Here is a 56,453-nt window from a genome sequence, read left to right on the forward strand (position 1 = left end):
ATTTGCTCAAACGAAAAAATCGTATGCCTTGGTATTTGATTAAATCCGTGTATTTTTTGGAATTCGAAGAGATAGTCAAATCTTAAATGCTTTTTGCTTACTAAAACTACTAATTGTATAAAAAGAGGCCGCTGTGAGTAGATTAAATATTTCTGTCGTGATCCCGGCATATAACGCAGAAAAATACCTTGAAACAGCAATAAAGTCTGCTGTTGATTTTCCTGATGTTCAAGAAGTTATTATTGTTGACGACGGTTCGCAGGATGGAACTTTAGAATTAAGCCTGAAGTTGAAAGAAAAAAATCATAAAATTAAAGTTTACCAGCATCCAAAGAAAGAAAACAAAGGGGTGTCTGCTTCTCGTAACCTTGGTATCAACCGAGCTACAAGCGATTATATTGCTTTTTTGGATGCTGATGATTTTTACTTACCCAATAGATTTGACGCTGAAGAGACCATTTTCAATGAAAAGCCAGGTGTAGAAGGTATCTATGGAGCAATCGGCGCCCACTTTATGACAGATCTTGGCAAAACGCGTTTCAAAAATTCTAAAATGATGCAGTTGACAACAATATCTGGCTCGCCAGCTCCAGATGAGTTGCTTTATGTTTTATTAGGGATTAGCAAACAATATCACGGGCATTTTCACTTAGATGCTCTAACAGTTCGCAAAACAGTATTTAGTAAGTCTGGCTTGTTTGATGAAGATCTAGAATTTGCAGAAGATACTGATCTTACTATAAGGATCGCTGCAACCTGCAATTTAGTGGCCGGCGTAATAGATCAACCCGTTGCCATGCGCGGAGTGCATGATACAAATCGAATTACAAACACGCAAAAATTACATCGCTCATGGGCGGTTGCGTACAAAAAGCTTTACACTTGGGGTGGAGATAATGGTATGCCTGAGAAAGCGAGATTGCAATGTCTTAGAAAGGCACTGATAAGGCGCACTTGGGATCAGAGTTTTTTTCAGGGGTTGAAATTTTTGCTCCTCCTCAAAAAAAATCATCCTGAACTGCGATCAGATATTGCAGCATATCGAAAAATTGTCTTTGGGGTTTTCGGTGATAATTTATTTGGAAAGGTATACATAAAACTAAGCAATTTTATAAGTTTTGAATGATTTTCATTTAGCTCAATAAGGTAATCTCAGTGAAGCTTTTTTATTTCAATAGATATCAAAACTTTGGGGATAGCATAAATCCTTGGTTCTGGTCACATTATATAAAAAAAGAATTTTCTCAAGAATCTAATCAACTCTTTGTAGGCATTGGAACGCTGCTAAACGACCAGCTTCCAACTAATGCTGAACAGATTCATATTATGGGGGGTGGCGCAGGATATGGGAAAATACCAACGGATATAAAAAAATGGAATATTCACTGTCTGCGTGGGCCATTAACTGCTGACGCCCTAGGAGTTCATAGACAGTATGCGATAACAGATCCTGCTATTCTAATCAACGAGCTTGTAAAGATCGATAGCGTAAAAGAACATAATTGTTCTTTTATTCCGCATGTAGGCATTGACTCTCCGCGATTGCGTGAGCACGTTGAAGAAGCGGGTATTTTCTATATTTCACCGGCTGGCGAGCCGATGGATGTTATTGATGAAGCAAAAAAATCAGAACGTATTATTTGCTCAGCAATGCATGGAGCTATTCTAGCAGAAGCGCTGCGTATACCGTGGTATCCAGTTTCAAACTCAACAAAAATTCTTCAATTCAAATGGCGCGATTGGCTGCAATCAATGGAAATCGAAGCTAATTTGCAATCAATTCCGATCATTTGGCCTCAGCCATCACCTGGATTTAAGGGGAAAGTTGTTTCTAAAATAAAAAGACAAGCATTTATTATGTCTATAAAAAAAATAAAAAACAGAGGTCGTTTTTTATTAGGCCAAGAATCAATTCTCGAAAATAGAAAAGAAAAGCTACAGGAAGCAATTTATAGGTTCAACAAAGATTTTAGTTAAAACAGCATTTAAAGTTATTTTAAAAGCCCATGAGGATTATTTGATGCATCTATATGAAGATCAGTTTTCAGAGCAATATGATTTTCCAAGACAAGAAAAGCCTACCAAGATTTTGATAATCGCATCGACAGGAAGATGCGGTAGCCATATGTTAGGGCATGCGCTACACAAAACAAATAAATTTGGATTCCCTTTGGAATATGTAAATCCAGCAAATTTGGCAGAGTGGAAAAAACGTCTAAAAATCAAAGAATTGCGAGAGGTATTAGCTGAGCTACAGCGAAAAAGAACATCACCTAATGGTGTTTTCGGAATAAAAATTCATTATTCGCATATCAAACAGTTTGGAGGCTTTCAAAATTTAGTAAAAATTTTCCCAAACGCCTACTTTGTACTTCTTTCTAGGCAGGATGTTTTAAAGCAAGCTATATCGTTATCTATAGCTAGTCAAACAGGTGTATGGATATCAGGACAAAAACCAATTAACGAAAACCCAGAATATCGTTTTAAGCATATTGATAATCGTCTGCGCAAAATAATTCTTGATAACTCTTCATGGAGATACACTCTAGCTGCTAGCGGATGCAACTATATCGAAATGAACTTCGATCAAGTTTCTCAAGATTTAGTTCAATCGATAAAAGAGATAGCAGAATTTATGAGCTTAGAGCTTGATGAGGAGTGCATACCAAAAGAACAAGTTACAAGAAAGCAAAGCAACAATAGAAACAAAGAGTGGGAGAATAATTTTATTTCTGATTTCAATGAATCGAGTGAGCTTTTAGAAAACATAAAACTATGTTTTGTTGACAGATTGAAAACAAAAATAAAAAGGATGGGTCTCAATATAATAAATGCGATATTAAAGGTTTGATAAATGAAAGTAATTTTTTTTGATCGTATCAGGGCAGGTTCAGCCTGGCGTTATGAAAAATTGCAAGCGAACATAAGATTAATACAGGCCAAGATTTGGAGGGCCAGCCTTAATAAAACCAAATTTATTGGCATCACCGGTTCTGTCGGTAAAACAACCACAAAAGATTTGACGGTATCGGTTCTTGAAGAGCTAGGAAAAACTAAGGGGAACGCGCTTAGCCTTAATTATCTTAGTGATATCGCAAAAGCAATCGTAGAGCTACCGCGTAATGTCTGCTTCGTAGTACTTGAAATAGCGACTAGCGGCCCTGGGACAATCGATGATCGAGTCCAGTTATGTCGACCAGATATTGCTGCAATGACAGTAATAGGCCGAGATCATATTAAGAAGTTTGGTTCTATAGAGGCAATTGCAGAAGAAAAGGCAAAGTTGATTAATGCGTTGCCAAAAACCGGTACCGCTGTGTTAAATCAAGACGACCCTCTTATTCGGAGTGTTGCAAAGAAAACTAAAGCTCGAAAATTGTGGTTTGGTCGTTCCGAAGATGCGGATTTGCGCTTGTTAGAAGTTACCTCTAATTATCCAGAAACACTTGTCTTAGAGTTGTATTATGAAGGTCATCGATACACCTGCAAAACTGGAATTTATGGTACCCATCTAGCTGTACCTGTTCTCGCGGCTATCGGGATTGGTTTAGCGGCAGGATTATCCATAGAAGATGCTATAGTCGGAGTTGCTAATGCAAGACCGACCACTGGGCGTATGCAGATTGTTACTGACGCAGATGGTGTTATTTTTTTACGAGATGACTATAAGGCACCTCATTGGACTTTACAGGCAATCTTGGACTTTATAGAAAATGCTAAAGCTGAACGTAAAATCGCTATCATAGGTACCCTTTCCGATTATTCGCTTTCTGCCTCAAAACTTTATCCGAAAGTCGCTCGAAAGTTACGCGAAGTTGCAGATCTCGTTGTGTTTGTAGGGCCTCATGCTCTACGTGCACTCAAGGCACGCAATGGCGAGGATGATATTAGTTTACACGGTTTTACTCAGATTCAAGATGCTCATCGGTTTCTTGAAAAAGAGTTGAGACAAGGAGATTTAGTAATACTAAAAGGATCGAATCGAGCAGATCACCTCGTGCGGCTTATATTGGCCCGACAGCGGCATGTTGGATGCTGGATTGCTGACTGTGGTAAAAACCGCTTCTGCGATCGTTGTGAATTCATTGAGAGGGATGGGTTTGTTGATACTCAGTTGCGCCCATCGGCTATAACCGACATAGACTTATCAACAACCGAATCTAACGCTTATTTAATTGTGGGTTTGGGAAATCCAGGCACATCCTATAATGATACGCCTCACAACATAGGCGCGGCTGTGCTCGACAGGCTAGCTCAATCGCTTGATAAAGATAAAGAATGGGTTGATATACCTGAAGGTCAAATCCTTCAAGCAAATATAGAGACAAGTGATGTGATTCTTTTTAAACCAAGTGCGGTTGTCAACCACTGCGGCCCAGTGGTTGACGCCCTACGCCGCCGGATGGGCATTCATTTCCAAAGAATTATAGTTGCTCATGACGATACAGATTTACCCCTTTCTGAGGCTCGGCTAAAATATAGCGGTAGCGATAGTGGCCATAAGGGGCTGAGATCAATCTTCTCAGCACTTGGAAACGATGGTTTCATGACGCGTGTGAGGGTGGGGGTACGGACATCAGATAATGTGAATCGTGATTCTGGAGCAATTGTGCTAAAACATTTTAGCGAAGATGACGATTCTCTAGTTAATGCAGGCCTTGAAAAATCTTCTGTGTTAATCAGAAATGCTCTTGATGTGCTTAATTCCAGTGTTTCCTTGCATAAATCTGATTAAAGGTAAGCAGTTCTTTATCTAAGAGATTTATAGCCGGATAGCTAATTAATAAAAATATTATTTTGGTATAAAACACTAAAATGAATAAAAAGTATCCCTATTGGTATCGACCTCAGCCATCGGTCATTGCTCGATGGTTTTTATGTCAGGGGAATCCCGGCCTTAAAGAGCTGCGTAAATGGCTTTTTTGGGTATGGTGGGCTAAGCCACGTGCGCCGCTTGAGCGAGCATTATCAATTTGGAATCTTTTTTTGTTGCCCGCAATACGGGTCAAAGGATGCTTGCAAGCTTTAAAGGCTTATGGTGATAAGGTTCATTCTACTGATGGAGTCAGTAAGACGCGCCAGCTATTTGATCTGCTAAGACTCGCAGTTGGCACCGATATTGAGGCTACAACCTATTATCGATACCACCTTTTCCAGCATGATCGTCGTGCAAAGCAGCGTGAATATCTGGCTCAGTCAGGCAAGCTGCTCCAAGTATTAGTGCACCGCCTTCCACAACAAGTTGATGATGTGATCTTTACAGATAAGCTTGCATTTGAGAAATGGTGCGCGTCGAACGATCTAAATGCGGTCAAGAGCTACTCGGTTATTTCGAACATTAGCAGCAAAAATCTTTCTTTTTCTGACTCTGATTTCCAATCGACCGATTTGATTGCAAAGCCAAATCAAGGGCGGGCCGGGCATGGTGTAACGCTTTGGCGATACCGTTCAAGCAGTAACGGCTCTTTCTGGGAAAACGCTATTGAAGACAAGCGTTTAGATGCTAGGGGGTTGATAAGGTATCTTCATCAATCTGCCGTTAAGCTGGAAACGCCGTACCTGTTGCAGCCGAGATTGGTAAACCATCCAGTTATTTTATCAATGGGGAACGGCTCTCTAAGCACAGTTCGTATCATGACTGTGCGAGAGAAAAAAGAAGCACCGGTTTTCCTACTAGCTGCAGCACTACGCATACCTATAGGTAATGTCGATGTTGATAATTTTGACCAAGGAGGGCTAGCAAGTGGTATTAATTTTGAAACAGGTAAATGTGGATTAGCAATACAGAAAAGAGGCAGCTATCCATTGCCTTTGTTCGGTAGGAACCCTACTACAAAAGCAATTATAAAAGACCAGGTTTTGCCTTATTGGAAAGAAACCATACAGTTGGGCATAGCTGCTCACCAGCATCTAAATACCCGTATACCGATCATAGGTTGGGACATTGCTATTCTCGCGGATGGTCCTGTTCTCATTGAAGCTAACCACCTTCCTGGGGAGCAACTTGTGCAGATGGCTTCAGGGATTCCTTTGGGTTCAACGCGTTATCCTAATGTTCTTTGCAATGCTCTCTGTGAAGCCTTTGATAGTTAGAGCAGAGTCCAGTTAATCTAGTCCAGAAGCTAATCTTTGGAATTGCGATCCTTCATGACCTATTAATTTATCCCAGCTTCCTTGTTCAGCTAGTTCACCACGGACTAGTACATAAATGCAATCGCATGGCTTAACAGTGCTCAGCCGGTGCGCCACTAGCAAAATCGTTTTTGTGCCACTCAAATTATGAATAGCTTCCATCACGGCTCGTTCAGTCGCGTTATCCAGAGCACTGGTAGCCTCGTCGAAGAAGATCACGGCAGGGTCTCTATACAGGGCCCTGGCAATGCCAATCCGCTGGCGTTGTCCTCCTGAGAGACGAACCCCACGCTCGCCAATGATGGTGTTATACCCTTGGGGAAGCTCGCTGATCACGAAATCGTGTAGGTTGGCGAGTCGGGCGGCACTCTCGACCGCTACATGATCGATCTGCGACTCCGGTAGTCCTAGCGCAATATTTGAAGCAACGCTTTGATCAGCTAAAAAGATATGTTGTGGGACATAACCAATCGCTGCTTGCCAGTTCCTAGTATTTGTTTCCGTCAGAGGCTGATCATCAATATGGATTTCGCCTTTGTCGGCTGGTAGAAGCCCAAGCAGCAAATCGACCAAAGTGCTCTTGCCGGCACCGGAAGGACCAACGAAGCCGACGGTGGTGTTTGCCTGGATAGTCAGATTTAATTTTTTTAGTGCGGCTTCTTCGCTGCCGGGGTAATTGTAAGTAATGTCGTTTAGCGTGATCTTTTTAGAAGGGATCAGAGGCTTCAATCCCCCCCCCCGTTGTGGTAATGCAATCGAGCCGGATTGGGAACCCAGATCAGCAAGGATATTGTCGACCGCTGCTGTGTTAAAACGCATTTGTGCTACACTACTAAATATTTTCTGGAATGCGGGTATTATCTGGCGTCCAGCAAGCCCATAAGCACCAATGAGAGGAAGGGCTGTCTCAATGCCACCATGGCCATCCATTAAAAATAGCACAATGATTAATATGCCGCCAAAAGCGATGGCTTCAATTGCATACTGAGGAAGATTTTGAAGAAGGATTGAGTTAGCTTGATGTTTTGCAAAACGCTTGGATGGATTTCGGTAACGCTCCAAATAATCGAATTCCCGTCCTAGCAGGCGAATTTCTTTCGAGCCGGCAAAGGCTTCAGCAGCCACAGTGAAGCGTTCACGGTTGGCTTGAACTCGGTCTTGACCGATTTTGTTGAGCCACGTTCTGGCGAGCAAATAGATCAATCCGTAGACGCTCCCGAGCGTGAGCGCAACGATCATGGCCAGGACTGGGTAAATCGCAATCAAGAGGGCGACAATCGCGCCTGCAAGTAGAACCTGGCTCGCGAGGCGCATGGCCGGCATCAATCCACCATTGATGGCCTGTGCCGTCTCTTGCAGGACATTCTTAGCGAGATCGCCTGAATTGCGATTCAGAAAGAAACTGTACGGTCTGCGGAGGTAGTCCGCCATCAGGCGACGGGACAGTTCGTATTGTTGCAGATGGGAATAACGGGTAATGGCCCATTGGGTCAGTGCCTGCAATGCGGTTCCAGAGACGAAGACCCCAAAGGCGGCTGTTCCCAAAAAATAGAGAAAGCGATCCTTTGACTCAAAATCGAGTGCGTCAAATGCTTTATTGAGCCAGATATTCGTGTCGATGATGTCTGGATTCGACAGGACCGCAAGGAATGGCATGATCGATGCAATTCCTGCTGTCTGCATAAACGCCGTCACGATCATCAAGAACAGCAGTATGAAGACTTTTGTGTAGTCGCGTGGATCGAGTAGCGCTTTGATTTTTGCGAGTGTTTTGAACATGATCCAATGCTTGGCGTTAGCCGTGTGAGCGAGTGGGCGTTGAACGCCTCGGCGCGAATATAAGAACGCTTGAGATGACCAAATAGAGCCACGTCCGAGGTTGCCAGGGTGATTGCATCAGTGAAGCTGTGAAGTCTTTTGCCGCAAGGCGATAATCAGCGTTGCAATAGCGCCGATAGCCGAGGTCAAAGTGGATGCCCGCGATGCGCTTGCGGACCTGCCGTAACGGCACACTTTCGCCATTGGGGCTGCCGCATCCCCAACGCTTGACGGCTTGGGTCAGTATCTTGGCACCGTAGTTGACGGATGCCCCTCTGACGGTTGCGCTGCTGGGATGCTGGCGATAGAGCGCCATCGGGCGGCGCAAGGTGTGGATCTGCGTGATGCGTGACGCGCGGAGCCAAAAATCATAGTCCTGGCCGAGCCGCAGCGTTTCATCGAAGGTTCCGATTTTTTCTAAGGCCGACCGGCGTAGCATCACCGTCGAGGTCCAGACATGACAATCCAGTAGGAGTTTGTGGTAAACCCAGCCGGAGAGGTCGTCATCCAGCTCGGTTTCCGGAATCGCCTTGGCATCGGCCATGAGGGTTTCCAGCGGCGGATAGCTGCCATCCTGGTTCTGTTCCCAACGCGCGAATTGGGTGCAGACCAGTTCGATCTCGGGATGGGTCTCTAGGTGATGGCGTTGAGCGCTGAGCTTTCCAGGCAGCCAGAGGTCGTCCGCATCGAGAAAGGCGATAAAGTTGCCTTCAGCCCTTGCGATGCCGGCGTTCCGCGCGGTTGCGGCGCCGCCATTCTCCTTGCGGACCAGCTCCACCTCGGGGTGTTCACGGGCGACCTGCTCTGCTGTGCCGTCGGTTGACCCGTCATCGACGACGATGATCTGGAGGTTGGCAATGTCCTGTGCCTGCACGCTCTCGATGGCCTCGCCAATGAACGCCCGCGCATTGTAAGCGGGGATGACGACCGAGATGGACGGGGTCGAAGACATGGTTAGGCGTGGACCTTGCGGGCGAATAAGGCTGTCGATGGGCTCACCGTATGTGCGAGCCAGCGCAGCGGAGGAACGCGACGAATCATCGCCAGGGCAAGCCGTCGTAAGGGGCTGCCGTTGTCATCCATGAGATCGAAACGATCGCGGGATTCCATGCCGAAGGCGCTCAAGAAATCGCGCAGTTGAAAATAGGTAAACCAGTTGACCGCTGGATAAGCTGCGTAATTCGCCAATTCTGGCCGCGTCGTGACCGCTAGACGTTCATAATGGCGCTTGAGCGGTTTGGGATACCAACTGTACAAGGGCAGGGAGAATTCGTTCTGCACGGGGCAGAGCCGGTTGGTCGTACTGATGAAGAGCACGCCACCGGGTCGGAGGATACGGGCGAACTCCGCGAGGCATGTTTCCCATTCGGCGACATGCTCGAGCAATTCCGGGGCGATGCACACATCCATCGAGCGATCACGGAAGGGCAGGGAGGTCGCCGATGCAAGCTGGAGTTTCACATCGAGGTCGGCATCGCGCAGGCGCTGGTGCGCGATCTGCACCAGTTCCTGGTTGATGTCGACGCCGTAGACCTGATGACCGAGTTCCGCCCAGACGCGGCTTTGGGTGCCGGCGTTGCAGCCGATGTCCGCGATGTTGAGCGGTACGCGAGTCGCGCCGTGAAAGGCCAGCAGCTTGTCCCGCAGTCGTTGGGATCGCTCCCGTGACTCGGAAGTCAGACTTTGCCGGGCGTAATAATCGACAAATTCAGCATGTGTCTGGGTTTGCCATGGTATGTCGTTCGATTGCACGGGCTCGGGCCTACAGCTTTATGATGCGCGTGGCTAACGTAGCAATTTTGCGCCTGCGGCGCTAGGCATGTTAGGGGGAAGCGACGTCTTCCATGAACAACCGCACCGCGCGACGCATGGTGCGCGATGTGCTGATGCCGGCTTGGGCAGCGAGTTCCCCGATCCGGTGTACCTGGTCCTCGCGCAGCGCGAGGGTTTGTTCGATGAGCAACTGGCCGGGGTCGTCCACCCGGTAGGTGGTGGTGTGGCGGCGCAGACGCTCCACCAGCGTTGCCTCCGCATATTCATTGAGCACGACATCGACAACGCGCCGAATCGCGCCCTGCAAGTCGAGGCCGAGCTGCTTGGCGACCTGGTCGAGGAAGTCGACCTGTTGCTCGGTCAATCTGGCCGTGAGGGTCGGGTCGGCGCGCGCTTGCGGTGCAGCGGGCGGCGGCTCGGCACGCACTTGCAACGGCTGCACTGCCCTCGGCGCGGGCGCAAACACCGGTGTTGCCAGTCTCAAGCCGAGCGCGAAGACCATGACGGCGGCAATCTGCACGGCGACCCCGCGCGCGAGCAAGACCTTCTCGCTCAGCAGCTCACTGCGATCCGGCCCGAGCAAGAACTGTATTCCAGAGAAGGTTAAACCGTACTTCTGCACCTGGTCGGCGAGTGCTTGGTTGAGTAGCCACCAGGCTATCGGCACGATGAGGAGACTCACGAACAGGGCGATGAGCGCTGCGCGCAGGGAGCGCACATGTGCGATCAAAACCGCGTTGACGGCGAGCACGGCGATCAATGTGTAGATGTAATAGTCGCCATGGATGCCGAACGGGCCTTGGCGGGTGATGAGTTCGTTCAGGTTATCGGTCGAGGACCAATCGAAGGCGATGGCTTTGCACAGCCAGAGCCAAGGGACGGCGCTGAGCATCAACCAGCCCACGCGTGCCGCGATCGCATCGAGTGAATCCTTCTGTTGCCGTTGCAGCCAGGCCGCTTGCGCGATAGCGAGGAAGATGACCACGGGACCGTAGAGCGCCGCGAAGCGCACCGGACGTTCGATGAAAGCGACGAGGTCCGGGCCGAGCGCGAGGAACAGGACACGGGCCTGCACGCCCCAGATGTCTCGGTTGGTGACGAACCAGTGCAGGTTGGTCGAGCCGGCGATATCCAGGATGCTCTCCTGGGTGACGCTGAGCATGAGCAACAGCAGGCTGACCATGGCGGCGGCGAAGGCGGTCAGCGGGATGCGGAGGATTGGCCAGCGGGCGCGATGGATCTGCTCGCCCATCCAGGCCGCCCCGGCCCCAATCCAGAGTAACGCCAGCACGAAGACCCAGGCGGCGAGCGGATTGGAGCCGCCATGCAGCAGCTCGCGCAGGTTGTAGGGGATGCCAGGCAGCCTGACCAGCACCCAGAGCGGGATCGCGCCAATGGCGGCGGTCAGCGCGAATGGGATGAGGACCCAGCGCCACGGTCTGGCTGCGGCGAGCGATGACGCTGGTGGGTGGGTGTCAACGGGTTGCGACGCAAAGGCGTGCTGCGACGCAACCTCATCGAGGGGTCGAGGGGCGAGGCGATGCTGCTCATCGATAGGCTGTTGTTTATCCCTCAAACGAGCGAGCATGACGGCAACCAGGATGACCCAAATCGGCTCGGTGATCGAGGGTGTCCGGCCGACGAGGAAGACCTGCGCGATCTCGAGCAGCGTCACCCAGAGCGCAAGCATCAGGCTGGCCGCGCGCAGTGAGCCACCGCGTTGCTGGACCAACCAGAGGATCGCGGTATAGAAGAACAGGTGGCTTGCGAGTGCGCGGGAATTGATCAGCATCGATCCTTCGAGCACCTCGGCGAACGGAATCCAGCCCATGAGATTGGTCCCGTGCGTGAGCTGGAAGGGTTCGAGGCTACGGGCGGTCAAGACGAAGACGAGCCCAAGCAGCAACATGAGGGCGCGCGCTCGCCCGTCGACGCCCAGCAGCACCGCCCAGGCCAGGCAGCCGAGGCCGAAACCGATGACGGTCGAGAGGTCGAGTTCGACGACGAGGATGAACGGCTTGGCCGCGAGCACCAGCAGCGCGGCAAGCAGCAGCCAGGCGAGGCTCATGCGCTCGCCCAGGATGCGCGCCAGCGCCTGGCCGAGCACGCCGATGCCGACGGCTGCCGCCAGGCTGTCGAGGAGCGACCATTGCGGCTCGAGCAGCAGCGGCTTGAGGCTGTCCTTGATCAGTTGCAGGTCGATGCTGGGCACCAGGGGCACGAGTTCGGCGGCGCCCCACAGGGCGGCGACCAGCAGTGTGGCCATCGGCAGGGGCTGATCGGCAATACGCCCGAGCCAGCGTGTGGTGAAGGCCGCAGAGGCCAGTGCGAGCCCGATACCAAGGCCGACGGCGTTCCAGACCACATCGATCAGCGCTGCATCGCGCGCGGGGATGTAGATCTGCAGCACCTGCAGCACGAAGGCGAACAGGACGCCCCAGAACAGGATGGCAATGAACTGAGGCGCACGCCGGTCTGGCGCGACGCCAGTGGCGGCGAAAAAGCCGAGCGGGACGAATAAGGCGATGTTGCCGACGAGATCGCCGAGCGAGTCTTGGCCGCCCCATGCCGAGAAGAACCGCGCCCAGGTGTCGGCGTTTCCGGCCTCGAGCGAGATCGCGAGCGGATACAGCGAGCCGTAAGTGATGAGCGCCAGGACGATCGCCACGATGCTGCGGTGCGATGTCTGGCTGGCCTGCATCCTCGGGTGTCCTCTGTTATTGCCCGTTGCGCGTGTTGCTGGACGCGACCGCGACCCAGCCCTTGTGGAGCAGATGCCGGGCTAGCAGCGCCGTCGGCATGCGCCGAACATGGTAACGGACCAGGCCGGCCTGAGTGGCGAGACGTTGAGCCAGGGTTGGCGGGGTCTCGGGCAGGCGCGGCGGGCCGATGCGCGTGAAGATCCAATCCAGCGCCGCGCGGGCAATGGCAGGAGGTGGTGCCAACGCCAGATCGTCATCGTCGTGTGCCAAATCCTCGGGCATCGGCGTCTGCAGCCAATGGCGGCAGTAGTGCAGCGCATACCAGAGCAGGCGCGAGGCTTGATGGTGATGCGCGCGCGCGATGAGGGCCTGCCAGTCGTCGTCGCTGCGCAGGTGCGTGCGCAGCAGGGCATCGATATCGACGAGGCCGCGTAACTCGCCGTCGAGTTCGGAGTCCTGGAACAGGTGGATCACGGCGTGGATGATCTGATCCGCTGGACCGATCGCGAGAAAACGCGAGCCTGGGATGGGTCGCAAATTGGCGAACAACAGCGCATCATCGGCGCGGGTGCGGCTGGTGACCGGGGTGATCGTATGATGCAGGTCGACCTCGAGCGGGTGGTTTGGATAACGCAGTGGTGGCAGTTCGTGGCTCCACTCACGGTAATAGCGCTCGTCGTAGGCGTCTTTGGCTTCGGCTTGCCAGCCGGCGTTCTTCAGCGCGGCCTCGGCCCGATCGAGATCGGGCCGGCGCACCAGCAGATCGACATCGTTGGGCGCGCGACCTCGGGTGAGCGGGAGGTCTTGCAGCAGATAGGCGGCGCCCTTGAGCAGGGTCACCGGAAGATCGGCCGGTAGCGCGCGTTCCAGATCGCGCAGCTCCATTCGCACCAGATGTGCGCGGTAGGCGCCGACATTGATCGCGGCTTGCAGGTGGCCGCGCACGCGTTCCGGGATCGCGCGCCAGTGTTCTTCGGACCCTTGCTCCGTTCGCAGCCGATGCGCGAGCATCCCGAGCACGCGCGCCTGGCGGGCAAGGCGCAGGGTGTCGTCCCAATCGGCGAGCTGCATGCCGCGCGCATGTTCGGGGTCGCTCAACAGCGGCAACAGGTGTTGGCCCGCCGGCATGGGGCGTCTGGCATGGCGCCTTTTGGGCCTATTAGGCGTGATCTGAGCATCAGCCGGCATTGGCGTCAGTGTCAGCCGGCCTCGGCGGCTGCCTCCGTGCTGGTGTCCATACTGGCCCCCGTGCTGGCCTCATCGAGCAGTGCCTCGATATGGCTGATGGCCGCATCGAGAGCGCTATAGCGTATCTGATAGGCCGGGCAGGCGGCGATCACATCGGCGACGGCCTCGAAGCCGAGTGCACCGAGCAGATGATAATTGAAGCTGTTGAAGGCGAGGTGGGCGAAGGCGTCTTTACCCGGCAAACGATGGCTGGCAAGCGCCGCGCCGGCCTCGAAACTGGGAAAGATTACCAGTGCTGGGCGAGCCGGGTGGTGAATCGCATCCGCGCTGGCGTCGTTGGGCGCGAGATGGGCGACATCGCCCTTACGGGTTCCGGTGAACAGCGGGCCGATCACCGCTTCCTCCGAAAAAGCGCGAATGACCTCGATCGATTGATTTTTGAGCGCGACGGGTTTGAGCATCGCGACGAGATCGCCAGTCTCTGGTCGCAAGACGCCGAATTCGTCGGAAAGGAGCCGAAAGCCGCGCAGCATCATAGCGGCGGCGAGGGTGCTTTTGCCGGCGCCGGGTGGGGCGGCCATGATGATGGCCCGATTGCCTTTGGCGAGGACGCCGGCATGCAGCAGGATGTATTGATTGGCGCGCTGGCCAAAGCACCAATTCACGCCCCATTCAAACAGCGGCAGGGCATTCGTGAGTGGAAAGGGATCGAACGGCTGAATGCCGTCGATGCGAAACTGCGATTGCGGGCGAATGAAGGCGCGCGAGCCGCACGGCCGGATGACTTCGACATGATAGTCGGCACACTCAGCTTGCACCGAGTGCGGCAGCCGAAAGGCGCCGTAAGTGCGCTGCAAGGTTCGCGCGAACACATCAAGCGGGCTGCGCACGCGCACGAGGGCCGCGCCGTAGTCGATGTGGAGCTGTCCAGCGCGGCAGCGCTGCCTGATCTCGCCGAGATCATACTCCCGTACCCGCGCGCTCGGCGCGCTCATCCGCAGATCACGCCGAGCGTTTTGAGCATGGCGAGGAGTTGGGTGATGTCCGGTGTGCCTGGGTCGAGGTCGAGCGTATCGCGCAATACCTGCGCGGCCTCGTCCATGGTCATCGCGTCCCCGCCGCCCTGTTCGACCAGGGCTTCGTAGACGACGGCGGCCGAGGCGGTGAGGATATGGGTCTTCCAGGTGGTTTCATCGAACAGGATGCCGCCGTCATCCATTGGACGATAACGCAGAGCTAGGCGCACATTCGTAGCGAATCTGGTTATTAGATAAATCCGTCAAAGGATTTTGTGGAGCTTAGGTTGATCGAATTCCAGCAGGATCCTGCGACAAGGGTTTGGTTACCCTCATAGATATAGTCTTTCCCATTATTATGAAATTCATTAGGTGTTCCGGTGGGCGTAAACACTCGGCCATCAGGAGCTTCGAGATTCCCGGTTTCTTCATTGGTGATCTGGCAGTTTAGGCCTTCAGTATCACAGTTTTCAACTTCTTCCGTTTCTTCTGTGACGCCTGTAATAATATTTTCATTATCACCTAGGCAGGTTGCCGAAGTCGCTGCAAGCGCTGCACCACTTGGCAGTGTGTAGATAATAGGCGCCACAGTTGCAGCCTTCAGCAAACGCCGGCGAGCCTCTTGATGCCCCTGATTCGCGTTTCGAGTCTGGGACGTTGGCGTTGCCACCTGATCTTGCTTAACCGGGGTCGTCTTGTCGTCTTGATTCATTGAAAAAACTCCTGATGGGTGGTTGCTGCCTGCCCTGGGCATCAACCGCAAACGATGCCGAGTACCAACGGACAGGCTGAAATGACTGTTCACTGCGCTACAAGACTGCTCTGTATAAAATAATGCAATTTTCGTGCCGTTTTTTCATTTGATTTCAAAATCAGCAGCCTAGCCTTTCGTGGGGCCAGGGGCGGCTTCCTGCTCGGGGGCTATGTCAAGTTTTCTGACGCCTAACTGCTCGGATGACGCCGTCTTGCTGGCCAGGCCCGTTTGGCACTGCCATAGTGTAGCCAACATGTAGCCAACATTTGGGTCTCTTTGATGGAGTCGACAACATGGTCATCACACTGTTCAAAACTAAAAAAGCACACTGGAAAAGCAGGCTGCTGCCAAGATTATTACTGGGGCTGGCGCTGCTGCTGAGCGCGAGCGGTCCCGGGGCGAGCGATCTGCCGGCGGCCATTGATCGAGTCAAGCCCTCGGTGGTCGGCATCGGCACCTATCAAGAAACCCGGCAACCACGGATGCAGTTGCGCGGCACCGGCTTCATCGTCGCCGACGGTCGGCATCTGATCACCAACAGCCATGTGCTGCCGGACAGCCTGAACAAGGAGCGACGCGAGTTCCTGGCCGCGTTCGTGCCCAAAGGCGGCTCCCAGGCCGAGGCGCGGCCGGCGCGTATGGTGGCGCAGGACGAGGCGCGCGATCTGGCGCTGCTGCGTATCGAGGGCTCGCCGCTGCCGGCGCTGCGGCTGGGCGATTCCAGCGCGGTTCGTGAAGGCCAGGAGATCGCCTTCACCGGCTTCCCGATCGGCGCCGCCCTGGGGCTGTATCCGGCCACCCATCGGGGCTTGATCGCGGCGGTGGCGCCGGTGGTGATGCCGGCGCGCTCCGGGCGCGAGCTGAAACCGGGGCTGATCCGGCGCATGCGCGATCCTTACACCATCTTCCAGTTGGATGGCACGGCCTATCCGGGCAACAGTGGCAGCCCGATGTTCGACCCCGGCAGCGGCCGAGTGCTGGGTGTGATCAATATGGTGTTCGTCAAGGAAGGCCGCGAGAGCGCGCTGGAGCGCCCAAGCGGCATCAGCTACGCGATCCCGATCGACTTCGCCCGGGATCTCTTGCGCCAGCAGAATCTGCGGCCTTGAGCCTGGCCCTCTGGGTCAGTTTGATCCTCCAGGTGGCGTTGGGCTTGGTCGTTGAAAGGGGGCCGCCCAACCGTCGATTTTTTTTACATCTTTTGTGCGGCGCCGCTAAAACGGGCGGTAGTGTGACGTAAATCTCATCTTAAACAACCCTTTGTTATTTTTGGCGCGTTGTTTGCTTAAATCGATATTATCAGTCACTCTGCGTGTTACTACCGGGCGTCGACGCTCAAGTCAGGAATCCGCATCCCTTATGGAGTTATGCCATGTCCCAACACCTACCAAGCTTGGAAAAACTAGAGCCACTTGTCGAAGAACTGGCTGAGTTTTGGGTGTCCGCCCTTGAGCACGGCAATTGGGAGCAGCGACTTCAGGTGCTGAACAAGATCCACGATCAGTTGCGCGCGGATCTGGCCACCAAGGCGGAGTTCGATTTGGTCTCGCCGCGCTTCGTCTCGGCGATCATCGATCGCTTGGGCGCGCCGCCGGTGGAGGCCGAGGCGCAGGCCAAGATCTATGCCTACTCTCTGAACGAGGTCCATCGGGACGCGGCGACGGCTTGGAGTCTACGCAGTCGTTCCTCGGAAGGGTCGGCGGATCAGTCGGACCGCCGCCGGTTTCCGCGCAAGATGGTCAACATGCTGAGCGAGATCTGGATTCAGGGCTTCACGGCACCCTGTCGCCTGATCGATGTCTCCCTCGGTGGCGCGCGGGTGGTGCTGCAGCAAACCGAGGCGCCCCCGCCGGGAACCGAGGTGCGGGTGGTGGTGCCTGGCAAAGGCATCTGCGAGGCCATCGTGGTGTTTGTCAATAACAGCCTCGAGGCTGGGTTGCGGTTCTCTCATCAACCCGAGCCCGCCATGATATCGGCCTGATTAGAGCGCGCTTGTGCTCGCCTTGGCGAGACGGCGCTATTCCCGCAGGCCGTATTTATCGAGCAGGTTGTACAGCGTTGGCCGGGTGATCCCGAGTAGATCGGCGGCCTGCGCGATATTGCCGTTGCAGCGGCCCATGGCCTTGATCACGGCCTCTTGCTCGGCCGAATCTCGAATCTCGCGCAAGCCGACTCGCTCATCGATCTCGGCGGATGCCGGCAGTCCCAGATCCTCGGCTTGGATGCGTGGACCGTCGGCCATGATGACCGCCCGCCGGATCAGATTTTCCATTTCTCGCACATTCCCCGGCCACTGATAGGCCTCGATGGCACTGAGTGCTTCGCCGGAAAAGCCCAGTCGGCTGGTCTTACGCTGGTCTTGACGGAAGCGTTCCAGCAACGCATGGGCGAGCAGGCTGGGGTCGCCCTGGCGTTCGCGCAGGGGCGGAATCTCGATCGAGATCTCGCTGATGCGATAGTAGAGGTCTTCGCGGAACCCCCCGGCTTCGATCAACTCATGCAGGTGCTGATTGGTCGCCCCCACGACGCGGATATCGACCGGGATCTCGGCCCGTCCGCCGAGTCGCTCGACGACGCGTTCCTGCAGAAAGCGCAGCAGCTTGGCCTGAAGGCTCATCGGGAGATCGCCGATCTCGTCGAGGAACAGCGTGCCCTTGTCGGCATGCTCGATCTTGCCGATGGTCTGGCGGGTGGCGCCGGTGAAGGCGCCTTTTTCGTAGCCGAACAGCTCGCTCTCGAGCAGATTCTCCGGGATCGCCGCGCAGTTGAGGGCGACGAAGGGCTGCTTGGCGCGCGGGCTGAGCTGGTGCAGGGCGCGGGCGAGGACTTCCTTGCCGGTACCGCTCTCGCCGAGCAGCAGAACGGTGGCGTCCGAGGGCGCCACGCGCTCGATCATGCGACAGACCTTGAGCATGCTGGGGGCGGCGGTGATGAGCCCTTGCAGCGGTGAGGCGCTTTGGTGCGCGAGTTTACGGTTCTCGGCCTCCAGGTCGAACAGTTGGGCGGCGCGATCGGTGATCAGCCGCAGGGCATCGGCATCCACCGGTTTGATGTAGTAGTCGTAGGCACCGAGGGCGACGGCCTGCAAGGCGTTGGCGCGGTCATCATTGCCGGTGACGACGATGATCTTGGTCTCGGGGGCTAGGGCGAGGATCTCTTCGAGCAGCGCCATGCCCTCGGTGGCGTTGGCCGGATCGGGCGGCAGACCGAGATCCAGCGTCACCAACTGCGGCCGATGGCGCCGAACCTGGCTCATGGCGCTGGCGCGGTCTTGCGCCTGGAGGATCTCATAGCCATCGAAGCACCAGCGCAGTTGGCTCTGCAGGCCGCTGTCATCCTCGACGATCAGCAATTTCATGGACTGTTTTGCGGAAGAAGCCATGGTGAGATTACCTGCTGTGAGAAGAAGCGGGCGTACTGGGGGCTGGCTGCTGCCGGGGCAGCCAGAGTCTAAAAAGGCTACCTTTGCCGAGTTCGCTGTCGACCTCGATGCGGCCACCCATGCGGTTGATGCGATCGCGCGCCTCATACAGGCCGATGCCCATGCCGGCATTGCCCTTGGTGGTCTGGAAGGGCCGGAATAGGCGTCGGCGCATGAAGTCTTCGTCCATTCCCGAGCCGGTATCCCGCACCCGCACCTGCGCCCAGTGCGCATCGGCATCAAGGCTGAGATGGACCTGGCCATCGTCCGGGGTGGCCTCCTGGGCATTGCGCACCAGATGCTGGACAACATTCTTGAGGCCGTCGGCATCGCCGTTCAACTCGACCGGCTGGCGGATCTCGAGTTCCGGAATCGGCCGCTTGTCCTGGCTTTCGGCGATCACCTCTTCGAGCAGGGTCGCGAGGGCGATCAGCTGCTGCGGCGCGGTCTCGGCGTTGGACTGCATGTTGCGCAGCTGCGCCTGGGTGCGGTCGAGACGGTCGCGAGCGTGGCCGATGGTGCGAAAGGCATCGGTGATGAACTCGGGATTGTCGCGGTGGCGTTCGGCATTCGAGCAGATCAGCGAGAGCTGGGCGGAGACGTTCTTGAGGTCGTGCACCAGAAAGGCGGCCAGGCGGTGGAAGGCCTCGAATTGGCGCGCCTCGAGCAGGGCCTCCTGGGTGCGCACCAGGGCCACATAGGCCGCGAGCTGGCGGCCGGCGGTCTTGAGCAGGTCGCGTTCTTCCCAGTCGATGCGGTTCGGCGCGCGCGGTTGCGCGAGCACCACGAAACCCTCGAGGGCCTCGCCCTTGAGCAGGGGCACCACCACCCAATGGCGCGCATCATCGAGCAGCCAGTGCGGCAGGCGCAAGCCCTTGTAGAAGTCAGGATTGTTGCGGTATTCGTTGAGTTCGATGATCCAATGGGTGCGATTGAGAAAGCGGACCAACGCCGCCGTTGGACGCTCGGGGGGGTAGGTCGGCGTGCCCAGATTGAGCGCGCCGGCGATCTCGTAATCGCCCTCGTCGTTGCGCACCCAAAGCAGCCCGCCCGAGCTTTCGACCATGTCGCTGATGGCACTGATGCAGCGCTCGTGGAAAGGCATCGGCTGATCCTCGGAGGAGAGCATGCCGGTGAAGCGCAGCCATTCTTGGCGGTAATCGTATTTGTACTTGAAGAAATGCTTCGACAGGAAGACCCGCAGCCGGGCACGCACACTGCCGGAGAACAACACTAGCGCCAGCAGTAAGGCGGCGCCGAACAGGAAGCCCACCTGCAGCAGGGTGCCGAGCTCGCCGCCGAGCTGGCGCAGGAAGTAGGCCGCGCTGCCAATGGCGAGCAGATAGAGCCCCGCGCCCATGAGCGCGGTGGTATGGAACAATAACTGCCGGGAGACTTGAGCGTCGCTGCGCTCGGGCAGGCGGCGGCTCAGGGCGATGCCGAGCAGGGGCGCGACCATGGCGTTGACGATGCCGCGTGCGCGCCAGGTCGTGCTTTCCATGCTTTGGAACAGCACCAGATCGGCATACAGGAACAGATCGAAGGCAAAGATCCCGCCCAGGCCGAGGCAGAGGAATTTGATCTGCCAGCGGCGCTGGGGCGGGGTATTGCGGTAGACCTGCTCGACCAGGATCAGCCCGACGATCGCCATCAGCAGGATCGCCAAGCTGCGCCAGAGGGACATGCCGGGCAGGCTCACCGGCAGCAGAAAGAGCAGTAGCAGGGCGAGCAGAAAGGCGATGGTGGCACCGATCCAGAAGCGCAAGACGCCGGACCCCGTGGAGGCGGCAAGCGTGGCCAGCAGCAGCGCGAACCAGCCGGCGTTGCGGCCGATCTCGAAGAGGCCGCCGGTGATGGCCGCATCGCTGTCGAGCTGCCAGGCAAGCAGGGCCAGGTAGAGCGCCCAGCCCACCGTGAGCAGGCTCGCAGCCAGCATCCAGAGACTGGTGGAGCGATGGCGCCAGAGGATGGATGCCAGCGCCGCCAGCACCAGGTAGGCCAGAGCGGCGCTCAGATAGCCGATGGCGGTGATGGGCATGGCGGGGCGGACTCGCTAGCGGGCGCCGCGCCCGAACAGTACCACCCTGACCGTTTCGAGGATGATGAGGATGTCCAGGAACAGGGTGTGGTTCTTGACGTAGTAGAGGTCGTACTGGAGCTTTTCCTTAGCGTCCTGGACCGAGGCGCCATAGGGATAGCGCACCTGTGCCCAGCCGCTGATGCCGGGGCGGATGCTGTGCCGGGCCAGGAAATAGGGGATCTGCTTGCTGAGCTGCTCGACGAAGATGGGCCGTTCCGGGCGCGGGCCGATGAAGGACATCTCGCCCTTGAGCACATTGAAGATCTGCGGCAGCTCGTCGATGCGCAATTTGCGGATCACGCGTCCGACCCGGGTGATGCGATCGTCGTTGCCGGCCGCCCAGCGCGGCTGTCCGTCCTTTTCCGCATCCGGGCGCATGCTGCGGAACTTACAGATCTCGAACGGCTTGTTGCCGAGGCCGACGCGGGTCTGCCAATACAGGATCGTCCCTGGACCCTCGAATTTGATGGCGATGATCGTGAGCAGCATCACGGGCAAGGTCACGAGGAGCAGCACCAGGCTCAGGAGGATATCGAACACGCGCTTGACAACGTTACCGAACCAGCTCTGGCGAAAGCCACTGCCGAAGATGAGCCAACTGCTGTTCATCGAGTCCAACTGCAGGCGCTGATGCTCGCGCTCGAAGAAGGAGGAGATATCGGTCACGGTGATGCCCTGCAGCTTGCACTCCAGCAGCTCCTTGATGGGCAAGCTGTTGCGCCGCTCGCGGATGGCGACGACGATTTCCTCGATCTTGATGCTGCGCGCGAGCGTGAGCAGGGTTTGGCCCTGTTTCAGATGGATCGCGCGATTCGCGGGAACCTCGGTCGAGTCCGCCGACTCGATGGCGACGAACGCGAGGATCTTGTATGGATTATGCGCGTTGGCGTGGGTGCTCGCGGTTTCCAGCGTCATCGCGCGACTGCCCGAACCGAGCACCAGGATGCGCCGCGCGAAGGCGTCGGAGCGGCTGATGCGGCGATAGATCAGGCGCTCGGTGGCGAGCACGATGAAGACCAGGCCGATGCCGATGGCGAAGGCCTTGGTGGCCGGTAACCTGAGCGGAAGCCTGGGGCCGATGAATGCGATCGCGGCCAGGGTCAGCAGCAGGGCGGCTGCGATGCGCAGCATATCGTCGAGCCCCTCGCTGCCGGCCTGGGCGCGGGCTTCGCGATCGTAGAGCCCCATGGTCTCCATGATAAAGACCATGGTGATCGCGAGCGCCAGGTTCAGGCCGAACACTGAGCCCGGATCGTCGGGCACCCGAACAAGCGTGATCAGGGCCAATTGCAGGCTGGAGACGATGAGTAGGGCCTCGACGCCTGCCAGGACGAGTGTTTGGCGCGAGATATGATGCCCGAAGAGTCGCAAGGTCTTACCCTCATCCTGTCTATGACGTTGGAGATGCCATTGCGTAAGTCTACGCTGTGAACTCGGTCACAACCAGAGATTACGCACCATGGGAGGGCTTGACATGCGCTGTGCTCAATAGGCTTGGTCCCAGACGGCGACAAAGTCGCGCACGAACTGCTCCTAATCTGGTGATCGATATCAGGTGCTAGCCGCTGGTAGGCCAGTTTGAGCCATCGCCCGCTGCTGGATGCGACGGGCACCGAGCCGACGTAGCTTGGATTTCAGGCTGGTAAAGGCGGACTTGATGGATTCCTCGGCCTTTTTCTGGGCCTCGCGGACGATGATCTGCTGTCGCTCCGGGGAGGTGACGACCAGCTCGAAGCGGACGCGATGTCCGTTGAGTTGATCGAATTCTTCGGCAATGCGGGCCTGAATCTCATAATCGCGGCCGGGAAAACTGTGTTGGATCGCTTGTGCGTGCTGATTGATCAGCCGCGTGATGCGGTTGTCCAAAGCGAGAAAATCTCCAGAAATACGAACGCTCATTCACTACCTCGTGAGATGGAACCACGCCTGTGCGGGCGACCCGGATGAATCGTCTTCGTGGTGACCGAGCCATGTGGTCCATGTGATCGCCAGCACAGGAGTCGCCGAGACGGCCTTAGGCTCCAGTCGGGTCGTCTGGATTGATCGTCGGCGGGTGATGGTGCATTGCTGGACCGTTCGCGTCTTTTGGGCACAACTTGCCGCGACGTCTGGCTGATCTTGGGTTTAAGCATCGGCTCCCGCGCTGGCCACAATGGCGGACGAATCGCCGGTTCAGCGGTCGAATCGAGTCATTGGACTGTTGCGATGCCTGAGATTTCACTCGCTGCATCCATCCTTGTGGAGCCGGTACCGCGAAAGGGGTGGTGCGGTGGCGCTTAAGAACCTCTCCATAGTGGAGCGCGACCATAGCATAAACCATCCATCGCGAGCGAACTTTCCAGGCTCCTCTGTACTCGAACCCGTTGAGCTTCCTAGAAGCGCTCTGACTCCTTGTCGTGTTCCCCGCCTCTGGCGGGGTTTTTTTGTCCGCGCGCTTGGTGCTCGCGCACGGTCCGCTCCAATGCCGACAAGCGTTGTTGCAAGGCGGCGAGTTCCGCTCCCCAACCCTTGAGGGTCTTGCCGAGCGCAGGCAAGCGGGCGAGGGCGGCGAGTTCGCGCAGCGTTTGCTGCATCGGCCGTGCCGGGGTGCCGAAGACGGTCGCGCCGGCGGGGACATCCTTGGTCACGCCGGATTGGCCGCCGATGCGCGCGCCGGCGCCGATCTCGAGGTGATCCGAGATCGCGACCTGGCCGGCGACGACGGTGCCGGTCCCGAGCCGGCTGCTGCCGGCGACGCCGGACTGGCTGACCAGGATAACGTGGGCGCCGATCTCGGTGTTGTGCGCGATCTGCACCAGGTTGTCGATCTTGGTCCCGCAACGAATGCGGGTCTCGCCCAACGTGGCGCGATCGACACAGGCGTTGCAGCCAATGTCGACCTCGTCCTCGATCATGACCCGCCCGAGCTGTGGAATCTTGCGATGTGCGTTGCCGTCCCACTCGAAGCCGAACCCATCGCCACCGATCACGCAGCCGGAATGGAGGATGCACCGGCTGCCAATCTCGGTGTCGCGCTGGATGGTGACATTGGCTTCGATGATGCACTCGGCGCCGAGCTGGACCCGGCACTCGAGGACGCTGCCGGCGCCGATCACCGAGCCTGGGCCGATGCTGACCTCAGCGCCGATCACGGCGTTAGGGCCGATGGCCACATCCTCGGCAAGCCGGGCGCTGGGATCGACCACGGCGCTGGGGTGGATACCGGCGGCGCTGGGTTTCGGGACGAAGCGCTCGGCGATGTGAAAGAAGCGCGCCCGAGGCTCGGTGGTGCGCAGCAGCAGGGGGCCGGCGACCTGCGGAAAATCCTCGGGGACGATCACCGCGCCGGCGCGACTCGCACCCACCGTCTCGGCCTGATCGGCGCGCTCGGCGAAGCAGAGATCGCTCGGCCCGGCGAGGGCGAGGGTATTGACCCCGGTCAAGCCGGTGATTGCCGCTTCGTGTGAGGTCGATGCCGTGCCCGCCCCGGCCGGGGCGAGCGGAGGTGGTATCTCGAGCAGGTCGCGGATCTGGTTCAAGTCGAGGACCATGGTGGTGTCCCTTGGCGTCGCGCCCGTGCGGCTCATTCGAACAGATCCCGGAAGGCCTTGGCGAAGCGCTTGTAGGCGTCCCAGCCATCCTTGTCCATGACCTGATCGATGATCCAGCGGTTTTCGTCTTCCCGCCCCATCAGTTGTTGGATCTCGAAGCCGAGATGGCGCAGGAACGGGTAGGTAGGGCCGTCGTCATCGAGCTGGAAGTCAGCATACTCCTCGGAGCGGGCATTGAGCCGCTGTAGGAACGGCGAGCCGTAGTCGCCCGGGCCGAGCAGGTCTTGGCTGTTGTCCTGCACATGCTCGACGAGTTTCTTGGCAAAGGCCGTGATTAGTTCGCGGCGTTGCCCGTCGTCGAGCAGGCCATGACTGAGGCGGTCGGCGATCTGAATCAGGAACACCAGATATTCCTGAATCACCTCCAGGCGCTGCGCATCGTCGCGGTAGACGAAGCGCTCGCAATGCAGCGAGATCGCCTTGTCGATCGCGATGCGCCAGGCGATGAAAGCCAGGGCGCCGCCGATCTCGCCGAGCGAGCGTTGGTTCTCATCATTCCACCAGTGACTCTTGATGCGTAGCGCCATGCCTGATTCCCGGTTCTATCGACTGTATTTCTGAGTATTTTACTGAGTAAGTTCGGCGCTTGCCCAAGCAAGGCAAGCTCGGAGCAGCGCTTCGGTCCCTTGCGTCGTCCCTTGCGTCACCCCCTGCGGCCCGTTCGACGCAGGTCGCTTTTGATCCGCTCGGGTCGGCGGTACACTCTGCAGCTGTTTTCCCTTCTCATGCCAGAGGTCTCCGTGGTCGCCCCGCAGCCGAGTTTTCGCCGTATCGAGCGGCTTCCGCCCTATGTCTTCAATATTGTCAACGAGTTGAAGGCCGCAGCCCGAGCGCGGGGTGAAGACATCATCGACTTCGGCATGGGCAATCCGGACCAGCCCACGCCGCAGCATATCGTCGACAAGCTGGTCGAGGCCGCGCAGCGACGCGATACGCATCGTTATTCGGTCTCGCGTGGCATCCCGCGCCTGCGCCGGGCGATCGCGCGCTGGTACCTGGATCGCTTCGATGTCGAGCTGGACCCCGATAGCGAGGCGATTGTGACGATTGGCTCGAAGGAAGGGCTGGCGCACCTGGCGCTGGCGACCATGGGCGCGGGCGATACGGTGCTGGTGCCAAACCCGGCCTATCCGATCCATCCCTATGGCTTCATCATCGCCGGCGCCGATGTGCGCCATGTCCAATTGACGCCCGAGGTCGATTTCTTCGAGGAGCTGCGCCGGTCGATTCTCGACTCCTGGCCGCGGCCGAAGATGCTGGTGCTGAATTTCCCCGGCAACCCGACCACGCAGTGCGTCGAGCTGCCGTTCTTCGAGCAGGTGGTCGAGATCGCGCGCGAACACGGTATCTGGGTGGTCCACGACATCGCCTACGCGGACATCGTCTTCGATGGCTACAAGGCGCCGTCGATCCTGCAGGTGCCGGGGGCCAAGGATATCGCGGTCGAGTTCTTCTCGATGTCGAAGAGCTACAACATGCCGGGTTGGCGCATTGGCTTCATGTGTGGCAATCCGCAGCTGATCGCGGCCTTGGCGCGGATCAAGTCATACCTGGACTATGGCACCTTTACGCCGATCCAGGTCGCGGCCATCCATGCCTTGGAGTCGCCGCAGGACTGCGTCGCCGAGATCCGCGACATGTACCAGGGCCGCCGTGACTGCCTCTGCGACGGGCTCACTGATGCCGGCTGGCCGGTCGAGCGCCCGAAGGCGACCATGTTCGTCTGGGCACGCATCCCCGAGCCCTATCGTGAGATGGGCTCGCTCGAGTTCTCGAAAAAGCTGCTGCGTGATGCCAAGGTGGCGGTCTCGCCCGGGGTTGGCTTTGGCGATTACGGCGACGACCATGTGCGCTTCAGTTTGATCGAGAACGAGCATCGCACCCGTCAGGCGGTGCGCGGCATCAAGCAGATGTTCCGTGAGGATGCGCGGGCGGGGTAGTCTGCGGTATTGCCGTGGGCAGCGTTTAGAACTGAGGAGAACTTATGGAACCGGTCAAGATCGGTCTGCTGGGCTTGGGGACCGTTGGTGGTGGCAGTGTCACCGTCCTGACGCGTAACGCCGATGAGATCGCGCGCCGCGCCGGACGTGCCATTCAAATCACGCACGCCGCCGCGCGCCAGTACAATCCGGAGCGCATCAAGGGGTTGGATCGGATCGGGCGCATTAGCGACGATGCCTTCGCCGTCGTCGATGATCCCGAGGTCGATATCGTCATCGAGCTGATCGGCGGCTATTCGCCGGCGCGTGAGCTGGTGCTGAAGGCGATCGAGAACGGCAAGCATGTGGTCACCGCCAACAAGGCGCTGATCGCGCTGCATGGCAACGAGATCTTCGCCGCCGCCCAGGCCAAGGGCGTGATGGTCGCGTTCGAGGCGGCAGTCGCCGGCGGTATCCCGATCATCAAGGCGGTGCGCGAGGGGCTGGCGGCGAACCGCATCGAGTGGATCGCCGGCATCATCAATGGCACCGGCAACTTCATCCTCAGCGAGATGCGCGACAAGGGGCGGGCGTTTGCCGAGGTGCTTGCCGAGGCGCAGGCGCTCGGGTACGCCGAGGCCGATCCGACCTTCGATGTCGAGGGGATCGATGCCGCGCATAAATTGACCATCCTCGGCTCGCTGGCGTTCGGGATTCCGCTGCAGTTCGACAAGACCTTCACCGAGGGGATCTCGCAGATCGAGCCGCAGGATGTCGCCTTTGCCGCCGAATTGGGCTATCGCATCAAACATCTCGGCATCACCCGGCGGACCGAGGCCGGCATCGAGATGCGCGTGCACCCGACCCTGATCCCGCACCGGCGACTGATCGCCAATGTCGATGGGGTGATGAACGCGGTCCTGGTCATGGGCGACGCGGTTGGGCCCACGCTCTATTACGGCGCCGGGGCGGGCGCGTTGCCGACCGCCTCGGCGGTGGTGGCCGACGTGGTCGATCTGGTGCGCGCGTTGACCACTGATCCGACCAACCGCGTGCCGCATCTGGCGTTTCAACCCGATGAACTCACCGATACCCCGGTACTGCCAATCGAGGCGGTCGAGACCGCGTACTATCTGCGCATCACCGCGCTGGATCGGCCCGGCGTCATGGCCGCCATCGCTGGTATCCTGAGCGAGGAGGGCATCAGCATCGAGGCAATCAAGCAAAAGGAGCCGGCAGCGGGGGAGACCATGGTGCCCCTAATCCTGCTCACCCATCGCATCAAGGAGGCAGCGATGAACCGCGCCATCGCGCGCATCGAAGCCTTCGATGGCAGCGTCGGCGAGGTGGTGCGCATCCGCATGGAGAGCCTCGAGGGTTGATCGCGCTTGGGCGAGCACGATCACAGCCCAACATTGCTGACACCAGACAGCATCGGGCCGCCTGGCCCACCAATCAGCGAGTAGTCAAGACGATGGAAACCGAAGCAGTCGAACAACTGATCCGCACTGGCCTTCCGGAAGCCAAGGTCAGGGTCACCGGCGATGGGAGTCATTTCGAGGCCGTGGTGGTCAGTTCGGCCTTCGCCGGCCTTACCCCGATCAAGAAGCAGCGCTTGGTCATGGATACGGTGCGCGAGCAGATCGCCTCTGGCGAACTCCATGCCTTGTCGATCAAGACCCTGACCCCCGAGCAGCAGTCAGCTTCGACCTAGGAAGCTATCTGAAATCGGAATCGTGGTGCCTAAGTTCCGTGCTTAAATGGCTTCTGGGGCGCCTAATGCAGCTTATTTCCAGACTCTTTCCAAGGAGCTGACTGGCGGCCTCAGGCGGAGGCGCCCAGCGCCGATGGTGCTGCGGCCTGGATGTGGTGCTCGAGCTGGGAGGCGGTCAGCGCGTTGCCGGGCGGGAAATGGCAGGTGAAGGTGGTGCCCTGACCTGGCTCACTCGCCACCGCCAGGCGCGCGTCGTGGCGACTCAAGACATGCTTGACGATCGCCAAACCAAGCCCGGTGCCACCCGAGGCGCGGGAACGCGCCTTGTCCACCCGATAGAAGCGCTCGGTCAGGCGCGGAATATGCTCTGGCTCGATCCCTGGACCATCGTCCTCGACTAGGAAGATCGGTCCGCTGGCGGTGTCTGTCCAGACCAACTGGATGTGGCTGCCGGGCGGCGTATGCTTCACCGCATTGAAGAGGAGGTTGGAGAAGGCGCTACGCAGCTCGCTATCCTTACCGAGCAGCATCAGCTCGCTGTCGATATCGATACTGAACTGGTGGCGCCCGCCGCTGAGCGCCGAGGCGTCGGCGATGATCTGCTCCAGCTCGCAGGGGACATCGACCGGGGCGATATCCAGCACATGCTCGTCCATCTCCAGCCGTGACAGGGTCAGCAGATCCTCGATGATACAGCGCATGCGCTCGGCTTGATGTTGCATCAGATTGAGCGGCCGGCGATGGTTGGAGGGGGTCTGTGCCGAATCGGCCAGCGTTTCCAGGAAGCCAGTGATCACCGTCAACGGGGTGCGCAGCTCGTGCGAAGCGTTGGCGACGAAGTCGCGCCGGATCAGGTTCAGGTGGAAGATCTTGGTGATATCGCGCCCGACCACCAGGCGTTGCTTCTTGCGCTCGCCGAAGGGGGCAACGCGAATGCTGAGCATGATCGAGCGGTTATGGGCGGGGGCCACCTCGAGCGGGCGGGCGTACTCGCCCGCGTTGATGTAGTCGGCCAACTCTGGATGCTCGAAGACCTCGAACAAGGCATTGCCTTCGTCGCGCGGCCAAGACAGGTCCATCAGCACCTGCGCGGCCGGGTTGGCCCATTCGATGCGACGGTTCTTGTCCAGCACCACCAAGGCATCGGGCACCGAGTTGGCGGCTTCGCGAAAACGCCGGAAGAAGCGCACTTGGCGCTTGCGTCCCTTGCGACCGCGTTGCTGGTATTGGCCGATGGCGCGATAGATGTCGCCCCAGATGCCTTTCGGGAAGGGCGGAACCAGGCGATGCTGGCGGCGAATCAGGCGCGCTAGCCGCCCCAGATGCCAGGCATGCCGGACCAGCAGCAGGCATAGCATCAAGAGCACGGCCTCGGCCCAGCCAAGGCCGAGGGTGATCAACGCCACCGCAGCGAGCGCGGCCACGATGATCAATCCCAGCTCGTAAGCGGGTCCGCGTCGCATCATTTGTCCGAGAAGCGGTAGCCGACACCACGGACCGTTTGCAGCAGGTGCTCGTGCCCGGTCTTCTCGAGCGCCTTGCGCAGGCGACGGACATGCACGTCGACGGTGCGCTCCTCGACATAGACCTGGTCGCCCCAGACCTGATCGAGCAGTTGCGAGCGGTTGAAGGCGCGATCGGCATGGGTCATAAAGAAGTGCAGCAGGCGATATTCGGTCGGCGCGATGTCGATCGCGATGCCATTGGCGCTGACGCGGTGGCTGACATTGTCGATGGTGAGACCGCCGATCTCGGTCTGATCGCGGACCTCATCGGGCTTGCTGCGCCGCAACACGGCGTTGACCCGCGCCACCATCTCGCGCGGCGAGAAGGGCTTGGTGATGTAGTCATCGGCGCCCGTATCCAGCCCCTTGACGCGGTCTTCTTCCTCGCCGCGCGCACTGACCATGATGATCGGCATGTTGCGCGTCTTTGGACTGTGCTTGAGCTGGGCCGCGAGTTCGAGGCCGGAGCGGCCTGGCAGCATCCAGTCGAGCAGCACCAGCTCGGGTTGCTCGGCGAGTAGCTTGCGGGCCTCGTCGGCGTGACCCGCCTCAAGGACGCGAAAACCGCCTTCTTCGAGCGCGAAGCGTATGACCTCGCGAATATCGGGCTCATCATCGACGATCATGACGGTGGGCATGGGTGGATTCCAGCAGGATTGATGCTTAAGGATGCAACGCATTCTATGTCGATGCGATGACAGTCTCGTGACTGCGGCAGGCTGATTGGCGCCGTTTGGTCTTTACCTGGAGCCAACGGCTGGTAATATTCTGAATCCTTGGATGCTTTGCTTCTTTAGGATCAGATATTGAGCGCTGACGAACCGACCGATCACAGGGCTGACAAGAGCCGACGCCAGGTGTTTCAAGGCAAGATCATCAATGTCGGGGTGGAGCACGTTCGCCTCCCCAATGGGCGTCATGTCGATCTCGAGGTCGTGCGCCACCCGGGCGGGGCGGCGGCGGTGGCGATCGACGACCGCCGCCGCGTTTGCCTGCTCAGGCAGTTCCGTCATGTCGCCGGGGGCTGGCTGTGGGAGCTGCCGGCCGGCAAGCTCGATCCCGGTGAAGGACCGGCGACAACCGCCGAGCGGGAACTCGCCGAGGAAGCGGGGTTGATGGCGGCGACCTGGGACTCGCTCGGTCGCCTGCACAGCTCGCCGGGCGTCCTTGCCGAAGTGATCCATCTGTTCCTCGCGCGTGGGCTGAGCGAGGTCAATCTCGGGCACGATGTCGACGAGGTCATCGAGGTGCACTGGGTCGCGCTCGATCAGGTGCTCGATTGGTGTCTCAACGGCACCATCACCGATGCCAAAACCCTGGTCGGCCTCTATCGTGCGGCGGACTTCCTGCGCCATGGCAGCGATGCGCCCGTCGATGGTCCGGTGGCGGTTGTCGCCGAGTAAGCGCGTGGAGTTGGCGGCTCTCGGGACGGCTATCGGGGATTCTCGAGAGGCTCTCGGGGGGGGGCGCCTCGCAGGGGGCCGACTCAGTGGCGAGGCGGTACATGCTGGTTGTAGCGCTCCATCAGATAACAGAGACAATCTTGTCGGATCACCGTGGCGTCGGCGGTCAGCATTGAGGGCATCGCCGGCACCTGGAGTGTCAACTCGTCTTGCTCGATGCGGAAGAACTGATCGGTCACATTGCGGCCGTGCTCGTCGCGCACCTCGAGGCGCGCCCCTGGGCGCGCTTGCGCAAAGGCGGTGCCGGCGGGTAGCTCGCGAAAGTTGAAGCGCTCGAGTTCCGGTGACAGCACCAACTGCGCCTCGTGCGGTGGAAAGCCAAAGCTGACCTGTTCCGGGATCGTCACCCGCGCGACGGTGTGGAAGAGATCGAGATCCTGCGCCGGAAGGGCGTGGTCGGGCAGCTCGCACAGATGCAGGCAAGCATCGATGAATTCGCGCGCGTGCTCGACGCCGCGACGATCGCCCACCCGCCCGCATTCGAGCGTCACCGCCGGGCAGAGTCGCGCCATGGCCTGCGACTGAACGCCGGTGGGTCGCACGAAGTACACCACCGTGCGCGCGAACAGACGCGCCAAGTGCAGGTAGCGGTTGTCGAGGCGATTGACGCAGGCGTAATGCGGATTGCTGCCGGTGTTGTTGTGCAGGTCGATGCTGGCGAACAGTCCGCGCCGCTGCATGATCTCGACCACCTGCGACATCAACGCCTGCGCTGGTGAGGCGGGTTCCTCGGTGCCCGGCCAGACGCGGTTGAAATCGGGCTGATCCGGCAGGTGGCGTGCATTGGCTGCGGCGGCCTGGACGTTGCCGATGAACAGACTCAGCGAGCGCGGCAGGCGCAGGCGTCCGTGGCGCTCGAGACAGTGGCTGAGCAAGAGCCGCACCGCGTCCCAGCCGACCGGCTCGTTACCGTGCATCAACACCGACACGAACAGCGCCGGCTCGCGCTCGCCGGCGAGATGGATCAGCGTCGGGCCCGGCAGCCGCGTGCCGAGGTCGATGCTGTTGAGTTCAAGCAGCCCGTCGGGAAGCTGGTCGAGTTCATGCAGGGTGAGGGGCGTCTCGGTCATGCGTGGACAGATCCTGTCGGTTGCGCGGAATCGGTTGCGCGCGGGTGGCGGCGCAGTACCCGCCCTGGATACGTTACTCTAGCACCGAAGCGAGCCCGGTAAGGGGTTGCCAGCCTCAGTGTCTGGGCTTACCGGGTTGCACCGCAACGGCTCACCTCATCGATACGAGATCTCTTGTTATGCTCTGGCTGATTGTTGGATTGATCCTGTTCCTCGGCGTGCACTCGGTGGCGATCATCGATGCCCAGTGGCGCGATCGCATGGCGACACGGCTCGGACCGGTGGTGTGGAAAGCCGCCTACGGGCTGATCGCGCTGCTCGGCCTGGTGTTGATCGTCAACGGTTATGAGGCGGCGCGCAGCAGCGGCGCGATCCTGCTCTATCAGGCGCCGATCTGGATGCGCCACATCACGCTGCTGCTGATGTTGCCGGTGTTCGTTCTGCTCTTGGCGGCCTACCTGCCGGGCCGCATCCAGCGCGCGACCAAGCATCCGATGCTGTTGGCGGTCAAGCTCTGGGCGTTCGCCCATTTGCTAGCGAACGGCACCCTGGCCGATGTGCTGCTGTTCGGCGGCTTTCTGGCCTGGGCGGTGGCCGATCGCATCTCGCTGAAGCGGCGCACGCCGATTCCGGTGCCCGGCGCGCCCAGCAGCCGATTCAATGATGGGATCGCGCTCGGCGGTGGACTCGTGCTGTATCTGCTGTTCCTGTTCTGGCTGCATCAGGCGCTCTTCGGCGTCGCCCCGCTGGGAACGGTGGGCTGAGCGGCTTGGGCAAAACGCCTGGATAAGTCCGCCACGCGCGGGCCGGGGTCGACAAGGCGCGCCGCGCGTTTCAGCGGGCGCGCCACTCGTCGATCAGGAGCAAGAGGCTCAACAGCGGTTGGCGCCAGCGCAGACGCGGCTCGGCGTAGCGCATCACCGCGAGTAGACGCGGGCGCTGGGTCTTGCTGTAGCAGTCCGTCGCGCACTGATCGCAAGGCTGCTTCAGCTCACCGAACACGCATTGATCGAGCCGCTGATGGGCATAGCGCAGGAGGTCCTCGCACGCCCCGCAGAGCCGGCTTGCCTCGGCGCTGCGGGCATGATGCGCCTGGCAGTAGATGGCGCACATCGCGGCGATGGTGCGCTTCTCGCGCCGGATGCGGCGGCCCCTGTTCGCCGGGCGCATCGCTGCTTTTTTGCTTGACCGCGACGGGGAGCTAGGGCGTTGGACTGGCATCTGCATGGGGCTATTATCGAAAAACCGCACCAAAACGGTTTGATAAATGTCAACTCATCCTGAGTCCGAAGCCCGTCTATACTGAGGGCCGCGTTTCGGCGTGGCTCAGTCCTCCATTCGACACCGATCCTGAAGACAAGCACTATGTTTTGGACCAACGTTTTTCTCGCCGGCTCCTTCGTGGCGATGATCGCGCTCTTCGTCTGGCTGTTTCGCGACGGCGAGGGCCCTTCGCCCGGCCCGGCGATCATGCGCAAACGCGGCCACGACGACGCCGATGAGCCGGCCTCGGAAGACGAGGAGACGCGCTGATCGGAGGCGCTTGCCAGTGCCCTCGCTCGGGAGGCACTCGGCGCCCGAGTGGGCGATCAAGGCCGCGTCAGTCTGGGCCTGGGCCTGCTGAGCCTGAACCTGGACCCGACTCGGCACTCGGGAGAACGACCAGATGCTCGGCCTGCAGCCGGATACCGATGCGCTCGCCGACCTCATGGCGGTGATGGCTCGGCACCAGGCACAGCACCTCGGTGCCGCTATCGAGTTGCAGGGTGTAGAGGAATTCGGCGCCGCGAAATGCACGTTCGACGATCGTGGCCTCGCGCGGGCTGGATTCGTCGTAGAGGATATCGTGCGGACGGATCAACACCTCGACTTCACTACCGGCCTCGAGAAACGGCGACTGTGGCCCCTCGGCACGGCCGAGTTCGGTGCGCAACTGCCCGGAATTCGACACGCTTGCCGGCATCAGGACGCCATGCCCGATGAAATCGGCGATGAAGCGATCCGCCGGTTCGTGATACAGCTCAAAGCCGGTGCCCGATTGGTGCACTGCGCCTTGGTTGAGCACGGCGATCTGATCCGCCATCGCGAAGGCCTCGAACTGATCATGGGTCACCAGGATAGCGGTGATCGCCTCGTGCTTGAGCAGCGTGCGCACCTCGCGCGCGAGTTGCTCGCGCAACTCGGCGTCCATGCTCGAGAACGGCTCATCGAGCAAGAGGATATCCGGGCGCGGCGCCATGGCTCGCGCCAGCGCCACGCGCTGCTGCATCCCGCCCGAGAGTTCGTGCGGATAGAGCTGGGCCGCCTCGCTGAGTTCGACCAGTTCCAGCAGTTCGTCGATGCGGGTTTGGCGGCGCGGCGCGCTGAACGTGCGCAGGCCGAAGCCGATGTTGTCGGCCACCGAGAGATGCGGAAACAGGGCGAAGTCCTGAAACACCATGCCAATATGGCGATGCTCCGGCGCCAGCGTCCAGCCGGGCTCGGAGACGCAATGGCCGCGGATCAGGATGTTGCCCTTGCTCACCGGCTCGAAGCCGGCGATGGCGCGCAACAGCGTGGTCTTGCCGCAGCCGCTGGGGCCGAGCAGACAACCGAGGGTGCCACTCTCGAGCATGAAGTCGACATGGCGCACCACGGTGGTCTCGCCGTAGGCGACATCGACTCCGCGCAGCTCTAAACGCGCCGGCGGGTTGGGGTCTAAGTGATCGAAGCGCTCAGTCATGGGCGGGGCAGGGCATGCAGCGACGGCAGCCGGTTACAGGCTCGCGCGCGAGCGGGTGATGGAGCGGCTGAGGATGATCACCGGGATCAGGCCAGCGGCGACGATGGTCAAGGCCGCCGGAGCGGAATCGGCGAGGCGTTCATCGGAGGCCAACTCGTAGGCGCGCACGGCGAGGGTGTTGAAGTTGAACGGACGCAGGATCAGGGTGGCCGGCAGCTCCTTGAGCACATCGACGAACACCAGCAGCAGGGCCGTCAGCAGACTGCCTTTGAGCATCGGCATGTGGATCTCACGCAGCACCTCGCGCGGCTTGAGCCCGAGCGAGCGCCCGGCCTCGTCCATCGAGGGGCGGATCTTGCTCAAGCCGGACTCGACCGTTTGCAAGGAGATGGCGAGGAAGCGCACCAGATAGGCGAAGAGCAAGGCCGCGAGCGATCCGCTCAGCAGCAATCCGGTGGAGAGGCCGAAGTGCGCGCGCATCCAGCTATCGAGGCTGTTGTCGATCCAGGCGAAGGGAATCATCACCCCGACCGCGATTACCGTGCCGGGTATCGCGTAGCCCATGCCGGCGGTGCGCACCGCCATGCGCACCGGCTGCGTCGGCAGCAGCCGGCGGCCATAGCCGAGCATCAGCGCCAGCCCCAGCGCCAGCACCGCAGCGCCAGCGGCGAGCGCGAGGCTGTTCAGCGCCAGGCGCGCGAACTCGGCATCCAGGCGCTGATCGGCAACGGTGATGGACCAGACCATCAACTGCCCGGCCGGCAGCAGAAAACCGAGGGTGAGCGGAGCCAAGCAAAAGCCGACTGCCGCGACCGCCTGCCAGTCGCGCAGCGGCAAGCGCCGGATCGACTGCTGGCGCTGGCTGGTATCGTGATAGCGCGCCGCGCCGCGCGAGTGGCGCTCGAGCAGGATGAGCAAGAACACGAACCCGAGCAGCATGGCCGAGAGTTGCGCGGCGGCGGCGGGATTGCCGAGCCCGAACCAGGTGCGGAAGATGCCGGTGGTGAAGGTGGAGACGCCAAAGTACTCAACGGTGCCGTAGTCGGCGAGCGTCTCCATGAGCGCCAGCGAGAGACCGGCGACGATCGCCGGGCGCGCCAGCGGTAGCGCCACCGTAAAAAAGGTTCGCCAGGGGCCGTTGCCCAAGGTCCGGCTGACATCGAGCACGCACAGCGACTGACTCAGGAACGCCGCGCGCGAGAGCAGGTAGACATAGGGATAGAGCACCAGCGACAACATCACCGCAGCACCGGGCAGGGAGCGCACGCGCGGAAACCAATAATCGCCCCAGCCCCAACCGGTCAGCTCGCGCAGGCCGGTCTGCACCGGGCCGGCGAAGTCGAGCAGGCCGGTGTAGGTGTAGGCGATGATGTAGGCGGGCATCGCCATCGGCAGCAGCAGGGCCCATTCGAAAAAGCCGCGACCGGGAAACCGACACATGCTCGTCAGCCAGGCGGTCCCCACCCCGCCGATGAGGGTGCCGAGCGTGACCCCGAGCATCAGCAGCAGCGAATGGCCGACATAATCGGCTAGGACCGTCTCGACCAGGTGCGCCCAGACCTCGCCCGCCGGCACGAACAGGAAACCGACGATGACCAGGATCGGCAACGCCAGCAGGGTCGCGATCAGGATCAGCAGCAGAGGCCAGACGCGCAACCAGGCGCGAACGCCGAAGGCGTCGGACATGGCCAATGCTGGGGTGAATGCGCTCATCAAGGTTGCGATGGATCGAAGCGAGCATCGGGAAGGGGTGCCCCAGCGCGGGGCAAGCACCTAATCATAACCCCATTGACAAGCAGGGCACCTGCTTCGATCCATCCTCCTTTGGGCCGCCTTGCGTTTAACGCCAGCCGGCGCGATCCATCAGCATCAGCGCCGCGCCGTTCAGCTCGCCGAGTTCGATCAGATCGAGATCATCGGCCTCGAAACGGCCCCATTCGGCCAGCACCGAGCTGATCTCGACGCCCTCGCGCACCGGATACTCGCCGTTGACTTCGGCATACCAGGTCTGCGCCTCCGGGCTGACGAGGAACTCGATCAGTTTGACTGCGGCCTCGGTGTTTTCGGCGGCGGCGGTGACCGCAGCACCACTGACATTGACATGGGTGCCGCGACCGTCGCCGGCGCCGGGCTGATTCGGCCAGAACACGGCCATCTTCTCGGCCGGTTCTTTCTCGCCCGGGTCATCGGAGGTCAGCATCCCCGCGAGATAGTAGGTATTTGCGATTGCGATATCGCATTGACCAGCGGCGGCGGCCTTGATTTGGTCGCGATCTCCGCCCTTGGGTGGCCGCGCCATATTCGCGACAATGGCCTCGGCCCAGTCTTGCGCCGCTTCGGTGCCGTCGGCGGCGATGATCGAGGCGACCAGGGATTGGTTGTAGACATTGCTCGAGGAGCGGATGCAGATGCGTCCCTGCCACTGTTCGTCGGCGAGCGCCTCGTAGGTCGAGAGGTCGGAGGGATCGACCTCGCCCTTGACATACATGATCGGCCGCGCGCGCAGTGACAGACCGACCCAGTGACCGTTCGGGTCCCGATAGGTTTTGGGCACGGCCTCGTTCACGACCTTGGAGGTGAAAGCCTGGGTCAGGCCGGCGGCCTTGGCGCGGTGCAGATTGCCGGCGTCGACGGTCAGCAGCACATCGGCCGGGCTGTTGCGGCCTTCACTCTTGAGCCGTTGCAGCAAGGCATCGGCCTTGCCGGTGACCAGGTTGACCTCGATCCCGGTCTCTTCGCTGAAGCGATCGAGCAAGGGTTTGATCAAGGCCTCCTTGCGCGCCGAGTAGAGATTGACCTCCTCGGCGGCGGCAAGACTTGGGGCCGCCGCGAGCGCCACGCAGAGGGCGACGAGGGGCACGCGAGCGGAACACAGGAGGCGGCGAGCGCAGATCGGTATCATGGTAAGACTCCAGAAAGGGTGTGATGGGAATGACGAGGACCGCAACGCGGACACTCCGGTGCAGAGTGTGTCCGAACTGAGCGAAAACAACAAGACTGATGAGAATGGTTGCGATTAACCTGCTGAGCGACGGCGCCTTTCGGATCTCTGCTTGAAAGTGCCTGCGCGAGCAATGACCTTGACGCCAAGCATCTGGCCCGAGCGGCCGGATTTTCACGGAATCATGACCAAGGGTCTTGAAACCCGGCGTTGGCGTCGTACTATAACCTAGTAAACTACTCAGGTATCGGAGCGGACCCCTATGAACGCGATCCCAGCAGAGGCCACCACGGCCGAGAGCAAGGTCGACACAGCCGGCCAGTATGATGCGTTGGTCAATGCCGGCTACGAGCACGGCTTTATCACCGACATCGAATCCGACACCTTGCCACCGGGCCTTAACGAAGGCGTGATTCGAGCCATCTCGTTGCGCAAGGGCGAGCCCGAGTGGATGACCGACTGGCGCCTTGCGGCCTACCACAAGTGGCTCGAGATGCCGACCCCGACCTGGGCCTCGGTCCACTATGCGCCGATCGACTACCAGGCCATCTCCTACTTCTCGGCGCCGAAGAAGAAGGACGGCCCCAAGAGCCTCGACGAGGTCGACCCGATCCTGCTCGAGACCTACGAGAAGCTCGGCATCCCGATCGAGGAGCAGAAGGCGCTCGCCGGTGTCGCTGTCGACGCGGTGTTCGACAGCGTCTCGGTCGCGACCACCTTCCGCAAGAAATTGCACGAAGCGGGCGTGATCTTCTGCTCGATCTCGGAGGCGGTGCGGGATTATCCCGAACTGGTGCGCCAACACCTCGGCAGCGTGGTGCCGCCGACCGACAACTTCTACACCGGCCTCAACTCGGCGGTGTTCACCGATGGCACCTTCGTCTATGTACCGAAGAACACCCGCTGCCCGATGGAGCTGAGCACCTATTTCCGCATCAACACCGCCAATACCGGGCAGTTCGAGCGCACCCTGATCGTCGCCGATGAGGGCAGCTATGTCAGTTATCTGGAAGGCTGCACCGCGCCGCAGCGCGACGAGAACCAGCTGCATGCCGCCGTGGTCGAGCTGATCGCGCTCGACGATGCTGAGATCAAGTACTCGACGGTGCAGAACTGGTATCCAGGCGACGAGAACGGCAAGGGCGGCATCTTCAACTTCGTCACCAAGCGCGGTGACTGCCGCGGCCATCGCTCCAAGATCAGCTGGACCCAGGTCGAGACCGGCTCGGCCATCACCTGGAAGTACCCGAGCTGCATCCTGCGTGGCGATGAGTCGGTCGGCGAGTTCTACTCAGTGGCGGTGACCAAGGGGCGCCAGCAGGCCGATACCGGCACCAAGATGATCCATCTCGGCAAGAACACCCGCTCGACCATCGTCAGCAAGGGCATCAGCGCCCAGCACGGCCAGCAGGCCTACCGCGGGTTGGTGCGCATCGCGGGGCGTGCCGAGGGCGCGCGTAACCATACCCAGTGTGACTCACTGCTGATCGGCGACAAGTGCAGCGCTCACACCTTCCCGTACATCGAGGTCAAGAACCCGAGCGCGAAGATGGAGCACGAGGCCACTACCTCGAAGATCAGCGAGGATCAGCTCTTCTATTGCCGCTCGCGCGGGCTCTCCGAGGAGGATGCGGTGTCGATGATCGTCAACGGCTTCTGCAAGGAGGTCTTCAACGAGCTACCGATGGAGTTCGCGGTCGAGGCACAGAAATTGCTGAGTATCAGCCTCGAAGGCGCCGTCGGTTAGCGAGAACGGCACACCAAACTTTAGGAGCATCCGTATGTTGTCTGTGAAGGGCCTGAAGGCCAATGTCGGTGATGAAGAGATCCTGCGTGGCCTCGATCTCGAGGTGAAACCCGGTGAAGTGCACGCGATCATGGGGCCGAATGGCTCCGGCAAGAGCACCTTCGCGCATGTGCTCTCCGGGCGCGAGGGCTATGAGGTCACGGCCGGCAGCGCCACGCTGGACGGTAACGATCTGTTCGCGCTCGAGCCCGAGGAGCGCGCGCGCCTAGGGCTGTTCCTCGCCTTTCAGTACCCGGTCGAGCTGCCCGGCGTCAACAACATGTACTTTCTCAAGGCCGCGCTGAACGCGATCCGCAAATCGCGCGGCGAGGACGAACTCGATGCCGTTTCCTTCATGCGCTTGATGAAGGAGCGGCTGAAGGTCTTGCACCTGGACGACAGCCTGCTCAAGCGTCCGGTCAACTTCGGTTTCTCGGGCGGTGAGAAGAAACGCAACGAGATCTTCCAGATGGCCATGCTCGAGCCGAAGCTGGCGATCCTCGACGAGACCGACTCCGGACTCGACATCGATGCCCTGCGTATCGTCGCCGATGGCGTCAACGCGCTGCGTGGCCCGGAGCGTTCGATGATCGTCGTCACCCATTATCAGCGCCTGCTCGATTACATCGAGCCCGACCATGTGCATGTGCTGGCCAAGGGGCGCATCATCCGCTCCGGCGGTAAGGAGCTGGCGCTGGAACTCGAGGAGAAGGGCTACGGCTGGATCGCCGAAGGGGAGGCGGCATGAGCGCGGCAGCCAACAACAGCCGACCACAAGCTGCGGTGGCCGAGGCCTTTGCCGGTTGGCTCCAGGGGCTGGCCGATGGCAACGCCGCAGGCGAGGGCGAGGAGCAGGGCTGGCTCACCGCCGAGCGCCAGCAGGCCGCCGAGCGGATTCGCGCGCAATCGGTCCCGACAGGCAAGTCCGAGGAATGGCGCTATACCGGCCTGCGCTCGCTGATCGATCAAGGCTTTGTGCAAGTCGATGAGCCGCTGACCGCTCTCACCCCCGAGGATATCGAGGAGATCCTGGTTCCCGGTCTCGACGCCTGCCGCGTGGTGCTGGTCAACGGTCGCTATTCAGAGGCCCTCTCGGACCTCGGCGAGCTGCCGCGCGGGGTGCGCATTGGCAGCCTGCGCGCGATGCTCGCGTCGGACCCAGAGGCGCTGGAAGGCGTGCTGACCCGCATCGCCGGCGAGGGCAGCCATGTCTTCGCGGCGCTGAACACCGCCGCGATGCAGGATGGCTTGGTGGTCCTGCTCGAGCGGGCCGCGCTGATGGAGCGTCCGATCGAGGTCATCCATCTGTCGGTGGGCATGGACGAGCCACGGGTGGCGCAACCCCGGCATCTGATCAGCCTGGGCGATGGCGCCCAGGCACGGGTGATCGAGCGCTACGTCAGCCTCGGCGACGCGCTCTATTGCACCAACTCGGTGCTCGAGATCGCGCTCGGGCGCGACGCGCTGCTGACCCATGCCAGAGTGCAACAGGAGAGCCCGAACGCCTTCCACATCACTGGGCTCTACCTCAGCCAAGACGCCAATAGCCGCTATGCCGGCATCAATATCGGCCTCGGCGCCACCTGGGCCCGGACCGACCTGGTGACCCGCTTCAGCGGCGAGCATGCCGAGTGCGATCTCCAGGGGCTCTATCTGGCGGGCGACAAACAGCTGATCGACTACCACATGGATGTGCGTCACGACTTGCCGAATTGCAGTAGCCGCGAGCGTTTCAAGGGCATTCTCCACGGCAAGGGGCGAGCGGTGTTCGACGGCCTGGTCTATGTGGCGCGCGACGCCCAGAAGACCGATGCCGACATGTCCAACCGCAACCTGATCCTGTCGCCGAATGCCGAGGTCGATACCAAGCCGCAGCTCGAGATCTACGCCGATGACGTCAAGTGCAGTCACGGCACCACGGTCGGCCAGATCGAGCCCGAGGCGCTGTTCTATCTGCGCTCGCGCGGGATCTCGGCCTCGCTCGCTCGGCGCATGCTGTGCCTGGGCTTCGCCGGGGAGATCATCGACGCCCTGGGCCCCGAGGCCTTGCGCGACTATGTCACCGAGCAGGTGGGGGAGCGGCTCGAACGGGTGCCGCTGGAGTGATCTCAAGTGATCTCATACAGTCCTTTGCAGTCGAGGTGACCCTCTGATGAACAGGTTAGCCAGATTCGCCGGGTTCGGCGTGGGCGATCATGGACAGATCGATCGTGATGATAAGCCGGGCGCCGAGGTCGCCGGCGTGGACGCGACCGCTGATGCGGTCCAAGCAGCGGGCGATCCCGAGTCGCTGCGCGAGCCGATCATTGCCGCGCTGCGCCGGGTTCACGACCCGGAGATCCCGGTCAATATCTACGACCTGGGTCTGATCTACAAGATCGATATCGCCGACAATGGCGATGTCGATGTGGATATGACCCTGACCGCGCCCGCCTGTCCAGTGGCTGGCATGATGCCGGTCATGGTCAAGGACGCGGTCAAGACCGTGGACGGCGTCGGTGAGGTTGAAGTGGAGTTGGTGTGGGATCCGCCATGGGGTCCAGACACTATGTCCGATGAGGCCAAGCTCACCCTCGGCATGTTGTGATGGATGGCCTGCGTCGGCAGCGGCGCCCGTAGCGCATGCACAAGTGAGCGTTGCTGTTGCCAGCGGAGACTATGTTGCCTCTTTAGGGTCGCGATCGGGATGTTCGGTGAGTGCGTCGTCTTCGCTGGCGGTTGCGTGGAAGAGGGCCCCTTCGGGCTCTTGCGCCGTCGCCACCGCAGCGTTTCCAGCGATGGGATCATCCGTGCGCTCATAATCATGAACGGCGGGTAAGGTGTCCTTGAACGCCTCGCCATAGATCGACCAGATGGTGATGAAGAGCGAGGCGATCAGAGGGCCGATCAAGAGCCCGGCCATGCCGAAGGTGAACAGGCCGCCGAGGGTGCCAAAGAAGATCATCAGTTCGTGCATATCGGTGTGCTTGCCAACCAAGATGGGCCGCAGGATATTGTCGATGCTACCAACCACGAGCAGGCAGAACAGTATCAGGCCGACACCGGCACCCAGGTCGCCTTGAACAATGAGCACGATCGAGGCCGGCACCCAGACGAGCGCCGAGCCGACCCCCGGAATGATCGATAACACGGCCATCACCGTGCCCCAGAACACCGCATTCGGGACCCCCGCGATCGCAAAGGCGATTCCGGCGAGCGTCCCTTGCAGAACGCCAATGAGTAGGGTTCCAACCACCATCGCCTGCGTCACCGAGGTGAACTTGCTGAGCATCAGGCGCTCGTCATGCTCCTCGAGTGGCAGGTGGTAGAGGATGGCGTGAACGACCTTATCGCCGTCGATCAGGAAGAAGAAGAGGGTGTAGGAGAACACCACCGTGAGGAACAGGAACTGCACCGTGCCCAAGGCAATGCTTGAAATCCTGTTGACCAAGAGCTTGCCAAAACCCTCAACGGCGCTCGCGATTTGCGTCGTCATCTGATCCTCATAGGGGATCAGTGTCTCGTGGTATGGCACTTGCTCCAGAATCTCCTGGAAACTTCCTGGCTCCTTGAGGAAATTGGCCACGATGGGGGTCAGGGACTGACCGACATTGATGGCCTGTCCGACGAAGACCATGGTCAGGATCACGACCGGAATCAACACCACGGTCAGCAGCAGCAGGAGCGTGATCAGCGAGGCGAGGTAGCGCCGGCCTCCCAGCCACTGCGTGAGCTTCATGTAGCCAGGATGGGTCATCGCGGCGAAGACCGCCGCCATGAAGATGGCGACCAGAAACTGCTGGACCATGGTCAGGAACAGGAACGAGATAACGCCGACCAGCGCGAGCAGTACGACCTTATTGATCACTTCCTGCTTCATTTCCAGCTTCATGGGGCGTCCTTAGGCATACTTGACTATTTTCATGGAGAACGATTCCCGTTCGCGAGATGATGCACCTCAATGCAATGTCTAGCAAACAGCACAACAGGGTGAAGAATCAATGGACAAGTTTACGCGTAATTACAGCACCGTTCTGGGGATCGTCGTGATCGCCCTGGCTGCCTGGTGGCTCAGCTCGATCTGGCAGCCAGCGGTCTGGGAGATCAACGAGGTCCTCGAGGCCGACCCCGAACTGGCCGACTATCCTTACCAATTCCGGGTGAAACGGCTGGAGGATGGTGTCGCCACCATCTCCACACCGCGCAACGTCCAGGTGCCAGCGTTTCGCTTTCTTGAGGTGATCCATCCGGAACTCGCCGGGCTGGCGCAGGATGATCCCAAGGTCACAGCCGCCCAACAGGATCTGGTCGATCATCAGAAACGCACCCAGGAGCTGGTATCATCGCAGCCGGGCGTGGATCGCGTTGATTGGGAACTCGACGTCCAATGGCTCGCCGATCATGGGGTGCAGGTCAACGGCGGCTGAGGCGCTGATCACCGTGTCGGCGCCCAGCCCAGTCGCGGGCGAACTGCCAGGCGGTACGCCCGCTGCGTGAGCCGCGCCGCAGCGCCCATTGCAGGGCGGCTTGCTCGCTTGTGGCGGCGTCGGCATCGGGGCCTGGCGCTGGCGCCGGCTCTGCCGCTAGCGCTGGCTCGTTGACGCCGAGCTGCTCGAGCCAGTGGCGCACCACCTCTAGGTACTGCTCCTGGCTGAACGGATAGAACGAGAGCCAGATCCCGAAGCGGTCCGAGAGCGAGATCTTCTCTTCAACACCTTCGCCTTGATGGATCTCGCCGTCGATCATGCGCGCGCCCTGGTTCTCACGCTGGTACTCGGGTAGCAGGTGGCGGCGGTTGGAGGTGGCGTAGATCAGCAGGTTTTCGGGCGGCGCGCTGAGCGAGCCGTCCAGGGCCGCCTTCAGCGCCTTGTAGCCGGACTCCGAGGCCTCGAACGAGAGATCGTCGCAGTAGAGGATGAAGCGCTCGACTCGGTTCTCGACCTGCTCGATGATCGCTGGCAGGTCGGTCAGATTCTCCTTGTCGACCTCGATCAGCCGCAGCCCCTGATCCTGATAGCGGTTCAGCAGCGCCTTGATCAGCGACGACTTGCCGGTGCCCCGCGAGCCCGACAGCAGCACATTGTTGGCGCTGCCGCCAGCGAGGAACTGCCGGGTGTTGCGGTCGATCTCATCGCGCTGCCGGTCGATGCAGCGCAGATCCTCGAGCCGCAGTCGATGCGGCCGGCGAATCGCCTCGAGCCGTCCGCGCTGGCCTTCCTTGCGCCAGCGCCAGGCGATGGCGCTCCAGTCGGTCTCGGTCGGCACCGGCAGCCAAGGCTCGACGCGGTCGAGCAGGGCGTCGATGCGGGTCAGGAGCTGATCGAGATCGGTTGCCATGGATCGTGACTGTGCAGGCGTCGACTCAGGCGTCGGCTCAGGCCGTCAACGGCCGATAACGGATGCGATGCGGCTGATCGGCCTCGGTACCCAGGCGACGATGCCGATCCTCCTCGTAGTCCGCATAGTTACCCTCGAACCAGGTCACCTGCGACTCGCCCTCGAAAGCCAGGATGTGGGTCGCGATGCGATCCAGGAACCAGCGATCATGGCTGATCACCACCACGCAGCCGGGGAAGTTCAGCACGGCTTCCTCGAGCGCGCGTAGGGTCTCGACATCGAGGTCGTTGGTCGGCTCATCGAGCAGCAGCAGATTGCCGCCGCTTTTCAGCAGCTTGGCCAGATGCACGCGGTTGCGCTCGCCGCCGGAGAGGTCGCCGATACGTTTCTGCTGATCCGAGCCCCTGAAGTTGAAGCGGCTCACATAGGCACGCGAGGGCATCTCGAACTTGCCGACGACGAGGATGTCCTGACCGTCGGAGATCTCCTCCCAGACCGTCTTCTTACCGTCGAGCGCGTCCCGGCTCTGATCGACATAGGCGATCTCGACCGTCTCGCCGACGCGCATCTCGCCGCCGTCGGGCTGCTCCTGGCCGGTGATGATGCGAAACATGGTCGTCTTGCCGGCACCGTTCGGGCCGATCACGCCGACGATGCCGCCCTTGGGCAGATTGAACGAGAGGTTGTCGTACAGCAGCCGATCGCCGTAGCCCTTGCGCAGCCCATTGGCTTCGATGACCAGGTCACCGAGGCGCGGGCCTGGTGGGATATAGATCTCGTTGGTCTCGTTACGGCTCTGGAATTCCTGCGACTGCAGCTCCTCGAAGCGTGCCAGACGGGCCTTGCTCTTCGATTGCCGGCCCTTGGGATTGGTGCGCACCCATTCCAGCTCATGCTTCATCGCCTTGATGCGCGCCTGCTCGGACTTCTCTTCCTGCTCCAGACGCTTCTCCTTCTGCTCCAGCCAGCTCGAGTAGTTGCCCTGCCAGGGGATGCCGTGGCCGCGGTCGAGTTCGAGAATCCAGCCGGCGACGTTGTCGAGGAAGTAGCGATCATGGGTCACCGCGACCACGGTGCCGTTGTACTCCTTGAGGAAGCGCTCGAGCCAGGCGACCGATTCGGCGTCGAGGTGGTTGGTCGGCTCGTCGAGCAGCAGCATGTCCGGTTTCGACAGCAGCAGCCGGCAGAGCGCGACGCGGCGGCGCTCGCCGCCGGAAAGCTTGCTGACCTCGGCGTCCCAGGGTGGCAGCCGCAGCGCGTCGGCGGCCTGATCCAGGGTGCGATCCAGGTTGTGGCCATCGGTGGCCTCAATCAGGTCTTCGAGGTCCGCCTGCTCCTTGGCAAGTGCGTCGAAGTCGGCGTCTTCCTCGGCGTAGGCGGCATAGACCGCGTCCAGCCGCTCCAGCGCTTGCTTGATCGGCGCGACCGCCTCCTCGACGTTGCCGCGCACGTCCTTGGACTCGTCAAGCTGCGGCTCCTGTGACAGATAGCCGATATGGATGCCCGGCTGTGGCCGCGCCTCGCCCTCGATCTCGGTGTCGAGACCGGCCATGATCCGCAACAGCGTCGATTTGCCGGAGCCGTTGAGGCCGAGCACGCCGATCTTGGCGCCGGGGAAGAACGACAGGGAGATGTCGCGCAGGATCACGCGTTTCGGCGGCACGATCTTGCCGACGCGGTTCATGGTGTAGATGTATTGCGCCATCTCGAGCTGACCTGGTTGAAGTTGACAAAGACTTGATGGGAAAACAGTCTGCCGCCTCTCGGCTAGAATGTCCAAGACCGAGATAGTTGAGAACATTGCCTTGATGAGTGCAGAACAGCTCCCCGCCATCGGTTTCGTCGCGCCAAGCGGCAGCGGCAAGACCACGTTGCTACGCAAGCTGGTGCCGCTGCTGCGCCAGCGTGGGCTGCGCATCGGCTACCTCAAGCATGCCCATCATGGCTTTGCGCTCGATCGGCCCGGCAAGGATAGCTACGAGGTCGCCGCCGCCGGCGCGCGCCAGGTGATGCTGGTCTCCGGCGAGCATTGGGCCCTGCTCAGCCGCGCCAACGAGCGCGCCGAGGATCATCCGGCCGGGTTCGATGCGCTGCGCGCGCGCTTCGATGCCAGCAGCCTTGATCTGTTGTTGATCGAGGGCTTTCGCGCCGCTGCGGTGCCGAAGATCGAGGTCTTCCGCACCGCCACCGGCAAGGCGCCGCTCTATCCCGACGACGACGGCATCGTCGCCGTGGTCAGCGATGATCCACTCCCGGTTGCGCCGCATCCGCCGCTGCTGCCGCTGAGCGATCTGGATGCCTTGGCCGACTTCATCGGCGGCTTGGTACGCGACAGCGCCAGTCCCAGTGCCGCCGATGATCCGCGCGCCAGCCTCATCCAAGCGCTAGGGCGCTTGCGCGCCAATGGCTATGACGACGCCGCGATCGGGAACGCCTCGGTGCGCCAGGGCGAGCGCTTCTGGATCACCCCGAGCAGCGCGGTGCGTGACACGCACGCGCCGGAGGATCTGGTTGCCTGCACGCTCGACGCCGCCTTGCCCGAAGGCGCCTCGCTCGATTCGCCGGTCCACCGCGAGGTCTATCGGCGGCAACCCGAGATCGGTGCGATCCTGCACTCCCACGGGCCGCACTCGGTCGCCCTGAGCTTCGCCCCGTGCTTCGCCAGGTGTTTCGCTGGGCGTGACTTCGAGCCGCCCGATTTCGAAGGGGCGCGACAGCTCGGCAATGTTCCGGTGCTGTGCGTGGAGCGCGATGGGCATCAAGCGCAAGCGCCGGCCAAGGTGGCCGAGGCGCTCGCGACCCATCCGGTCTGCATCATCGCCGGTCATGGTGTCTATGCAGGCGGCGCAACGATTCGCGATGCCTATCGCCGGACCATGACGCTGGAACTCTCGGCGCGCATCTTCGTCATCGCGCGTGGAGCGACTGCGCTTTAGCCATTGGTTCAGGGATGGTATAACGCGTGCCACCAACACTCATCATGGCGTTTTGATCAGCAGTGGCCGTCTTCCGACCGCGCACAGCCAAAGGCTCATCGAGCGATGAGCGACCACGGCATTTTCGGCTCAAGAAAGGGCTGGATATCCCGCTCGCGGGGGCGCCGGACGCGCGCATCGATGCCAGCCCGGTGGTCAGTCGGGTGGCGCATGTTGGCACCGATTGTATCGGCGTCAAGCGTCTGCCCTCGCTCGAAATCGAGGTCGGCGACCGCGTCCGCCTTGGTCAGCCCATCTCGCGGCGCAAGGCCTACCGTGAGATTGCCGCGACGGCGCCCGGAAGCGGGGTCGTCGAGGCCATCCATCGCGGCCCCCGCCGGGTGCTCGAGACCATCGTCATCCGGCTCGATCGGCCGCGCGATGGCAATGACCCGCTCCCGCCGGCGGCCGATCAAGAAACCTTCAACGCCTACCAGGCCGCTGAGCTGGATTCCCTGAGCGGCGAACAGGTGCGCGAGAATCTGCTCGCCTCTGGCTCCTGGCTTGCGTTCCGTACCCGGCCCTTCGGCATGATCCCGCCGCCGGACAGCAGCCCGGCGGCCCTATTCGTGACCGCGATCGATACCCATCCGTTGGCTCCAGACCCGGCGATCATCATCGACGACGCCGGCGACGCCTTTGCCGACGGCCTGCGCGTGATCAGCAAGCTGACCGATGGCCCCCGCTACTGCTGCCAGCGCCCTGACGCCGCGCTACCCATCCCTGCGGCATCCGGGTTCCGGGTCGCCGAATTCGCCGGGCCCCATCCGGCCGGGCTGCCCGGCACGCATATTCATCTGTTGGCGTCCGTTAGTCTCGAGCGGATCGCTTGGTATATTGGCTACCAGGACGTGATCGCGATCGGCCGGCTGTTCCGCAGCGGGCGCATCGATCCCACCCGGATCATTGGTCTGAGCGGACCCATGGCCGCCAACCCGCGCCTGATCCGAACCCGGCTCGGCGCCAGCACCAATGATCTGGTCCAGGGCGAGTTGAGCGGCCGTCACGAGGCACGGGTGATCTCGGGCTCGGTGCTCGGCGGTCGCCATGCGGTCGGTACTAGCGCCTTCCTGGGGCGATTCCATAACCAGATCACGGTGCTTGCCGAGGAGCGCGAGCGCGAATGGTTCGGTTGGCTCAAGCCCGGGCGCGGTCGCTATTCGGCCCTGAATCTGTTCTGGTCGCGGCGCGCCAAGGGCGAGACCCTGCCGCTCGGTACCTCACAGTACGGCAGTCCGCGCGCGATGGTCCCGATCGGTGCCTATGAGCGGGTGATGCCGCTCGACCTGCTTCCAACGCAGTTGCTGCGCGCGCTGCTGGTTGACGATATTGAAACCGCCGAGGCGCTCGGCGCGCTCGAGCTGGAAGAGGAAGACCTGGCGTTGTGCAGCTTCGTCGACTGCGGTAAGCATGATTTCGGGCCGGTGCTGAGGCGTAATCTGAACAAGATCTGGCATGAGAATCACTGATCCATGATCAAGGCCCTGCGCAAGTACCTGGACCGGCAGGAGCGCCACTTCCTGACTGGCGGCCGCTACGAGCGCTTCGGCGCCCTGTTCGAGCTGGTCGACACCTTCCTCTACACGCCGTCGACGGTCACCGCCGGCACCCCGCACCTGCGCGACGCGATCGACCTGAAGCGGGTGATGATCTTCGTCTGGATCGCGGTGCTGCCCTGCGCCCTGTTCGGCATGATCAACATCGGCCTGCAGGCCAACAGCGCCATGACGGCAATGGGTGTCGAGCAGGTGGAAGGCTGGCGCGGCGGTCTGCTCTGGCTGCTCGGCGCTGGCGGTAATGAGGCCAACAGCCTCTGGGACAACTTCTGGCATGGTGCGGTCTATTTCCTGCCGATCTACATCGTCACCCTGGCCGCCGGCGGCTTCTGGGAGATCCTGTTCGCGACCGTGCGCAACCACGAGGTCAATGAGGGCTTCTTTGTCACCTCGATCCTGTTCGCGCTGACCCTGCCGCCCGACATCCCGCTCTGGCAGGTGGCGCTGGGTATCTCGTTCGGCATCGTCATCGGCAAAGAGGTGTTCGGCGGCACCGGCAAGAATTTCCTGAATCCGGCGCTGACCGGGCGCGCCTTCCTATTCTTCGCCTATCCGAGCGAGATCTCCGGCGATGCGGTCTGGACCGCAGTGGACGGCTTCAGCGGCGCCACGCCCTTGACGCTGGCAGCCGAAGGTGGGTTGAGCGCGATCCAGGCCGCCGGTGTGACCTGGTGGGATGCCTTCTTCGGCACCGTGCAGGGCTCGATCGGCTCGACCTCGACCCTGCTGATCATCGCCGGCGCCCTGTTTCTGCTCTACACCGGCGTCGCCTCTTGGCGCATCATGGTCGGGGTCTTGATCGGGGTGATTGGCACCGCGCTGATGTTCAATGCCATTGGCAGCGAGACCAATCCGGCCTTCGCCGTGCCCTGGCACTGGCACCTGGTGCTCGGTGGTGTCGCCTTCGGGCTGGTGTTCATGGCCACCGATCCGGTCTCGGCCTCGATGACCGAAACCGGCAAATGGTTCTACGGGGCCTTGATCGGCTTCATGACGGTCTTGATCCGGGTGCTCAACCCGGCCTATCCGGAGGGCGTGATGCTGGCGATCCTGTTCGGCAATCTGTTCGCGCCGCTGATCGACTGGTTCGTGGTCCAGGCCAACATCCGTAGGAGGACGCGGCGCCATGTCGGCTGAATCGCACCCGCATCCTAAGCCAGCGCGCGCGAGCGCTTGGCTGATCTCGCCGCGCGCGCTGTTTCGACTGCCGAACGATGACCCGCGCAAGACACTGGCGGTGGCACTGGTGCTCTGCCTAGTCTGCTCGGTAGTAGTTTCTGCCACTGCCGTCGGCCTGCGCCCGCTGCAGGAGCGCAACGCCGCGCGCGCGCTCAAGTCGGAGGTGGTCAAGGTCGCTGGCCTCGATACGGCTGATCTGAGTCTGGACCAAGCCTTTGACCAAATCGACCAACGCCTGGTCGATCTCGAGACCGGCGAGTTCGTTGATGAGTCAGATCCACTGACCTACTCCTACCGCGATGCGGCCAAGGACCCGGCCGCGAGCAGTGTGCTCGCCGAGGCCAGCCGCGCCGGGATCCAGCGCCGACCGGACCGCATGCCGGTCTATCTGGTGCGCCAGCATGGGCAGCTTCAGACCATTATCCTGCCGGTCTATGGCGCCGGACTCTGGTCGACCATGCACGGGCTGCTGGCGCTGGCGCCCGATGGGCGCACCGCTAAGGCGCTCACCTTCTACGAGCAGCGCGAGACGGCCGGGCTCGGCAGCGAGGTCGCCGGCGAGCGCTGGCTCTCGGAATGGCCGGGTAAGGTGCTCATCGATGAGCGTGGCGAGCCCGTGATCGAGGTCGTGAAGGGCAGCGTCGATGCCGATGCACCCAATGCCGAGCACCGCGTCGATGGGCTCTCTGGCGCCACCCTCACCAGCAATGGAGTCACCAACCTGATGCGCTTCTGGCTTGGCGAGCTGGGCTATGGTCCCTTCTTGGCCCGGCTCAGCGACGAGAACCGCAGCTGACAGCCGAGCCGAACAGGGGGATACGCAGCATGGCAACCCAATCCGCACGGCTCCTGCTCGAGCCGATCGTCGATAACAATCCGATCACCCTGCAGATCCTCGGCATCTGCTCGGCCTTGGCGGTGACCACCAAATTGGCGCCGGCCATCACCATGAGCATCGCGCTGACGGCGGTCATCGTCGGCGCCAGCGTCATCATCAGCCTGATCCGGCGGCACATGCCATCGAGCATCCGCATCATCATCCAGATGACCATCATCGCCTCGCTGGTGATCCTGGTCGATCAGGTGCTGCAGGCCTTCGCCTATGAACTCTCCAAACAGCTCTCGGTCTTCGTTGGGCTGATCATCACCAACTGCATCGTGCTCGGCCGCGCCGAGGCCTTCGCGTCGAAGAATCCACCCTGGCCGAGCTTTCTCGATGCTCTCGGCCATGGCCTTGGCTACAGCGTCATTTTGATCAGCGTCGCCGCGATTCGCGAGTTGCTTGGCTCCGGCAGCCTGCTCGATGTGCAGATCCTCCCGCTGATCAAGGAGGGCGGCTGGTACGAGCCCAATGGCCTGATGCTGCTCGCGCCGGGCGCCTTCTTCATCATCGGGTTGATGATTTGGGCCATCCGCAGCTGGAAGCCGGCGCAGCTCGAGAAACCCGAGTACCGCATCAATGTGGTGCACCGCACGGAATCGCTATGATGGAGCATTATCTGTCCCTGCTGTTCAAGGCCGTCTTCGTCGAGAACCTGGCGCTGGCCTTCTTCCTCGGCATGTGCACCTTCCTTGCGGTCTCGAAGAAGATCGAGACCGCGATCGGGCTCGGTATCGCGGTCATCGTTGTGCAGACCATCACCGTGCCGGTCAACAGCCTGATCAACCAGTACCTGCTGCAAGAGGGCGCGCTGGCCTGGCTGGGGCTGCCTGGGCTGGATCTCTCGTTCCTCGGGTTGATCACCTATATCGGCGTCATCGCCGCGATGGTGCAGATCCTTGAGATGCTGCTGGATCGCTATTTCCCGGCGCTCTATCAGGCGCTCGGCATCTTCCTGCCGCTGATCACCGTCAACTGCGCCATCCTCGGTGGCTCGTTGTTCATGGTCGAGCGTGGCTATAACCTGGCCGAGAGTACCGTCTACGGCTTCGGCAGCGGCTTCGGCTGGGCGCTGGCACTGGTGCTGCTGGCGGGCATCCGCGAGAAGCTCAAGTACAGCGATGTACCGGACGGGCTGCAGGGGCTAGGCATCACCTTCATCACCACCGGCCTGATGGCGATGGCCTTCATGTCGTTCTCGGGGATTCAGCTATGAGGGGTGCCGCGTGCTTGATCTAACCTTCGGCATCCTGGTCTTCACCGGCGTGGTGCTGGCGCTGGTGGTCGTCATCCTCAACGCGCGGCGCCTGCTGGTACCAAGCGGCGATGTCCATATCGACATCAACGAAGAGCGCGACATGGTCACCAGTGCCGGGCGCAAGCTGCTCGGGGCGCTGGCCGATGCCGAGATCTTCGTGCCTTCGGCCTGCGGCGGTGGTGGTACCTGCGGTCAGTGCCGGGTCAAGGTGCTCGAGGGCGGTGGCAAGCTACTGCCGACCGAGGCGAGCCTGATCAACCGGCGCGAGGCCGGCGAGGGCTATCGACTCGCCTGCCAGGTCGCGGTCAAGGACGACCTGCGCATCGAGGTGCCGCGCGAGATCTTCGGCGTGCGGCGCTGGACCTGCCGAGTGCGCTCCAATCGCAGCGTCTCGACCTTCATCAAGGAGCTGATCCTGGAGCTGCCGCCGGGTGAGGAGGTCGCCTTTCGCGCCGGCGGCTATATCCAGATCGAATGTCCGCCGTATCAGCTCGACTATGCCGACATCGAGATCCCTGAGCATCTGCGCGCCGATTGGGATCAATACGATCTGTGGAAATACAAGGCTGGAACCAAGCAGCCGGTCATGCGCGCCTATTCGATGGCCAACTATCCCGGCGAGGCGGGCATCATCATGCTCAATGTGCGCATCGCTACGCCACCGCCGGACCATCCCGAGGTACCGCCCGGCATCATGTCGAGCTACATCTTCGGCCTCAAGCCTGGCGACGAGGTCACCATCGCTGGCCCCTTCGGTGAGTTCTTCGCCAAGGAGACCGGGGCCGAGATGATCTTCGTTGGCGGCGGCGCCGGCATGGCGCCCATGCGCAGCCACATCTTCGATCAGCTCAAGCGCCTGAACACCAAGCGCAAGGTCTCCTACTGGTATGGCGCGCGCAGCAAGCGTGAGATCTTCTACCAGGACGACTTCGACAGGCTCGCGCGCGAGCACGAGAACTTTCGTTGGCACATCGCACTCTCATCACCACAGCCCGAGGATGAATGGCAAGGGGAGGTCGGCTTCATCCATAGTGTGCTCTACGAGCGTTACCTGAAGGATCATCCGGCGCCCGAGGACTGCGAGTTCTATATGTGTGGTCCACCGATGATGACGGCGGCGGTGATCGGCATGCTGCACAGTCTGGGCGTCGAGAACGATAACATCCTGCTCGATGATTTTGGCGGTTGACGGTTGTAACCACATGCTTGAATTCGGCTTTGCGTTGCTGATCTTCACGCTCGCCTTCACTGGTCTGGCGCTCGGCGTGCTCAATGGCCGCGCCGCGCTCAAGGGCAGTTGCGGCGGGTTGAATCAGATCCCTGGGCTCGGTTCCGACTGCGGTGGTGCCTGCCAGCGCGGCCAAACCTGCCCGAATCGCTCCGACAGCGCCTAGACGAGACCGATTGCCGACCAATTATCGTCCGAGTCATTGCCCAAGTCATTGCCCAAGCAGGCGCTCAAACAATCGAAGCTATCGCGAGGAGATCGGCATGAAAGAGAGCAAGACCGCCAAAACGGCTATGTCGCGGGCTCTGGTGACCCTGACTCCCGATATGGACGTGCTCGAGGCGCTGCGTATCCTGGTCGAACAGCGGATCTCCGGGGCCCCGGTCGTCGACCAGATCGGCAATCTGATTGGAATGCTCACCGAGCGCGATTGCATGCGGATCGCGCTCGGCGCCGGTTACCACAGCGAAGACGGGGGCCGCGTCGAGAACTTCATGACCCACTCGGTGGTCACCGTGGATGCGAATACCCCGATCACCGAGGTCGCCGAGCTGTTCGCGACCAGCCACTTTCGCCGCCTGCCGGTGATGGAGCAGGGCCGTCTCATGGGCATCATTAGCCGTCGCGATGTGCTCAAACAGCTCGAGGCCGCCTGGCAGCCTGATCGGCATCGGATCTGAAACGCAAGCCGAAGCGCGTTATACTGAATGGCTTTTGGTTTCTAGGAGTTCCTATGTTTGACGCTAGCATGCAGATCACCGGCTACGATGACGAGCTCGCTCAAGCCCTGCGCGACGAGGAGCGCCGTCAGGAAGAGCATGTTGAGCTGATTGCGTCCGAGAATTACACCAGCCCGCGCGTGATGGAAGCGCAGGGCTCGGTGATGACCAACAAGTACGCCGAAGGCTATCCGGCCAAGCGTTACTACGGCGGCTGCGAGTTCGTCGATGTCGCCGAGCGCCTGGCCATCGAGCGCGCCAAGGCCCTGTTTGGCGCCGATTACGCCAATGTCCAGCCGCACTCCGGCTCGCAGGCCAATGCGGCGGTGTTCATGGCGTTGTGCCAACCCGGCGACACGGTGCTCGGCATGAGCCTGGCTCACGGCGGTCATCTCACTCACGGTGCCAAGCCCAACTTCTCCGGCAAGCTCTACAACGCGGTCCAGTACGGACTCGACCCGGCCACCGGCGAGATCGACTACGCCCAGGTCGAATCGCTCGCCCGCGAGCACAGGCCAAAGATGATCATCGCAGGCTTCTCGGCTTACTCGCGCGTCATCGATTGGCAGCGCTTTCGCGATATCGCCGACGAAGTGGGCGCCTATCTGCTGGTGGATATGGCCCATATCGCCGGGCTCGTCGCCGCTGGCGTCTATCCAAGTCCGGTCCAGATCGCCGATGTCACCACCACCACCACGCACAAGACCCTGCGCGGCCCGCGCGGTGGCCTGATCCTGGCCAAGTCCAACCCCGAGCTGGAGAAGAAGTTCAACTCGCTGGTCTTCCCGGGCATCCAGGGCGGCCCGCTGATGCATGTCATCGCCGCCAAGGCCGTCGCCTTCAAGGAGGCGATGGAGCCAGCGTTCAAGGACTATCAGAAGCAGGTCGTACTCAACGCCCAGGCCATGGCCGAGACCTTCCTCGCGCGCGGTTACGATGTCGTTTCTGGCGGCACCGACGATCACCTGTTCTTGGTCAGCTTCATCGAGCAGGGCCTGACCGGCAAGGACGTCGATGCCTGGCTTGGCGCGGCCAACATCACCGTCAACAAGAACGCGGTACCGAATGATCCGCAGTCTCCGTTCGTCACCAGCGGCATCCGTGTCGGCACCCCGGCGATGACCACCCGCGGCTTCGGGCTCGATGAGGCGCACGCGCTGGCCGGCTGGATGTGCGATGTCATCGACGCTCGCGGTGATCAGGCGCAGATCGATCAGGCCAAGGCTAAGGTGCTCGAACTCTGCAAACGCTTCCCGGTCTACGCGCGTTGAGCGCCCTGACCGCTCGCGCCGAACCTCAGCGGACCTGATCGAGAGACGGCTGCATGCGCTGTCCCTATTGTGGTGCGCAAGACACCAAGGTCATGGATTCCCGACTCTCTGCCGACGGCGACCAGGTTCGCCGTCGGCGGCGCTGTAGCGTCTGCGGCGAGCGCTTCACCACCTACGAGACCGCCGAGCTGAATCTGCCCCGCGTGATCAAACGCGACGGCAGCCATGTCCCGTTCGACAGCCACAAGCTGCGCAGCGGCCTGATGCGCGCGGCCGAGAAGCGCCCGATCAGCACCGATCAAGTCGAAGCCTCGATCGCGCGCATCCAGCGTCAACTGCTCGCTGCCGCCGAGGGTGAAATCAGCTCGCGCGAGATCGGTGAATTGGTCATGGACGAACTCCGCGACCTCGATCAAGTCGCCTATGTGCGCTTCGCCTCGGTCTACCGCAAGTTCGCTGATGTGGCCGCCTTTCGCG

Annotated in this window: 53 protein-coding genes (1 of these 53 running past the window's edge); 29 read left to right on the forward strand and 24 right to left on the reverse strand. The window is 60.7% G+C overall.

Annotation, left to right across the window (positions count from 1 at the left end; translation table 11 throughout):
- The first annotated feature begins 133 nt into the window (after positions 1–133).
- The 5 genes from AC54T3_RS09980 to AC54T3_RS10000 all read left to right on the forward strand — a co-directional run bounded on the left by AC54T3_RS09980 (position 134) and on the right by AC54T3_RS10000 (position 6,093).
- Positions 134–1,126, forward strand: coding sequence for a glycosyltransferase family 2 protein (locus AC54T3_RS09980; RefSeq protein ID WP_496624382.1), 993 nt, complete (start codon positions 134–136; stop codon positions 1,124–1,126).
- 29 nt (positions 1,127–1,155) lie between these two features.
- On the forward strand, positions 1,156–1,977 hold the full coding sequence (locus tag AC54T3_RS09985; RefSeq protein ID WP_496624383.1) for a polysaccharide pyruvyl transferase family protein: 822 nt from the start codon (positions 1,156–1,158) through the stop codon (positions 1,975–1,977).
- Between the two features lie 43 nt (positions 1,978–2,020).
- Positions 2,021–2,851: a Stf0 family sulfotransferase gene (locus AC54T3_RS09990; RefSeq protein WP_496624385.1), complete on the forward strand. Its 831-nt coding sequence runs from the start codon at positions 2,021–2,023 to the stop codon at positions 2,849–2,851.
- 3 nt (positions 2,852–2,854) lie between these two features.
- Complete coding sequence (gene pth / locus AC54T3_RS09995) at positions 2,855–4,735, forward strand: aminoacyl-tRNA hydrolase (RefSeq protein WP_496624386.1); 1,881 nt, start codon at positions 2,855–2,857, stop codon at positions 4,733–4,735.
- A gap of 80 nt (positions 4,736–4,815) precedes the next feature.
- Positions 4,816–6,093 (forward strand): sugar-transfer associated ATP-grasp domain-containing protein, encoded by a 1,278-nt coding sequence (locus AC54T3_RS10000; protein ID WP_496624388.1) that lies wholly within the window; start codon positions 4,816–4,818, stop codon positions 6,091–6,093.
- 12 nt (positions 6,094–6,105) lie between these two features.
- Here AC54T3_RS10000 and AC54T3_RS10005 read toward each other — a convergent pair whose 3' ends face one another.
- The 8 genes from AC54T3_RS10005 to AC54T3_RS10040 form a co-directional block, all read right to left on the reverse strand.
- Entirely contained in the window at positions 6,106–7,911 is a 1,806-nt protein-coding gene (locus AC54T3_RS10005) for an ABC transporter ATP-binding protein (RefSeq protein WP_496624389.1), read from the reverse strand.
- 16 nt (positions 7,912–7,927) lie between these two features.
- The gene (locus tag AC54T3_RS10010) at positions 7,928–8,902 is read right to left on the reverse strand and encodes a glycosyltransferase family 2 protein (RefSeq protein ID WP_496624391.1); all 975 of its coding nucleotides are present in this window, start codon (positions 8,900–8,902) and stop codon (positions 7,928–7,930) included.
- 2 nt (positions 8,903–8,904) lie between these two features.
- On the reverse strand, positions 8,905–9,702 hold the full coding sequence (locus AC54T3_RS10015; RefSeq protein ID WP_496624392.1) for a class I SAM-dependent methyltransferase: 798 nt from the start codon (positions 9,700–9,702) through the stop codon (positions 8,905–8,907).
- Between the two features lie 70 nt (positions 9,703–9,772).
- Entirely contained in the window at positions 9,773–12,424 is a 2,652-nt protein-coding gene (locus AC54T3_RS10020) for a VanZ family protein (RefSeq protein ID WP_496624394.1), read from the reverse strand.
- A gap of 16 nt (positions 12,425–12,440) precedes the next feature.
- Positions 12,441–13,553 (reverse strand): nucleotidyltransferase domain-containing protein, encoded by a 1,113-nt coding sequence (locus AC54T3_RS10025; RefSeq protein WP_496624396.1) that lies wholly within the window; start codon positions 13,551–13,553, stop codon positions 12,441–12,443.
- 71 nt (positions 13,554–13,624) lie between these two features.
- A complete protein-coding gene (locus AC54T3_RS10030) occupies positions 13,625–14,608 on the reverse strand; it encodes an HprK-related kinase A (protein ID WP_496624397.1) in 984 nt (327 codons plus the stop codon).
- Complete coding sequence (locus AC54T3_RS10035) at positions 14,605–14,832, reverse strand: HPr-rel-A system PqqD family peptide chaperone (RefSeq protein WP_496624399.1); 228 nt, start codon at positions 14,830–14,832, stop codon at positions 14,605–14,607. Before AC54T3_RS10035 ends, AC54T3_RS10030 begins: the two co-directional genes overlap by 4 nt.
- 47 nt (positions 14,833–14,879) lie before the next feature.
- Positions 14,880–15,341 carry a hypothetical protein gene (locus AC54T3_RS10040; protein WP_496624400.1) on the reverse strand — a complete coding sequence of 154 codons (462 nt, stop codon included), beginning with the start codon at positions 15,339–15,341 and terminating at the stop codon, positions 14,880–14,882.
- Positions 15,342–15,676: 335 nt separating this feature from the next.
- Between AC54T3_RS10040 and AC54T3_RS10045 the strand changes: the two genes are divergently transcribed.
- Together AC54T3_RS10045 and AC54T3_RS10050 are read left to right on the forward strand one after the other, a co-directional pair.
- Positions 15,677–16,492, forward strand: coding sequence for a S1C family serine protease (locus AC54T3_RS10045; protein WP_496624401.1), 816 nt, complete (start codon positions 15,677–15,679; stop codon positions 16,490–16,492).
- A gap of 263 nt (positions 16,493–16,755) precedes the next feature.
- On the forward strand, positions 16,756–17,364 hold the full coding sequence (locus tag AC54T3_RS10050; protein ID WP_496624403.1) for a PilZ domain-containing protein: 609 nt from the start codon (positions 16,756–16,758) through the stop codon (positions 17,362–17,364).
- A 36-nt stretch (positions 17,365–17,400) separates the two neighbouring features.
- Here the strand turns inward: AC54T3_RS10050 and prsR are convergent, their stop codons facing one another.
- The 6 genes from prsR to AC54T3_RS10080 form a co-directional block, all read right to left on the reverse strand.
- Positions 17,401–18,741, reverse strand: coding sequence for a PEP-CTERM-box response regulator transcription factor (gene prsR, locus AC54T3_RS10055; RefSeq protein WP_496624405.1), 1,341 nt, complete (start codon positions 18,739–18,741; stop codon positions 17,401–17,403).
- 31 nt (positions 18,742–18,772) lie between these two features.
- On the reverse strand, positions 18,773–20,842 hold the full coding sequence (gene prsK / locus AC54T3_RS10060; protein WP_496624406.1) for an XrtA/PEP-CTERM system histidine kinase PrsK: 2,070 nt from the start codon (positions 20,840–20,842) through the stop codon (positions 18,773–18,775).
- Between the two features lie 15 nt (positions 20,843–20,857).
- Complete coding sequence (locus tag AC54T3_RS10065) at positions 20,858–22,255, reverse strand: TIGR03013 family XrtA/PEP-CTERM system glycosyltransferase (protein WP_496624407.1); 1,398 nt, start codon at positions 22,253–22,255, stop codon at positions 20,858–20,860.
- Between the two features lie 180 nt (positions 22,256–22,435).
- Positions 22,436–22,783 carry an HPF/RaiA family ribosome-associated protein gene (locus AC54T3_RS10070; protein WP_496624408.1) on the reverse strand — a complete coding sequence of 116 codons (348 nt, stop codon included), beginning with the start codon at positions 22,781–22,783 and terminating at the stop codon, positions 22,436–22,438.
- A gap of 473 nt (positions 22,784–23,256) precedes the next feature.
- Positions 23,257–24,450, reverse strand: coding sequence for a UDP-3-O-(3-hydroxymyristoyl)glucosamine N-acyltransferase (gene lpxD / locus AC54T3_RS10075; protein WP_496624410.1), 1,194 nt, complete (start codon positions 24,448–24,450; stop codon positions 23,257–23,259).
- Positions 24,447–25,001, reverse strand: a complete 555-nt coding sequence (locus AC54T3_RS10080; protein WP_496624412.1) for a hypothetical protein — start codon at positions 24,999–25,001, stop codon at positions 24,447–24,449. The genes lpxD and AC54T3_RS10080 overlap by 4 nt, the downstream gene beginning before the upstream one ends.
- 198 nt (positions 25,002–25,199) lie before the next feature.
- Here AC54T3_RS10080 and alaC point away from each other — a divergent pair, with 198 nt between their 5' ends.
- The 3 genes from alaC (at position 25,200) to AC54T3_RS10095 (ending at position 28,107) form a co-directional block, all read left to right on the forward strand.
- On the forward strand, positions 25,200–26,414 hold the full coding sequence (gene alaC / locus AC54T3_RS10085) for an alanine transaminase (protein ID WP_496624413.1): 1,215 nt from the start codon (positions 25,200–25,202) through the stop codon (positions 26,412–26,414).
- Positions 26,415–26,458: 44 nt separating this feature from the next.
- Positions 26,459–27,775: a homoserine dehydrogenase gene (locus AC54T3_RS10090; RefSeq protein WP_496624414.1), complete on the forward strand. Its 1,317-nt coding sequence runs from the start codon at positions 26,459–26,461 to the stop codon at positions 27,773–27,775.
- A 92-nt stretch (positions 27,776–27,867) separates the two neighbouring features.
- Positions 27,868–28,107 (forward strand): BolA family protein, encoded by a 240-nt coding sequence (locus AC54T3_RS10095; RefSeq protein WP_496624415.1) that lies wholly within the window; start codon positions 27,868–27,870, stop codon positions 28,105–28,107.
- A gap of 110 nt (positions 28,108–28,217) precedes the next feature.
- Here AC54T3_RS10095 and phoR read toward each other — a convergent pair whose 3' ends face one another.
- Both phoR and phoB read right to left on the reverse strand, forming a co-directional pair.
- Positions 28,218–29,531 carry a phosphate regulon sensor histidine kinase PhoR gene (gene phoR, locus AC54T3_RS10100; protein ID WP_496624457.1) on the reverse strand — a complete coding sequence of 438 codons (1,314 nt, stop codon included), beginning with the start codon at positions 29,529–29,531 and terminating at the stop codon, positions 28,218–28,220.
- Positions 29,532–29,569: 38 nt separating this feature from the next.
- On the reverse strand, positions 29,570–30,250 hold the full coding sequence (phoB, locus tag AC54T3_RS10105; RefSeq protein ID WP_496624416.1) for a phosphate regulon transcriptional regulator PhoB: 681 nt from the start codon (positions 30,248–30,250) through the stop codon (positions 29,570–29,572).
- A gap of 165 nt (positions 30,251–30,415) precedes the next feature.
- On the opposite strand from phoB, the gene AC54T3_RS10110 reads away from it, so the two are divergent.
- A complete protein-coding gene (locus tag AC54T3_RS10110; protein ID WP_496624459.1) occupies positions 30,416–31,015 on the forward strand; it encodes an NUDIX hydrolase in 600 nt (199 codons plus the stop codon).
- An 83-nt stretch (positions 31,016–31,098) separates the two neighbouring features.
- On the opposite strand, the gene AC54T3_RS10115 is transcribed toward AC54T3_RS10110, so the two are convergent.
- Positions 31,099–32,145 carry a M14 family metallopeptidase gene (locus AC54T3_RS10115; protein WP_496624417.1) on the reverse strand — a complete coding sequence of 349 codons (1,047 nt, stop codon included), beginning with the start codon at positions 32,143–32,145 and terminating at the stop codon, positions 31,099–31,101.
- Positions 32,146–32,324: 179 nt separating this feature from the next.
- Between AC54T3_RS10115 and AC54T3_RS10120 the strand changes: the two genes are divergently transcribed.
- Positions 32,325–32,909: an NnrU family protein gene (locus tag AC54T3_RS10120; RefSeq protein ID WP_496624418.1), complete on the forward strand. Its 585-nt coding sequence runs from the start codon at positions 32,325–32,327 to the stop codon at positions 32,907–32,909.
- A 70-nt stretch (positions 32,910–32,979) separates the two neighbouring features.
- On the opposite strand, the gene AC54T3_RS10125 is transcribed toward AC54T3_RS10120, so the two are convergent.
- Positions 32,980–33,315 carry a nitrous oxide-stimulated promoter family protein gene (locus AC54T3_RS10125; RefSeq protein ID WP_496624419.1) on the reverse strand — a complete coding sequence of 112 codons (336 nt, stop codon included), beginning with the start codon at positions 33,313–33,315 and terminating at the stop codon, positions 32,980–32,982.
- Between the two features lie 195 nt (positions 33,316–33,510).
- Here AC54T3_RS10125 and AC54T3_RS10130 point away from each other — a divergent pair, with 195 nt between their 5' ends.
- Complete coding sequence (locus AC54T3_RS10130) at positions 33,511–33,678, forward strand: hypothetical protein (RefSeq protein ID WP_201245973.1); 168 nt, start codon at positions 33,511–33,513, stop codon at positions 33,676–33,678.
- 67 nt (positions 33,679–33,745) lie between these two features.
- On the opposite strand, the gene AC54T3_RS10135 is transcribed toward AC54T3_RS10130, so the two are convergent.
- From AC54T3_RS10135 to AC54T3_RS10145, 3 genes are all read right to left on the reverse strand, one after another.
- Positions 33,746–34,867 (reverse strand): ABC transporter ATP-binding protein, encoded by a 1,122-nt coding sequence (locus tag AC54T3_RS10135; RefSeq protein ID WP_496624420.1) that lies wholly within the window; start codon positions 34,865–34,867, stop codon positions 33,746–33,748.
- Positions 34,868–34,900: 33 nt separating this feature from the next.
- Positions 34,901–36,580 (reverse strand): ABC transporter permease, encoded by a 1,680-nt coding sequence (locus tag AC54T3_RS10140; RefSeq protein WP_496624421.1) that lies wholly within the window; start codon positions 36,578–36,580, stop codon positions 34,901–34,903.
- 127 nt (positions 36,581–36,707) lie between these two features.
- On the reverse strand, positions 36,708–37,769 hold the full coding sequence (locus AC54T3_RS10145; RefSeq protein ID WP_496624422.1) for a Fe(3+) ABC transporter substrate-binding protein: 1,062 nt from the start codon (positions 37,767–37,769) through the stop codon (positions 36,708–36,710).
- A gap of 301 nt (positions 37,770–38,070) precedes the next feature.
- Here AC54T3_RS10145 and sufB point away from each other — a divergent pair, with 301 nt between their 5' ends.
- The 4 genes from sufB to AC54T3_RS10165 are packed head-to-tail and all read left to right on the forward strand — an operon-like array spanning position 38,071 to position 42,181.
- The gene (sufB, locus tag AC54T3_RS10150; protein ID WP_496624423.1) at positions 38,071–39,555 is read left to right on the forward strand and encodes a Fe-S cluster assembly protein SufB; all 1,485 of its coding nucleotides are present in this window, start codon (positions 38,071–38,073) and stop codon (positions 39,553–39,555) included.
- Between the two features lie 34 nt (positions 39,556–39,589).
- Positions 39,590–40,342: a Fe-S cluster assembly ATPase SufC gene (sufC, locus tag AC54T3_RS10155; protein ID WP_496624424.1), complete on the forward strand. Its 753-nt coding sequence runs from the start codon at positions 39,590–39,592 to the stop codon at positions 40,340–40,342.
- Positions 40,339–41,700: a Fe-S cluster assembly protein SufD gene (gene sufD / locus AC54T3_RS10160; RefSeq protein WP_496624425.1), complete on the forward strand. Its 1,362-nt coding sequence runs from the start codon at positions 40,339–40,341 to the stop codon at positions 41,698–41,700. Before sufC ends, sufD begins: the two co-directional genes overlap by 4 nt.
- A gap of 46 nt (positions 41,701–41,746) precedes the next feature.
- Complete coding sequence (locus tag AC54T3_RS10165; protein WP_496624426.1) at positions 41,747–42,181, forward strand: SUF system Fe-S cluster assembly protein; 435 nt, start codon at positions 41,747–41,749, stop codon at positions 42,179–42,181.
- Between the two features lie 69 nt (positions 42,182–42,250).
- On the opposite strand, the gene AC54T3_RS10170 is transcribed toward AC54T3_RS10165, so the two are convergent.
- Positions 42,251–43,465 carry an AI-2E family transporter gene (locus AC54T3_RS10170; protein WP_496624427.1) on the reverse strand — a complete coding sequence of 405 codons (1,215 nt, stop codon included), beginning with the start codon at positions 43,463–43,465 and terminating at the stop codon, positions 42,251–42,253.
- 109 nt (positions 43,466–43,574) lie between these two features.
- Between AC54T3_RS10170 and AC54T3_RS10175 the strand changes: the two genes are divergently transcribed.
- Entirely contained in the window at positions 43,575–44,000 is a 426-nt protein-coding gene (locus AC54T3_RS10175) for a hypothetical protein (protein ID WP_496624428.1), read from the forward strand.
- On the opposite strand, the gene AC54T3_RS10180 is transcribed toward AC54T3_RS10175, so the two are convergent.
- Positions 43,987–44,910 (reverse strand): ATP-binding protein, encoded by a 924-nt coding sequence (locus tag AC54T3_RS10180; RefSeq protein WP_496624429.1) that lies wholly within the window; start codon positions 44,908–44,910, stop codon positions 43,987–43,989. The genes AC54T3_RS10175 and AC54T3_RS10180 overlap by 14 nt on opposite strands.
- 37 nt (positions 44,911–44,947) lie before the next feature.
- Positions 44,948–46,615: an energy-dependent translational throttle protein EttA gene (ettA, locus tag AC54T3_RS10185; protein ID WP_496624430.1), complete on the reverse strand. Its 1,668-nt coding sequence runs from the start codon at positions 46,613–46,615 to the stop codon at positions 44,948–44,950.
- A 103-nt stretch (positions 46,616–46,718) separates the two neighbouring features.
- On the opposite strand from ettA, the gene mobB reads away from it, so the two are divergent.
- The 11 genes from mobB to nrdR all read left to right on the forward strand — a co-directional run.
- Positions 46,719–47,846, forward strand: a complete 1,128-nt coding sequence (gene mobB, locus AC54T3_RS10190; RefSeq protein WP_496624431.1) for a molybdopterin-guanine dinucleotide biosynthesis protein B — start codon at positions 46,719–46,721, stop codon at positions 47,844–47,846.
- Positions 47,847–47,908: 62 nt separating this feature from the next.
- Positions 47,909–49,354, forward strand: coding sequence for a Na(+)-translocating NADH-quinone reductase subunit A (locus AC54T3_RS10195; RefSeq protein WP_496624432.1), 1,446 nt, complete (start codon positions 47,909–47,911; stop codon positions 49,352–49,354).
- Between the two features lie 3 nt (positions 49,355–49,357).
- Positions 49,358–50,578 carry an NADH:ubiquinone reductase (Na(+)-transporting) subunit B gene (locus AC54T3_RS10200; RefSeq protein ID WP_496624433.1) on the forward strand — a complete coding sequence of 407 codons (1,221 nt, stop codon included), beginning with the start codon at positions 49,358–49,360 and terminating at the stop codon, positions 50,576–50,578.
- The gene (locus AC54T3_RS10205; protein WP_496624434.1) at positions 50,568–51,416 is read left to right on the forward strand and encodes a Na(+)-translocating NADH-quinone reductase subunit C; all 849 of its coding nucleotides are present in this window, start codon (positions 50,568–50,570) and stop codon (positions 51,414–51,416) included. The genes AC54T3_RS10200 and AC54T3_RS10205 overlap by 11 nt, the downstream gene beginning before the upstream one ends.
- Positions 51,417–51,445: 29 nt before the next feature.
- Positions 51,446–52,108, forward strand: a complete 663-nt coding sequence (locus AC54T3_RS10210) for an NADH:ubiquinone reductase (Na(+)-transporting) subunit D (RefSeq protein ID WP_496624435.1) — start codon at positions 51,446–51,448, stop codon at positions 52,106–52,108.
- On the forward strand, positions 52,105–52,716 hold the full coding sequence (nqrE, locus tag AC54T3_RS10215) for an NADH:ubiquinone reductase (Na(+)-transporting) subunit E (protein WP_496624436.1): 612 nt from the start codon (positions 52,105–52,107) through the stop codon (positions 52,714–52,716). The genes AC54T3_RS10210 and nqrE overlap by 4 nt, the downstream gene beginning before the upstream one ends.
- A gap of 10 nt (positions 52,717–52,726) precedes the next feature.
- Positions 52,727–53,947: an NADH:ubiquinone reductase (Na(+)-transporting) subunit F gene (gene nqrF, locus AC54T3_RS10220; RefSeq protein ID WP_496624437.1), complete on the forward strand. Its 1,221-nt coding sequence runs from the start codon at positions 52,727–52,729 to the stop codon at positions 53,945–53,947.
- Positions 53,931–54,152 carry a hypothetical protein gene (locus AC54T3_RS10225; RefSeq protein ID WP_496624438.1) on the forward strand — a complete coding sequence of 74 codons (222 nt, stop codon included), beginning with the start codon at positions 53,931–53,933 and terminating at the stop codon, positions 54,150–54,152. Before nqrF ends, AC54T3_RS10225 begins: the two co-directional genes overlap by 17 nt.
- A gap of 97 nt (positions 54,153–54,249) precedes the next feature.
- Positions 54,250–54,666 carry a CBS domain-containing protein gene (locus AC54T3_RS10230; RefSeq protein WP_496624439.1) on the forward strand — a complete coding sequence of 139 codons (417 nt, stop codon included), beginning with the start codon at positions 54,250–54,252 and terminating at the stop codon, positions 54,664–54,666.
- 53 nt (positions 54,667–54,719) lie between these two features.
- Positions 54,720–55,976, forward strand: a complete 1,257-nt coding sequence (gene glyA / locus AC54T3_RS10235; protein ID WP_496624440.1) for a serine hydroxymethyltransferase — start codon at positions 54,720–54,722, stop codon at positions 55,974–55,976.
- 53 nt (positions 55,977–56,029) lie between these two features.
- Positions 56,030–56,453: the 5' portion of a transcriptional regulator NrdR gene (gene nrdR, locus AC54T3_RS10240; RefSeq protein ID WP_496624441.1), read on the forward strand. The gene runs 92 nt beyond the window's last position; only the first 424 of its 516 coding nucleotides appear in the window; the start codon lies at positions 56,030–56,032; its stop codon lies beyond the right edge, outside the window.

The organism is Halochromatium sp. NSM3 (assembly GCF_059621085.1).

Excerpts from the sequence above, each read along its gene's own strand:
- AC54T3_RS10050 (WP_496624403.1), top strand. The coding sequence starts at position 16,756 with ATGTCCCAACACCTACCAAGCTTGGAAAAACTAGAGCCACTTGTCGAA.
- AC54T3_RS10200 (WP_496624433.1), top strand. The coding sequence starts at position 49,358 with ATGATCAAGGCCCTGCGCAAGTACCTGGACCGGCAGGAGCGCCACTTC.
- sufC (WP_496624424.1), top strand. The coding sequence starts at position 39,590 with ATGTTGTCTGTGAAGGGCCTGAAGGCCAATGTCGGTGATGAAGAGATC.
- pth (WP_496624386.1), top strand. The coding sequence starts at position 2,855 with ATGAAAGTAATTTTTTTTGATCGTATCAGGGCAGGTTCAGCCTGGCGT.
- ettA (WP_496624430.1), bottom strand. The coding sequence starts at position 46,615 with ATGGCGCAATACATCTACACCATGAACCGCGTCGGCAAGATCGTGCCG.
- AC54T3_RS10170 (WP_496624427.1), bottom strand. The coding sequence starts at position 43,465 with ATGAAGCTGGAAATGAAGCAGGAAGTGATCAATAAGGTCGTACTGCTC.
- AC54T3_RS10025 (WP_496624396.1), bottom strand. The coding sequence starts at position 13,553 with ATGCCGGCGGGCCAACACCTGTTGCCGCTGTTGAGCGACCCCGAACAT.
- AC54T3_RS10005 (WP_496624389.1), bottom strand. The coding sequence starts at position 7,911 with ATGTTCAAAACACTCGCAAAAATCAAAGCGCTACTCGATCCACGCGAC.
- nqrE (WP_496624436.1), top strand. The coding sequence starts at position 52,105 with ATGATGGAGCATTATCTGTCCCTGCTGTTCAAGGCCGTCTTCGTCGAG.
- mobB (WP_496624431.1), top strand. The coding sequence starts at position 46,719 with ATGAGTGCAGAACAGCTCCCCGCCATCGGTTTCGTCGCGCCAAGCGGC.
- prsK (WP_496624406.1), bottom strand. The coding sequence starts at position 20,842 with ATGCCCATCACCGCCATCGGCTATCTGAGCGCCGCTCTGGCCTACCTG.
- AC54T3_RS10145 (WP_496624422.1), bottom strand. The coding sequence starts at position 37,769 with ATGATACCGATCTGCGCTCGCCGCCTCCTGTGTTCCGCTCGCGTGCCC.
- AC54T3_RS10000 (WP_496624388.1), top strand. The coding sequence starts at position 4,816 with ATGAATAAAAAGTATCCCTATTGGTATCGACCTCAGCCATCGGTCATT.
- AC54T3_RS10225 (WP_496624438.1), top strand. The coding sequence starts at position 53,931 with ATGATTTTGGCGGTTGACGGTTGTAACCACATGCTTGAATTCGGCTTT.
- glyA (WP_496624440.1), top strand. The coding sequence starts at position 54,720 with ATGTTTGACGCTAGCATGCAGATCACCGGCTACGATGACGAGCTCGCT.
- sufB (WP_496624423.1), top strand. The coding sequence starts at position 38,071 with ATGAACGCGATCCCAGCAGAGGCCACCACGGCCGAGAGCAAGGTCGAC.
- AC54T3_RS10135 (WP_496624420.1), bottom strand. The coding sequence starts at position 34,867 with ATGACTGAGCGCTTCGATCACTTAGACCCCAACCCGCCGGCGCGTTTA.
- AC54T3_RS10210 (WP_496624435.1), top strand. The coding sequence starts at position 51,446 with ATGGCAACCCAATCCGCACGGCTCCTGCTCGAGCCGATCGTCGATAAC.
- phoB (WP_496624416.1), bottom strand. The coding sequence starts at position 30,250 with ATGCCCACCGTCATGATCGTCGATGATGAGCCCGATATTCGCGAGGTC.
- prsR (WP_496624405.1), bottom strand. The coding sequence starts at position 18,741 with ATGAAATTGCTGATCGTCGAGGATGACAGCGGCCTGCAGAGCCAACTG.
- AC54T3_RS10175 (WP_496624428.1), top strand. The coding sequence starts at position 43,575 with ATGGACAAGTTTACGCGTAATTACAGCACCGTTCTGGGGATCGTCGTG.
- sufD (WP_496624425.1), top strand. The coding sequence starts at position 40,339 with ATGAGCGCGGCAGCCAACAACAGCCGACCACAAGCTGCGGTGGCCGAG.
- AC54T3_RS09990 (WP_496624385.1), top strand. The coding sequence starts at position 2,021 with ATGCATCTATATGAAGATCAGTTTTCAGAGCAATATGATTTTCCAAGA.
- alaC (WP_496624413.1), top strand. The coding sequence starts at position 25,200 with ATGCCAGAGGTCTCCGTGGTCGCCCCGCAGCCGAGTTTTCGCCGTATC.
- AC54T3_RS10010 (WP_496624391.1), bottom strand. The coding sequence starts at position 8,902 with ATGTCTTCGACCCCGTCCATCTCGGTCGTCATCCCCGCTTACAATGCG.
- AC54T3_RS10045 (WP_496624401.1), top strand. The coding sequence starts at position 15,677 with ATGGTCATCACACTGTTCAAAACTAAAAAAGCACACTGGAAAAGCAGG.
- AC54T3_RS10115 (WP_496624417.1), bottom strand. The coding sequence starts at position 32,145 with ATGACCGAGACGCCCCTCACCCTGCATGAACTCGACCAGCTTCCCGAC.
- AC54T3_RS10095 (WP_496624415.1), top strand. The coding sequence starts at position 27,868 with ATGGAAACCGAAGCAGTCGAACAACTGATCCGCACTGGCCTTCCGGAA.
- AC54T3_RS10230 (WP_496624439.1), top strand. The coding sequence starts at position 54,250 with ATGAAAGAGAGCAAGACCGCCAAAACGGCTATGTCGCGGGCTCTGGTG.
- AC54T3_RS10125 (WP_496624419.1), bottom strand. The coding sequence starts at position 33,315 with ATGCGCCCGGCGAACAGGGGCCGCCGCATCCGGCGCGAGAAGCGCACC.
- AC54T3_RS10140 (WP_496624421.1), bottom strand. The coding sequence starts at position 36,580 with ATGAGCGCATTCACCCCAGCATTGGCCATGTCCGACGCCTTCGGCGTT.
- AC54T3_RS10080 (WP_496624412.1), bottom strand. The coding sequence starts at position 25,001 with ATGGCGCTACGCATCAAGAGTCACTGGTGGAATGATGAGAACCAACGC.
- AC54T3_RS10030 (WP_496624397.1), bottom strand. The coding sequence starts at position 14,608 with ATGAGCGCGCCGAGCGCGCGGGTACGGGAGTATGATCTCGGCGAGATC.
- AC54T3_RS10180 (WP_496624429.1), bottom strand. The coding sequence starts at position 44,910 with ATGGCAACCGATCTCGATCAGCTCCTGACCCGCATCGACGCCCTGCTC.
- AC54T3_RS10120 (WP_496624418.1), top strand. The coding sequence starts at position 32,325 with ATGCTCTGGCTGATTGTTGGATTGATCCTGTTCCTCGGCGTGCACTCG.
- AC54T3_RS10130 (WP_201245973.1), top strand. The coding sequence starts at position 33,511 with ATGTTTTGGACCAACGTTTTTCTCGCCGGCTCCTTCGTGGCGATGATC.
- lpxD (WP_496624410.1), bottom strand. The coding sequence starts at position 24,450 with ATGAGCCGCACGGGCGCGACGCCAAGGGACACCACCATGGTCCTCGAC.
- AC54T3_RS10090 (WP_496624414.1), top strand. The coding sequence starts at position 26,459 with ATGGAACCGGTCAAGATCGGTCTGCTGGGCTTGGGGACCGTTGGTGGT.
- AC54T3_RS10165 (WP_496624426.1), top strand. The coding sequence starts at position 41,747 with ATGAACAGGTTAGCCAGATTCGCCGGGTTCGGCGTGGGCGATCATGGA.
- AC54T3_RS10020 (WP_496624394.1), bottom strand. The coding sequence starts at position 12,424 with ATGCAGGCCAGCCAGACATCGCACCGCAGCATCGTGGCGATCGTCCTG.
- AC54T3_RS10035 (WP_496624399.1), bottom strand. The coding sequence starts at position 14,832 with ATGGATGACGGCGGCATCCTGTTCGATGAAACCACCTGGAAGACCCAT.
- AC54T3_RS10205 (WP_496624434.1), top strand. The coding sequence starts at position 50,568 with ATGTCGGCTGAATCGCACCCGCATCCTAAGCCAGCGCGCGCGAGCGCT.
- AC54T3_RS10040 (WP_496624400.1), bottom strand. The coding sequence starts at position 15,341 with ATGAATCAAGACGACAAGACGACCCCGGTTAAGCAAGATCAGGTGGCA.
- AC54T3_RS10070 (WP_496624408.1), bottom strand. The coding sequence starts at position 22,783 with ATGAGCGTTCGTATTTCTGGAGATTTTCTCGCTTTGGACAACCGCATC.